46 protein-coding genes, 2 tRNA genes and 2 pseudogenes (1 of these 50 running past the window's edge) are annotated in these 57671 nt (G+C 63.6%); 34 read left to right on the forward strand and 16 right to left on the reverse strand.

Annotation, left to right across the window (positions count from 1 at the left end):
- From QN413_RS20145 to QN413_RS20220, 16 genes and pseudogenes are all read left to right on the forward strand, one after another.
- Positions 1-77: pseudogene (locus tag QN413_RS20145) on the forward strand (elongation factor Tu); the annotation flags it as partial.
- A gap of 11 nt (positions 78-88) precedes the next feature.
- A tRNA-Trp gene (locus QN413_RS20150) sits at positions 89-164 on the forward strand.
- A 72-nt stretch (positions 165-236) separates the two neighbouring features.
- Positions 237-620 (forward strand): preprotein translocase subunit SecE, encoded by a 384-nt coding sequence (secE, locus tag QN413_RS20155; RefSeq protein ID WP_187053274.1) that lies wholly within the window; start codon positions 237-239, stop codon positions 618-620.
- Complete coding sequence (nusG, locus tag QN413_RS20160; RefSeq protein WP_323498359.1) at positions 620-1219, forward strand: transcription termination/antitermination protein NusG; 600 nt, start codon at positions 620-622, stop codon at positions 1217-1219. Before secE ends, nusG begins: the two co-directional genes overlap by 1 nt.
- 148 nt (positions 1220-1367) lie before the next feature.
- The gene (gene rplK / locus QN413_RS20165; RefSeq protein ID WP_187053272.1) at positions 1368-1799 is read left to right on the forward strand and encodes a 50S ribosomal protein L11; all 432 of its coding nucleotides are present in this window, start codon (positions 1368-1370) and stop codon (positions 1797-1799) included.
- Positions 1800-2498, forward strand: a complete 699-nt coding sequence (gene rplA, locus QN413_RS20170; protein WP_187053271.1) for a 50S ribosomal protein L1 — start codon at positions 1800-1802, stop codon at positions 2496-2498.
- 261 nt (positions 2499-2759) lie between these two features.
- Entirely contained in the window at positions 2760-3305 is a 546-nt protein-coding gene (gene rplJ, locus QN413_RS20175) for a 50S ribosomal protein L10 (RefSeq protein ID WP_323498360.1), read from the forward strand.
- A gap of 46 nt (positions 3306-3351) precedes the next feature.
- Entirely contained in the window at positions 3352-3723 is a 372-nt protein-coding gene (gene rplL, locus QN413_RS20180) for a 50S ribosomal protein L7/L12 (RefSeq protein WP_187053269.1), read from the forward strand.
- 287 nt (positions 3724-4010) lie between these two features.
- Positions 4011-8135, forward strand: a complete 4125-nt coding sequence (rpoB, locus tag QN413_RS20185; protein ID WP_323498361.1) for a DNA-directed RNA polymerase subunit beta — start codon at positions 4011-4013, stop codon at positions 8133-8135.
- 20 nt (positions 8136-8155) lie between these two features.
- Positions 8156-12385, forward strand: a complete 4230-nt coding sequence (gene rpoC, locus QN413_RS20190; protein ID WP_323498362.1) for a DNA-directed RNA polymerase subunit beta' — start codon at positions 8156-8158, stop codon at positions 12383-12385.
- A 101-nt stretch (positions 12386-12486) separates the two neighbouring features.
- Positions 12487-13056 (forward strand): lema family protein, encoded by a 570-nt coding sequence (locus QN413_RS20195; protein WP_323498363.1) that lies wholly within the window; start codon positions 12487-12489, stop codon positions 13054-13056.
- 136 nt (positions 13057-13192) lie between these two features.
- A complete protein-coding gene (rsmB, locus tag QN413_RS20200) occupies positions 13193-14479 on the forward strand; it encodes a 16S rRNA (cytosine(967)-C(5))-methyltransferase RsmB (protein ID WP_323498408.1) in 1287 nt (428 codons plus the stop codon).
- Positions 14430-15122, forward strand: a complete 693-nt coding sequence (locus tag QN413_RS20205) for a DUF4390 domain-containing protein (RefSeq protein WP_323498364.1) — start codon at positions 14430-14432, stop codon at positions 15120-15122. The genes rsmB and QN413_RS20205 overlap by 50 nt, the downstream gene beginning before the upstream one ends.
- Positions 15119-17439: pseudogene (locus QN413_RS20210) on the forward strand (ATP-binding protein); the annotation flags it as partial. The gene QN413_RS20205 and the pseudogene QN413_RS20210, both read left to right, overlap by 4 nt.
- A 45-nt stretch (positions 17440-17484) precedes the next feature.
- Positions 17485-18186, forward strand: a complete 702-nt coding sequence (locus tag QN413_RS20215; protein WP_187053263.1) for a response regulator — start codon at positions 17485-17487, stop codon at positions 18184-18186.
- Positions 18187-18225: 39 nt separating this feature from the next.
- Positions 18226-18301, forward strand: a tRNA-Phe gene (locus QN413_RS20220).
- Positions 18302-18369: 68 nt separating this feature from the next.
- Here QN413_RS20220 and QN413_RS20225 read toward each other — a convergent pair.
- On the reverse strand, positions 18370-19062 hold the full coding sequence (locus QN413_RS20225; RefSeq protein ID WP_323498366.1) for a Crp/Fnr family transcriptional regulator: 693 nt from the start codon (positions 19060-19062) through the stop codon (positions 18370-18372).
- Between the two features lie 239 nt (positions 19063-19301).
- On the opposite strand from QN413_RS20225, the gene QN413_RS20230 reads away from it, so the two are divergent.
- Positions 19302-19601: a hypothetical protein gene (locus QN413_RS20230; protein WP_323498367.1), complete on the forward strand. Its 300-nt coding sequence runs from the start codon at positions 19302-19304 to the stop codon at positions 19599-19601.
- 7 nt (positions 19602-19608) lie between these two features.
- On the opposite strand, the gene QN413_RS20235 is transcribed toward QN413_RS20230, so the two are convergent.
- The 3 genes from QN413_RS20235 to QN413_RS20245 all read right to left on the reverse strand — a co-directional run bounded on the left by QN413_RS20235 (position 19609) and on the right by QN413_RS20245 (position 23344).
- Positions 19609-20766 (reverse strand): phospholipase A, encoded by a 1158-nt coding sequence (locus tag QN413_RS20235; protein WP_323498368.1) that lies wholly within the window; start codon positions 20764-20766, stop codon positions 19609-19611.
- 14 nt (positions 20767-20780) lie between these two features.
- Positions 20781-21137 carry a hypothetical protein gene (locus tag QN413_RS20240; RefSeq protein WP_323498369.1) on the reverse strand — a complete coding sequence of 119 codons (357 nt, stop codon included), beginning with the start codon at positions 21135-21137 and terminating at the stop codon, positions 20781-20783.
- Between the two features lie 98 nt (positions 21138-21235).
- Positions 21236-23344, reverse strand: coding sequence for an ATP-dependent helicase (locus QN413_RS20245; protein ID WP_323498370.1), 2109 nt, complete (start codon positions 23342-23344; stop codon positions 21236-21238).
- A gap of 102 nt (positions 23345-23446) precedes the next feature.
- Between QN413_RS20245 and QN413_RS20250 the strand changes: the two genes are divergently transcribed.
- The gene (locus QN413_RS20250) at positions 23447-24436 is read left to right on the forward strand and encodes an AEC family transporter (protein WP_323498409.1); all 990 of its coding nucleotides are present in this window, start codon (positions 23447-23449) and stop codon (positions 24434-24436) included.
- A 111-nt stretch (positions 24437-24547) separates the two neighbouring features.
- Positions 24548-25528 (forward strand): hypothetical protein, encoded by a 981-nt coding sequence (locus QN413_RS20255; protein WP_323498371.1) that lies wholly within the window; start codon positions 24548-24550, stop codon positions 25526-25528.
- 12 nt (positions 25529-25540) lie between these two features.
- Here the strand turns inward: QN413_RS20255 and QN413_RS20260 are convergent, their stop codons facing one another.
- Positions 25541-26287, reverse strand: a complete 747-nt coding sequence (locus tag QN413_RS20260; protein ID WP_323498372.1) for a hypothetical protein — start codon at positions 26285-26287, stop codon at positions 25541-25543.
- 178 nt (positions 26288-26465) lie between these two features.
- Positions 26466-27362 carry a hypothetical protein gene (locus QN413_RS20265; RefSeq protein WP_323498373.1) on the reverse strand — a complete coding sequence of 299 codons (897 nt, stop codon included), beginning with the start codon at positions 27360-27362 and terminating at the stop codon, positions 26466-26468.
- 179 nt (positions 27363-27541) lie between these two features.
- Between QN413_RS20265 and QN413_RS20270 the strand changes: the two genes are divergently transcribed.
- Both QN413_RS20270 and QN413_RS20275 read left to right on the forward strand, forming a co-directional pair.
- Positions 27542-29110 (forward strand): serine/threonine-protein kinase, encoded by a 1569-nt coding sequence (locus QN413_RS20270; RefSeq protein ID WP_323498374.1) that lies wholly within the window; start codon positions 27542-27544, stop codon positions 29108-29110.
- On the forward strand, positions 29107-30336 hold the full coding sequence (locus QN413_RS20275; RefSeq protein WP_323498375.1) for an OmpA family protein: 1230 nt from the start codon (positions 29107-29109) through the stop codon (positions 30334-30336). Before QN413_RS20270 ends, QN413_RS20275 begins: the two co-directional genes overlap by 4 nt.
- An 11-nt stretch (positions 30337-30347) precedes the next feature.
- On the opposite strand, the gene priA is transcribed toward QN413_RS20275, so the two are convergent.
- Complete coding sequence (gene priA / locus QN413_RS20280) at positions 30348-32477, reverse strand: replication restart helicase PriA (RefSeq protein WP_323498376.1); 2130 nt, start codon at positions 32475-32477, stop codon at positions 30348-30350.
- Between the two features lie 357 nt (positions 32478-32834).
- Positions 32835-33974, reverse strand: a complete 1140-nt coding sequence (hemE, locus tag QN413_RS20285) for a uroporphyrinogen decarboxylase (protein ID WP_323498377.1) — start codon at positions 33972-33974, stop codon at positions 32835-32837.
- A 91-nt stretch (positions 33975-34065) separates the two neighbouring features.
- Between hemE and QN413_RS20290 the strand changes: the two genes are divergently transcribed.
- Positions 34066-35181 (forward strand): NADH:flavin oxidoreductase/NADH oxidase, encoded by a 1116-nt coding sequence (locus tag QN413_RS20290; RefSeq protein WP_323498378.1) that lies wholly within the window; start codon positions 34066-34068, stop codon positions 35179-35181.
- Between the two features lie 13 nt (positions 35182-35194).
- Here QN413_RS20290 and QN413_RS20295 read toward each other — a convergent pair whose 3' ends face one another.
- The 4 genes from QN413_RS20295 to QN413_RS20310 form a co-directional block, all read right to left on the reverse strand.
- Positions 35195-36493, reverse strand: a complete 1299-nt coding sequence (locus tag QN413_RS20295; protein WP_323498379.1) for an MFS transporter — start codon at positions 36491-36493, stop codon at positions 35195-35197.
- A gap of 114 nt (positions 36494-36607) precedes the next feature.
- The gene (locus QN413_RS20300) at positions 36608-37210 is read right to left on the reverse strand and encodes a redoxin domain-containing protein (RefSeq protein WP_323498410.1); all 603 of its coding nucleotides are present in this window, start codon (positions 37208-37210) and stop codon (positions 36608-36610) included.
- A gap of 246 nt (positions 37211-37456) precedes the next feature.
- Positions 37457-39739 (reverse strand): protein-disulfide reductase DsbD family protein, encoded by a 2283-nt coding sequence (locus tag QN413_RS20305; RefSeq protein ID WP_323498380.1) that lies wholly within the window; start codon positions 39737-39739, stop codon positions 37457-37459.
- A complete protein-coding gene (locus tag QN413_RS20310; protein WP_323498381.1) occupies positions 39736-40554 on the reverse strand; it encodes an alanyl-tRNA editing protein in 819 nt (272 codons plus the stop codon). Before QN413_RS20310 ends, QN413_RS20305 begins: the two co-directional genes overlap by 4 nt.
- A gap of 127 nt (positions 40555-40681) precedes the next feature.
- Here QN413_RS20310 and QN413_RS20315 point away from each other — a divergent pair, with 127 nt between their 5' ends.
- Positions 40682-42040, forward strand: a complete 1359-nt coding sequence (locus QN413_RS20315) for a PQQ-dependent sugar dehydrogenase (RefSeq protein ID WP_416352213.1) — start codon at positions 40682-40684, stop codon at positions 42038-42040.
- Positions 42041-42073: 33 nt separating this feature from the next.
- Here QN413_RS20315 and QN413_RS20320 read toward each other — a convergent pair whose 3' ends face one another.
- Both QN413_RS20320 and QN413_RS20325 read right to left on the reverse strand, forming a co-directional pair.
- On the reverse strand, positions 42074-43084 hold the full coding sequence (locus tag QN413_RS20320) for a zinc-binding alcohol dehydrogenase family protein (protein WP_323498382.1): 1011 nt from the start codon (positions 43082-43084) through the stop codon (positions 42074-42076).
- Positions 43085-43142: 58 nt separating this feature from the next.
- On the reverse strand, positions 43143-43940 hold the full coding sequence (locus QN413_RS20325; protein WP_323498383.1) for an SDR family oxidoreductase: 798 nt from the start codon (positions 43938-43940) through the stop codon (positions 43143-43145).
- Positions 43941-43973: 33 nt separating this feature from the next.
- Between QN413_RS20325 and QN413_RS20330 the strand changes: the two genes are divergently transcribed.
- On the forward strand, positions 43974-44825 hold the full coding sequence (locus tag QN413_RS20330) for a creatininase family protein (protein ID WP_323498384.1): 852 nt from the start codon (positions 43974-43976) through the stop codon (positions 44823-44825).
- Positions 44822-45643: a substrate-binding domain-containing protein gene (locus QN413_RS20335; RefSeq protein ID WP_323498385.1), complete on the forward strand. Its 822-nt coding sequence runs from the start codon at positions 44822-44824 to the stop codon at positions 45641-45643. The genes QN413_RS20330 and QN413_RS20335 overlap by 4 nt, the downstream gene beginning before the upstream one ends.
- A 45-nt stretch (positions 45644-45688) precedes the next feature.
- Here the strand turns inward: QN413_RS20335 and QN413_RS20340 are convergent, their stop codons facing one another.
- Complete coding sequence (locus QN413_RS20340) at positions 45689-46327, reverse strand: YbhB/YbcL family Raf kinase inhibitor-like protein (protein WP_323498386.1); 639 nt, start codon at positions 46325-46327, stop codon at positions 45689-45691.
- A gap of 107 nt (positions 46328-46434) precedes the next feature.
- On the opposite strand from QN413_RS20340, the gene QN413_RS20345 reads away from it, so the two are divergent.
- The 8 genes from QN413_RS20345 (at position 46435) to QN413_RS20380 (ending at position 53447) form a co-directional block, all read left to right on the forward strand.
- A complete protein-coding gene (locus tag QN413_RS20345; protein ID WP_323498387.1) occupies positions 46435-47952 on the forward strand; it encodes an ATPase domain-containing protein in 1518 nt (505 codons plus the stop codon).
- A 2-nt stretch (positions 47953-47954) separates the two neighbouring features.
- Positions 47955-49691 carry a response regulator gene (locus QN413_RS20350; RefSeq protein ID WP_323498388.1) on the forward strand — a complete coding sequence of 579 codons (1737 nt, stop codon included), beginning with the start codon at positions 47955-47957 and terminating at the stop codon, positions 49689-49691.
- 58 nt (positions 49692-49749) lie between these two features.
- Entirely contained in the window at positions 49750-49998 is a 249-nt protein-coding gene (locus tag QN413_RS20355) for a GlsB/YeaQ/YmgE family stress response membrane protein (RefSeq protein WP_323498389.1), read from the forward strand.
- A 22-nt stretch (positions 49999-50020) separates the two neighbouring features.
- Entirely contained in the window at positions 50021-50533 is a 513-nt protein-coding gene (locus tag QN413_RS20360; RefSeq protein WP_323498390.1) for a hypothetical protein, read from the forward strand.
- Between the two features lie 178 nt (positions 50534-50711).
- A complete protein-coding gene (locus tag QN413_RS20365) occupies positions 50712-51881 on the forward strand; it encodes an ABC transporter substrate-binding protein (RefSeq protein WP_323498391.1) in 1170 nt (389 codons plus the stop codon).
- Between the two features lie 58 nt (positions 51882-51939).
- Positions 51940-52158 (forward strand): DUF4124 domain-containing protein, encoded by a 219-nt coding sequence (locus QN413_RS20370; protein ID WP_323498392.1) that lies wholly within the window; start codon positions 51940-51942, stop codon positions 52156-52158.
- Between the two features lie 4 nt (positions 52159-52162).
- On the forward strand, positions 52163-52546 hold the full coding sequence (locus QN413_RS20375) for a hypothetical protein (RefSeq protein ID WP_323498393.1): 384 nt from the start codon (positions 52163-52165) through the stop codon (positions 52544-52546).
- A 34-nt stretch (positions 52547-52580) separates the two neighbouring features.
- Entirely contained in the window at positions 52581-53447 is an 867-nt protein-coding gene (locus tag QN413_RS20380) for a methyltransferase (protein ID WP_323498394.1), read from the forward strand.
- A gap of 34 nt (positions 53448-53481) precedes the next feature.
- On the opposite strand, the gene QN413_RS20385 is transcribed toward QN413_RS20380, so the two are convergent.
- On the reverse strand, positions 53482-54156 hold the full coding sequence (locus tag QN413_RS20385) for a histidine phosphatase family protein (RefSeq protein ID WP_323498395.1): 675 nt from the start codon (positions 54154-54156) through the stop codon (positions 53482-53484).
- Positions 54157-54397: 241 nt separating this feature from the next.
- On the opposite strand from QN413_RS20385, the gene QN413_RS20390 reads away from it, so the two are divergent.
- Positions 54398-57671 carry the 5' portion of an autotransporter outer membrane beta-barrel domain-containing protein gene (locus QN413_RS20390; protein ID WP_416352214.1) on the forward strand. It continues 845 nt past the right edge of the window, so the window shows 3274 of its 4119 coding nt (coding positions 1-3274); the start codon lies at positions 54398-54400; its stop codon lies off the right edge, out of view.

A 57671-nucleotide genomic window follows, 5' to 3' on the forward strand; every position in this document is an offset into this window, starting at 1 on the left:
AAGAAGGCCTGCGCTTCGCCATCCGCGAAGGTGGCAAGACCGTCGGCTCTGGCGTCGTGGCCAAGGTCCTCGCTTAAGAAGATAACGAAGGGGTATAGCTCAATTGGCAGAGCGTCGGTCTCCAAAACCGAAGGTTGTAGGTTCGATTCCTACTGCCCCTGCCACCTGAGGTGGCAGCTCTTGAAAAGCCCGTCATGTCCTGACGGGCTTCGGCGTCTAAGGAAACACAGCCAACCATGGCAACTTCTCAAATCGAAACCGTGAGCACCGGTGCAGACAAAGCCAAATTGGCTGCGGCGGTGTTGCTGGCTGTGGGCGCCATCGTCGCGTTCTACCTGCTCACGCGCCAGGGCTCGCTGGTGCAGTGGGCCGTGTTGCTCGTGTTGCTCGCGGCAGCGGTGGGTGCATTCGCCAGTTCTGAAAACGGCCGTCAGCTCTGGGCTTTCGGGCGCGACTCCTGGCGTGAGGTCAAGAAGGTCGTCTGGCCGACGCGCAAGGAAACGATGCAAATGACGGCGTACGTGTTCGGCTTCGTCGCGATCATGTCCGTTTTCCTTTGGCTCACCGACAAGACGCTCGAATGGGTGTTTTTTGACCTCATTCTGGGTTGGAGAAAATAATGACCGAAGAAGTTGTTGAAACCACGCCGGAAGAGGTGAATCCGCTGTTGGCACCTGCTGCCAACCCGGATCTGCGCTGGTATGTGGTGCACGCTTATTCTGGAATGGAAAAGGCCGTCGAACGCAACATCCTCGAGCGCATCAGCCGCGTGGGGATGCAGGCCAAGTTCGGTCGCATTCTGGTGCCGACAGAAGAAGTCGTCGAAATCAAGAATGGTCAGAAGCGCACCACAGAGCGTCGCTTCTTCCCGGGCTACGTGCTGGTCGAAATGATCATGGACGACGAGAGCTGGCACCTGGTGAAGCACACCAACAAGGTGACGGGTTTTGTCGGCGGTGCGAAAAATCGGCCAGCCCCGATCTCGCAAAAAGAGGTCGAAGACATCGTCAATCAGATGCAGCAGGGCTCCGAGAAACCCCGTCACAAGGTCGAGTTCATGCCGGGCGAGTTCGTGCGCGTCAAGGACGGCCCGTTCACCGACTTCAATGGCACCGTCGAAGAAGTGAACTACGAGAAGAGCAAGGTCCGCGTTTCGGTCATGATCTTCGGCCGCGCGACGCCGGTCGAGCTCGAGTTCAGCCAGGTCGAAAAGACCTGAGCCAGACCTGATGCCGCCGGTCGGAAGACCGGAACCAATTTTGACCGCGCGTAGTCCGACTCGCACGCGGTTTTTATCGAAGAGTCGTTAACCCCCGGGGAGCCGAGGCTGAACCAGCCAACGCGTTATCACCCGCAAGGAGAAAAGCATGGCGAAAAAAATCGTCGGCTTCATCAAGCTGCAAGTGCCAGCTGGTAAAGCCAACCCCTCACCGCCTATCGGTCCCGCATTGGGCCAGCGCGGTTTGAACATCATGGAGTTCTGCAAGGCGTTCAACGCGCAGACTCAAGGCGTCGAGCCCGGCCTGCCGCTGCCAGTGGTCATCACTGCGTTCGCTGACAAGAGCTTTACCTTCATTATCAAGACGCCACCAGCGGGCATCCTGATCAAGAAGGCGATCAAAATTGACAAGGGTTCGGCCACGCCGCAATCCGTCAAGGTCGGCAAGATCACGCGCGCCCAGCTCGAAGAGATCGCCAAGACGAAGATGAAGGATTTGACCGCTGCCGATTTGGACGCAGCGGTTCGCACCATCGCCGGCACTGCCCGTTCGATGGGCGTGACTGTGGAGGGCGTGTAAATGTCCAAGCTCACCAAAAAACAAAAAGTGTCTGAAGGCAAAGTGGACAGCGACAAGCTGTACGCCTTGATCGAAGCTATTGGTCTCGTGAAAGACGCGGCCACCGCCAAATTCGACGAATCGATCGACGTCGCAGTGCAACTCGGCATCGACGCAAAGAAGTCGGATCAAGTCGTGCGTGGCGCTGTCGTGCTGCCCAACGGCACCGGCAAGACCAAGCGTGTGGCTGTGTTCGCCCAGGGCGCAAAGGCTGAAGAAGCCAAGGCGGCCGGCGCCGACATCGTCGGCATGGACGACCTGGCCGCGATGGTCAAGGCGGGGAATATGCCTTTCGACGTGGTCATTGCTGCGCCGGATGCCATGCGCGTCGTCGGTACGTTGGGCCAGATCCTCGGCCCACGCGGTTTGATGCCGAACCCGAAGGTCGGCACTGTGACGCCCGACGTCGCCCAAGCGGTTCGTAACGCGAAGGCAGGCCAGGTGCAGTTCCGTGTCGACAAGGCCGGCATCATCCACGGCACGATCGGACGTCGTTCTTTCGACACCGACAAGTTGCAGGGCAATCTGGTTGCACTGATCGAAGCGCTGGTGAAAGCCAAGCCGGCGACCAGCAAGGGCGTGTTCCTGCGCAAGGTGGCTGTTTCGTCGACGATGGGCATAGGTGTCCGCGTGGACACGCAAACCATCTCGGCGAGCTGAGAGAGCAAGAGAATTTGCCCTGCTGTTCGAACGGCGGGGCGATGTGGTGGGTCGCGGCAGCTTCTGTTGCCGTGGGCCATCCAAGACCGTTGGTGTGCAGGGCAGCCTGTACTTAATTGCCTCCCCCGCGCGAGAGGCGACCAGCGCAGATGGCGATCCCGCTGCAAAGGATTTGTTTCCTGAACGGTTGGTCGCTGCATGAAGCGCGTCCCGAGGCTGTGGCAAAAACCAGGCTGAGAGGCGCATTAAAAGGAGTAGACCTTGAGTCTGAATCGCAGTGAGAAAGAAGCGGTCATCGGTGACGTGACCAGCCTCGCCGCAAAAGCTCAAACGCTCGTTCTGGCGGAATACCGTGGTATCACGGTTGCCGATATGACCAAGTTGCGCAATGAAGCGCGCAGCAAGGGTGTGACTCTCAGCGTGTTTAAAAACACGCTGGCACGCCGTGCTGTCGCTGGTAGCGCATTCGAAGTCCTCGGTGACCAGATGACCGGTCCGCTGATCTACGGTTTTTCCGTCGATGCCGTGGCCGCCGCGAAAGTGGTGGCCGATTTCGCGAAGACCAACGACAAGTTGGTGATTCGCGGCGGTGCATTCGGCGGCAAAGTCCTGGACGTGAACGGCGTGAAGCAACTGGCCAGCATTCCTTCGAAGGAAGTGTTGTTGGCGCAATTGCTGGGCTTGATGCAATCCCCCATTTCCCGTACCGCTCGCGTGCTCGCGGCGCTGGCGGCGAAACGTGGCGAAGGCGCGGTAGAAGCAGCACCCGATGCACCTCCGGCAGAAGCCGAAGCGCAGCCAGCGTAAGCCGGCTTGCGTTTAAACATTTCAACCCAATTGTTAGGAAACAAAAATGGCATTCGATAAAGACGCATTTCTGACCGCGCTCGACAGCATGACGGTCCTGGAACTCAACGACCTGGTGAAAGCCATCGAAGAGAAGTTTGGCGTGAGCGCTGCTGCCATGGCAGGCCCCGCTTCCGCCGGCCCAGCCGCCGCAGTCGCTGAAGAACAAACTGAATTCAATGTCATGTTGATGGAAGCTGGCCCGAACAAGGTTTCGGCGATCAAGGCTGTGCGCGAAATCACCGGCCTGGGCTTGAAAGAAGCCAAGGATCTGGTCGAAGCCGCTCCCAAGGCTGTCAAGGAAGGCCTGTCCAAGGCTGACGCCGAAGTTGCCAAGAAGAAGCTGGAAGATGCCGGCGCCAAGGTGGAACTGAAGTAATTCGGTTTCCGCGAAGGGCTGGAGGGCTTTATGGCCCTCCAGCCTTTGCCGCTTTCAGAGCGCGTTCAAAATCCATGCTGCGGTGCGGTTTTTAACGGGCTCCGAGAGGCCACCAGAAAGTCAATTCAAGACTTTCTAGTGTCTTCTGACCCCGACTACAGAAGACCCCTTGGTTCGGGCGATGTGCAATGCATCGCCGTCCGCCAGGGCTGGTAGTGGCCAGCCGCCAGGGAGTGGTGCGAAAGCATCGACTCAAGTCGCGCAAGATCTCAAGCCCCGGAGCTCTCATGGCCCAAACGTCCGCGTACAGTTACACCGAGCGCAAGCGCATCCGAAAAAGTTTCGGCAATCGCGACAGCGTCGTCGAAATCCCTTACCTGCTGCAGATGCAGAAAGACGCGTACACCGCGTTCCTGCAAGCCGGCATCGCGCCCACCAAGCGCACCATAGAAGGTCTGCAAGCCGCTTTCACAGCGGCGTTCCCTATCGTCTCGCACAACGGTTTTGTCGAGATGAAGTACCTCGAATACAACCTGGCGAAACCGGCGTTCGATGTGCGCGAATGCCAGACCCGCGGGTTGACCTTCGCCTCGGCCGTGCGCGCCAAGGTTCAACTCATCATCTATGACCGCGAGTCGTCGACTTCGCAGTCGAAGGTGGTGAAAGAAGTGAAGGAACAAGAGGTCTACATGGGCGAAGTACCGCTCATGACCGAGAAGGGTTCCTTCATCGTCAACGGTACCGAGCGCGTCATCGTGTCGCAGCTGCACCGTTCTCCGGGCGTGTTTTTCGAGCACGACAAGGGCAAGACCCATTCGAGCGGCAAGCTGCTGTTCTCGGCCCGCGTGATTCCTTACCGCGGCTCGTGGCTCGACTTCGAATTCGACCCGAAGGACATGCTGTACTTCCGCGTCGACCGTCGCCGCAAGATGCCTGTCACGATCCTGTTGAAGGCCATCGGCCTGAACCCGGAATCGATCCTCGCGAACTTCTTCGTGAATGACAACTTCCGCCTGATGGACAGCGGCGCGCAGATGGAGTTCGTGTCCGAACGCCTGCGCGGTGAAGTCGCCCGTTTCGACATTACCGACAAGTCCGGCAAGGTCGTGGTCGCCAAAGACAAGCGCGTTACCGCGCGCCACACGCGTGAACTGGAAGAGTCGAAGACCACGCACATCAGCGTGCCGGAAGACTTCCTGGTTGGCCGCGTCATTGCCCGCAACATCGTCGAAGCCGACACCGGCGAAATTCTGGCCAAGGCCAACGATGAGCTGACCGAAGCGCTGCTGAAGAAGCTGCGCACAGCGGGTGTTCAAGACATCCAGGTGATTTACACCAACGAACTCGACCAGGGCGCGTACATCTCGCAAACCCTTCGCATCGACGAAACCGTTGACGAGTTCGCAGCGCGTGTGGCCATCTACCGCATGATGCGTCCCGGCGAGCCGCCGACGGAAGACGCGGTGCAAGCGCTGTTCCAGCGTCTGTTCTACAACCCGGACACGTACGATCTTTCGCGCGTCGGCCGTATGAAGTTCAACGCCAAGGTCGGTCGCGACGAGTCGACCGGTCCGATGGTGTTGACCAACGAAGACATCCTGGCAGTGGTCAAGATCCTCGTCGACCTGCGCAATGGCAACGGCGAAGTCGACGACATCGACCACCTCGGCAATCGACGGGTACGTTGCGTCGGCGAACTGGCCGAAAACCAGTACCGCACCGGTTTGGCACGGATCGAAAAGGCCGTGAAGGAACGTTTGGGTCAAGCGGAGCAAGAGCCGCTGATGCCGCACGACCTGATCAACAGCAAGCCGATCTCGGCGGCGTTGAAAGAGTTCTTCGGCGCTTCGCAGCTGTCGCAGTTCATGGACCAGACGAACCCGCTGTCCGAAATCACCCACAAGCGCCGCGTGTCGGCTCTTGGCCCGGGCGGTCTGACGCGTGAACGTGCCGGCTTCGAAGTGCGCGACGTGCACGTGACCCATTACGGCCGCGTGTGCCCGATCGAAACGCCTGAAGGCCCGAACATTGGCCTGATCAATTCGCTGGCTCTGTACGCCCGCCTGAACGAATACGGCTTCATCGAAACGCCCTACCGTCGCGTGGCTGACAGCAAGGTCACGATGGACATCGACTACTTGTCGGCCATCGAAGAAGGCAAGTACGTCATTGCCCAGGCCAATGCGGTTCTGGACAAGGACGGCAAGCTGACCGGTGACCTGGTTTCCGCACGTGAAGCCGGCGAATCGATCCTGGTCGGTGCCGAGCGCGTTCAGTACATGGACGTGTCGCCGGCGCAGATCGTGTCGGTCGCGGCATCCCTGGTGCCGTTCCTGGAGCACGACGATGCCAATCGCGCATTGATGGGTGCCAACATGCAGCGTCAGGCCGTGCCTGTGCTGCGCCCTGAAAAGCCGTTCGTCGGCACCGGCATCGAGCGCGTTTCCGCGGTCGACTCCGGTACCGTGGTGACGGCCACCCGCGGCGGCGTGGTCGACTATGTCGATGCGACCCGTGTCGTGGTGCGCGTGAACGACGCCGAAGCGGCGGCCGGTGAAGTCGGTGTGGACATCTACAACCTGATCAAGTATCAGCGTTCGAACCAGAACACCAACATTCATCAGCGCCCGATCGTGGCGCGTGGAGACCACATTTCCAAGGGCGACGTGGTGGCCGACGGCGCATCGACCGACCTCGGCGAACTGGCCCTCGGCCAGAACATGCTGATCGCGTTCATGCCATGGAACGGCTACAACTTCGAAGACTCAATCCTGATCAGCGAACGGATCGTCGCCGAAGACCGCTACACCTCGATTCACATCGAAGAGCTGGTGGTCATGGCGCGCGACACCAAGTTGGGTGCCGAAGAAATTACCCGCGACATCCCGAACCTTGCCGAGCAACAGCTCAACCGGCTGGACGAATCCGGGATCATCTACGTCGGTGCCGAAGTGCAGCCGGGCGATACGCTGGTGGGCAAGGTCACGCCGAAGGGCGAGACCACACTGACGCCTGAAGAAAAGTTGCTCCGCGCCATCTTCGGCGAGAAGGCATCCGATGTGAAGGACACCTCGCTGCGGGTGGATCAGGGCTCGCAAGGCACCGTGATCGACGTGCAGGTGTTCACCCGCGAAGGCATCGTGCGCGACAAGCGTGCGCAGCAGATCATCGACGACGAACTCAAGCGCTTCCGCCTCGACCTGAACGACCAGCTTCGCATCGTCGAAGCCGATGCGTTCGACCGTATCGAGAAGCTGCTGACCGGCAAGGCTGCGAATGGTGGCCCGAACAAGCTGGCCAAGGGCACCAAGCTCGACAAGGCGTACCTTACGTCGGTCGAGAAGTTCCACTGGTTCGACATCCGCCCAGCGGACGACGAAGTGGCCTCGCAGCTTGAATCGATCAAGAACTCGCTGGAGCAAACACGTCACAGCTTCGATCTGATGTTCGAAGAGAAGCGCAAGAAGCTGACGCAAGGCGACGAGCTGCCGGCTGGCGTGCTGAAGATGGTCAAGGTCTACCTGGCCGTCAAGCGCCGCCTGCAACCCGGCGACAAGATGGCCGGCCGTCACGGCAACAAGGGCGTCGTGTCCAAGATCGTTCCGGTCGAAGACATGCCCCACATGGCCGACGGCACGCCGTGCGACATCTGCCTGAACCCGCTGGGCGTGCCTTCGCGCATGAACGTGGGCCAGGTCCTCGAAGTGCATTTGGGCTGGGCCGGCAAGGGCATCGGTCAGCGCATCGGCGACATGCTGCAAGCCGAGGCCAAGGTGGCCGAAGTGCGCAAGTTCATGGACCAGTTCTACAACGGCTCCGGCCGCAAGGAAGACCTGGCGCAACTGAGCGACAGCGATGTGCTGGCGATGGCCGCCAATCTGGCGGCCGGCGTGACCTTCGCGACGCCGGTGTTCGACGGCGCTTCGGAAGAAGAAATCCGCGGCATGCTGAAGCTCGCTTATCCGGAAGAGATCGCCAAGCTCAAGGGTCTCACCGACACGCGCACGCAGGCCTACCTGTACGACGGCCGCACGGGTGATCAGTTCGATCGTCCGGTCACCATCGGCTACATGCACTTCCTGAAGCTTCACCATTTGGTGGACGACAAGATGCACGCGCGCTCGACCGGTCCGTACTCGCTCGTTACGCAACAACCGCTGGGCGGCAAGGCTCAGTTCGGTGGTCAGCGTTTCGGCGAAATGGAAGTGTGGGCACTCGAAGCCTACGGCGCTGCCTACGTCCTGCAGGAAATGCTGACGGTGAAGTCCGACGACGTTGTGGGCCGTACCAAGGTGTACGAGAGCATCGTCAAGGGCGAACACTCCATCGAAGCCGGCATGCCGGAATCGTTCAATGTGCTGGTCAAGGAAATTCGTTCCCTCGGCCTCGACATCGAACTCGAACGTTCATAAGCAGAAAAGGAAAGAGTCACATGAAGTCACTACTCGACCTGTTCAAGCAATTCACGCCCGATGAGCATTTCGATGCCATCAGCATCCGCATGGCTTCACCCGAGAAGATCCGTTCGTGGTCTTTCGGTGAAGTGAAGAAGCCGGAAACGATCAACTACCGCACGTTCAAGCCCGAGCGCGACGGCCTGTTCTGCGCGAAGATTTTTGGCCCTATCAAGGACTACGAATGCCTTTGCGGCAAGTACAAGCGTCTTAAGCATCGCGGTGTCATCTGCGAGAAGTGCGGCGTTGAAGTCACGCAGACCAAGGTGCGCCGCGAGCGCATGGGTCACATCGATCTGGCCGCACCTTGCGCCCACATCTGGTTCCTGAAGTCGCTGCCATCGCGTCTGGGCCTGGTGCTCGACATGACGCTGCGCGACATCGAACGCGTGCTGTATTTCGAAGCGTACGTGATCACCGACCCCGGCATGACCCCGCTGAAGAAGCGCGAGATCATGTCCGAAGACGACTACGACACCAAGCGCAAGGAATTCGGTGACGAGTTCACTGCCAAGATGGGCGCCGAAGGCATCAAGGATCTGCTCGAAGGCATCGAGCTCGACAGCGAGATCGAACGCCTGCGCGGCGACCTGACCGGTTCCGAAGTCAAGGTCAAGAAGAACTCCAAGCGCCTCAAGGTGCTCGAAGCCTTCCGCAAGTCGGGCATCAAGCCCAACTGGATGGTGCTCGACGTGCTGCCGGTGCTGCCGCCGGACCTGCGTCCGCTGGTGCCGCTCGACGGTGGCCGTTTTGCGACCTCCGACCTGAACGACCTGTATCGACGCGTCATCAACCGCAACAGCCGCCTGCGCCGTCTGCTGGAACTGAAGGCGCCGGAAATCATTGCGCGCAATGAAAAGCGGATGCTGCAGGAAGCCGTCGACTCGCTGCTGGACAACGGTCGTCGCGGCAAGGCAATGACGGGCGCCAACAAGCGTGCACTCAAGTCGCTTGCCGACATGATCAAAGGCAAGAGCGGTCGTTTCCGCCAGAATTTGCTGGGCAAACGGGTCGACTACTCGGGTCGTTCGGTCATCGTGGTGGGTCCGACCCTCAAGCTGCATCAGTGCGGCTTGCCAAAGCTGATGGCGCTCGAACTGTTCAAGCCCTTCATCTTCTCGCGCCTCGAGGCCATGGGCATCGCGACGACGATCAAGGCGGCCAAGAAGGAAGTCGAATCCGGCACGCCGGTGGTTTGGGACATTCTGGAAGAGGTGATCAAAGAGCACCCGATCATGCTGAACCGTGCACCCACGCTGCACCGGTTGGGCATTCAGGCGTTCGAGCCGATCCTGATCGAAGGCAAGGCGATCCAGCTGCACCCACTCGTTTGCGCGGCTTTCAATGCCGACTTCGACGGTGACCAGATGGCCGTCCACGTGCCGTTGTCGGTTGAAGCGCAGATGGAAGCCCGCACCTTGATGCTGGCCTCCAACAACGTGCTGTTCCCGGCCAACGGCGAACCATCGATCGTGCCGTCGCAAGACGTGGTGCTGGGTCTGTACTACACGACCCGCGACCGCATCAACGGCAAGGGCGAGGGCCTGATCTTCTCCGACATCGGCGAAGTTCAGCGTGCACTCGACGCCGACGTGGTCGAGCTGACCGCCCGCGTGGCGGTGCGCATCACCGAGTACGCCAAGGACAAGGAAACCGGCGAATTCACCGCGTCGACCTCGCTCGTCGACACGACCGTAGGCCGTGCGTTGCTGTCCGAGATCCTGCCGAAGGGCCTGCCGTTCTCGAACATCAACAAGGCGCTGAAGAAGAAAGAAATTTCCAAGCTCATCAACGTCTCGTTCCGCAAGTGCGGTTTGAAAGAGACAGTGGTGTTCGCCGACAAGCTGTTGCAGAACGGTTTCCGTCTCGCCACCAAAGCCGGTATCTCGATCGCCATCGACGACATGCTGGTGCCCGCCGAAAAGCACGGCATCATTGAGCGCTCGGCCAAGGAAGTGAAAGAGATCGAGCAGCAATACGTCTCGGGTCTGGTGACCTCTGGCGAGCGCTATAACAAGGTGGTCGACATCTGGGGCAAGGCGGGCGACGAAGTGTCGAAGGTCATGATGTCCAAGCTCTCGAAAGAGCGCGTCATCGATCGCCATGGCAAGGACGTCGAGCAAGAGTCCTTCAACTCGATCTACATGATGGCCGACTCGGGCGCTCGCGGTTCCGCTGCGCAGATTCGCCAGGTTGCCGGCATGCGCGGTTTGATGGCCAAGCCCGACGGCTCGATCATCGAAACGCCCATCACCGCGAACTTCCGCGAAGGTCTGAACGTGCTGGAGTACTTCATCTCCACCCACGGTGCCCGTAAGGGCCTGGCCGATACGGCATTGAAGACGGCCAACTCGGGTTACCTGACGCGTCGTTTGGTCGACGTGACGCAAGACTTGGTGGTCATCGAGCAGGACTGCGGTACGCACGGTGGTTACCTCATGCGCGCCATCGTCGAAGGCGGTGAAACCATCGAATCGTTGCGGGACCGAATCCTCGGTCGTTCGGCGGCCGAAGACGTGCTGCATCCGGAAAATCGTTCGGTGCTGCTGAAGGCCGGCGAGATGTTCGACGAGGACAACATCGAAGTGCTCGAGGCGCAAGGCGTCGACGAAGTCAAGGTGCGGACCGCGCTCACGTGCGAAACGCGTTTTGGTATCTGCGCCACCTGCTACGGACGAGATCTCGGTCGCGGCGGCCTGATCAACATCGGCGAAGCTGTCGGTGTGATCGCGGCGCAGTCGATCGGCGAACCCGGCACGCAGCTGACGATGCGGACCTTCCACATCGGCGGTGCGGCATCGCGTTCGGCGATCGCTTCCAGCGTCGAAGCAAAGTCCAACGGCACGATCGGTTTCAACGCCACGATGCGCTACGTGACCAACGGCAAGGGCGATCTGGTCGTCATCTCGCGTTCGGGCGAAATCGTGATTCACGACGAGCATGGCCGTGAGCGCGAGCGTCATAAGGTGCCGTACGGCGCCATCCTGGCGGTGAAGGCGGATCAGCAAGTCAAGGCTGGCCATGTGCTCGCCAACTGGGACCCGCTGACGCGCCCGATCATTACGGAGTTCGCCGGCAAGACCCAGTTCGAGAACGTTGAAGAAGGTCTCACGGTTGCCAAGCAGGTCGACGAAGTGACCGGTCTGTCGACCCTGGTCGTGATCGATCCGAAGCGTCGCGGTGCCACCAAGGTGGTTCGTCCTCAGGTCAAGCTGATCGACGGCACGGGCAACGAAGTGAAGATCCCCGGCACCGACCACTCGGTGACGATCGGCTTCCCGATCGGCTCACTGGTCCAGATCCGCGACGGCCAGGACGTGGGCCCTGGCGAAGTGCTGGCGCGCATTCCGGTCGAAGGTCAGAAGACGCGCGACATCACCGGCGGTCTGCCGCGTGTGGCGGAGCTGTTCGAAGCCCGTTCACCGAAGGACAAGGGCATGCTGGCCGAGATGACCGGTACCGTGTCGTTCGGTAAAGAGACCAAGGGCAAGATTCGCCTGCAGATCACCGATCCCGAAGGCGGCGTCTATGAAGACCTCGTGCCGAAGGAAAAGAACATCCTGGTCCACGAAGGCCAGGTGGTGAACAAGGGCGAGTCTGTGGTCGACGGACCGGCCGATCCGCAGGACATCCTGCGCCTGCTGGGCTCGGAAGAACTCGCGCGCTACATCGTGGACGAAGTGCAGGACGTGTATCGCTTGCAAGGCGTGAAGATCAACGACAAGCACATCGAGGTGATCGTTCGCCAGATGCTGCGTCGGGTCGTTGTCGACAACATCGGCGACACCAACTACATCTCCGGAGAACAGGTCGAACGCAGCGAAATGCTCAACACCAACGACGCCCTGCGCGCCGCTGACAAGATCCCCGCGACGTTCACCAACCTGCTGCTGGGTATCACGAAGGCATCGCTGTCGACCGACTCGTTCATCTCCGCGGCTTCCTTCCAGGAAACCACGCGCGTGCTGACCGAAGCGGCCATCATGGGCAAGCGCGACGAACTGCGCGGCCTGAAGGAAAACGTCATCGTCGGCCGCCTGATTCCCGCAGGCACCGGCATGGCGTACCACCAGGCACGCAAGGTCAAGGACGCCATGGACGAGGCAGAGCGCCGCGCGATCGCCGATTCGGAAGCGGCCGAACTGGCTGGCAATTCCAGCGACGACACTGCGACGGCCGACGCGGGCGAAGGCGCCGCAGCCGAGTAATCGGCCCCACGCGCTACCGCGCGTTAGCATGCCGGCATGACCGGTATCCGACGCCCTCCCTCCGCTTGCGGACGGAGGGCGTTTTTCATTCTGTTCCGGCGATGAGTGCGGCCCCTGATTCATTGGCTTTCTGGATCGGCTGTGCGCTGTTGCTGTTCTGGTTCGTCGGTGCCTACAACCGGATGGTCAGGCTGCGTTCTGCGGCCTTCCAGGCGTATGCGATCCTCGACGCCGCATTGCTGCGGCAACTCGAGTTCGTCCAGGCCAACGCGGCCGTCGGGGCGGAGTCTTTGCTGGCAGCCACCACGCAGCTCACCACACTGCTGGCAGCGACGCGGATGCGCCCGCTCGACCCCGAGCGCATCGACGCGCTCGGGACGGCCCTTAACGTCATGCTGTCGGCATGGCAGCGCCTGCATCCCGACGATGTCGTCAGCTTCGATGCCGAGGGCACGCTGTCGCGACCTGCGCCTCTGAAGGGCGTCGACGAAGCGCCGTCATCACCATTTCTCAGCCGCTTCATTGCATGGCCGGAACCATCGGCTGCAGCGGAGATTGCGCGCGGGCAGTTCAACACGGCCGTTGCGCAATACAACGCTGCCATTCGGCAGTTTCCCCCTGTGCTCATCGCCTGGATCACGCGGTTGCGTCCGGCGGCGCCCTTGCTTTGACGCCTTGGACCTCGCCGCAGCGGCGGCAGCTCGCGCGCCCCGTTACCATGGCGGCAACTTGCCCGATCTCACAGACCCCTCCAGCGGCACTGCGCCGAACCAGCCGCCGCTTTGGCGCCAATTGCAGCTGACAGCGATGGCCCTGGCCGCCATCCGGAGCGGCGTGTCCGGCTCCGTCGCCTTCGAAAATGTGGAGACCGCCATGCGGCCCGGCGTGCAGGCGCTCGGCTTCCAGGTGCTGCGATGGCTCGGGCGCGCCGAGGCGCTGCGTCGGCACCTCGCCAAACGCACGCCACCACCGGCCGCCGACGCGCTGCTTTGCACCGCATTGGCTTTGGCGTGGGACGTTGGCCGTGCGCCGTACGAGCCCTTTACTTTGGTCGATCAAGCCGTCGAGGCCGCCAAGCGCAACCCCGCCACGCGTGCCCAAGCGAGCTTCATCAACGCCTGCTTGCGGCGCTTTCTGCGAGAGCGCGACGAGCTGGTCGAGGTGACGGAACGCGAGCCGGTCGCGCAGTGGAACCATCCGCGCTGGTGGATTGAGCGGCTGCGGCGCGACCATCCGCGCGATTGGCAGCGCGTGCTTACGGCCGACAACCTGCAAGCGCCGCTGACGTTGCGCGTCAATCTCCGCAAGACGTCGGTTGCCGACTACCTGGTCGCCCTGACAGCCGACAGGCAGACCGCCAAGGCCGTGGGCACGAGCGGCGTGCAATTGGGCCGCGCGCGACCTGTGCTGCAACTGCCCGGCTTTGCCAAAGGCGAAGTGTCGGTTCAGGACGCCGCCGCGCAGCTCGCCGCGCCGCTGCTGCTCGAAGGCTTCGATCTGGCGTCCGGGGCGCGTCTGCGAGTGCTCGACGCCTGCGCCGCGCCCGGCGGCAAGACTGCGCACCTGCTGGAGCTCGACCGTGGACGCGGCCTCGATGTCACCGCGCTCGAAATCGACGCCGCGCGCACTGGCCGTATCCAGGAAACGCTGACGCGGCTCGGATTGCAGGCGAATATCGTCGTGGCCGACGCTGCGCGACCGGAAAATTGGTGGGACGGTACGCCATTCGATGCCATCCTGCTCGACGCGCCTTGCACGGCGTCGGGCATCGTGCGTCGCCATCCGGACGTCCGATGGCTGCGCCGTGAGAGCGACATCGAGCAGCTGGCGGCCCAGCAAGCCCAGCTGCTGGCCGCACTCTGGCCGCTGGTGCGGGCTGGAGGACGTCTTGTCTACTGCACCTGTTCGGTTTTTCGTGAAGAGGGCTCGCACCAGATCGATGCGTTTCTTGCGCACAACACCGACGCCCGATTGCGACCTTCGCCCGGCCATTTGCTACCCCAAAGCGCCGGGATTGCCCATGCCGTCCCGGACAATGCCTTGGGTGAACACGACGGTTTCTTCTACGCCCTGCTCGAAAAGCGCACCGGCTGAGTTGCGCGCTCTGGCAGCGGTCGGTTTGCCGATGCGCCGGCGTCAGATCGTCGCGCTCGCAGCATTGCTTGTCATTGGCACGCTGGCAGGTGTGACGAAGCCCGCCTTGGCCGACTCGCCCCAAGCCTCCATTACTCAAATGCGGCTGGAGGAGGCCGACGACGGCATCTATTTGACCGCGCAGGTCCAGTTCGAACTGCCCCTGGGCGTCGGTGAGGTGCTCGACAAAGGTATCGCTATCTATTTCGTGGTCGACGCGGAGCTTTATCGTGAGCGTTGGTACTGGGCGGATCGCAAGGTCGGGTCGGCCACGCGCCACATGCGGCTGGCTTACCAGCCACTCAGCCGGCGCTGGCGGCTCAACGTGTCGTCGGTGCCTATCGCGAATGCGGGTTTGGGCGTGTCCTTGAACCAGAACTTCGACAGCCTGCCCGAAGCTCTGGACGCGATCAAACGCGTCGGAAGGCTTCGGCTGGCCGACCGGAGCGAGGTTGGCGACGAGGCGACGCAGCCCGTGCAGTTCAGTTTCAGGCTCGACACCACGCAACTTCCGCGGCCGTTCCAGATCGGCGTGGCGGGGCAGGCCGACTGGAACATCGTGGTCGAACGCAGCGCGCGCCTGGCACTGGAGAAACTGAAGTGAGTAGCGGAAATGGCGGCCCTCGCGGCGGCGCGTCGTCACCCGCTGCGCGCCGTTCGCGCGCCGTGCGCTGGGCCGTCGGCGTAGGGGTCGCACTGGTTGCGGCCATCGGCTTGGTGCTGATCTTCCTGCTTGCGCAGGCGACCAACAACCGCGCGCTCTACGAGCAGAACTACGCGCGCCTCTTCGGGATTAACGTCGTGGTCGCGGCGCTACTGGTGCTGGTGATCGGTTGGGTCGCTTTCAGGCTGTTGCGCCGGTTGCAGCAGGGCAAGTTCGGCAGCCGGTTGCTCATCAAGCTGGCGGCCATCTTCGCGCTCGTTGGCGTCGTACCGGGCGCGCTGGTGTACGTGGTGTCCTATCAATTCGTCGCAAGGTCGATCGAAAGCTGGTTCGACGTCAAGGTAGAGGGCGCGCTCGACGCCGGGCTGAACCTCGGCCGTGCCACGCTCGATTCCTTGTCCGACGAGCTCGCTTCCAAAGCACGCGTCGCCAGTAGCCAACTCGCCGAGGTATCCGATGCGAGCGCCGGCCTGCTGCTCGAGCGTATTCGCGACCAGTTGGGCGCCAGCGACGTGGTGCTCTGGACGGGCACCGGGCAACTGGTCGCCAGTGCCGGCGCCTCGCGCTTTCAGCTCAGTCCCGAGCGACCGACGCAGCAGCAGTTTCGACAGGTGCGCGCCGATCGACCGATCGCGCACATCGAAGGGCTGGACGAAGTGCCGGCACCGGGCACCAATGCGCCACCCGCCGCCACCATTCGTGCCCTGGCGCTGGTCCAGCGACCGGGCTTCGATTTCAATACCGAGCCTCGCTACCTGCAAGTGACGCAACCTCTGCCGCCCGCCGTCGTTGCCAACGCGCTGGCGGTGCAGGAAGCCAACCGCGAATACCAGGAGCGAGCGCTGGCGCGCGAGGGCCTTCGGCGCATGTACATCGGTACGCTCACGCTCAGTCTGTTCCTGGCGGTGTTCGGCGCCGTGCTGCTGGCGGTGCTGTTCGGCACCCAGCTGGCGCGACCATTGCTGGTATTGGCCGACGGCGTGAGGCAGGTCGCAGCTGGCGATCTGCGACCGACCGCAGTGTTGCAAGGCAGGGACGAGCTTGGTGGGCTGACGCGCTCTTTCGCCGTCATGACGCAACAGCTGTCGGACGCCCGCGGCGCGGTCGAAAAGACGATGGGGCAGCTCGACGCCGCGCGGGCCAATCTCCAGACCATTCTCGACAACCTCACCTCGGGCGTGATCGTGTTGGACGCGAGGGGCACGATGCTCTCGATCAACCCCGGCGCCACGCGTGTTCTGCGGGCGCCGCTGGCCGCATTCGAAGGTCGCTTGCTGAGCGAAGTGCCGGGCCTGACCGAGTTTGGGCAAGACGTGCAGCAGCAGTTCGACGACTTCCAGGTCGAGCGCCTGCAGCATGGGCTGGACCATTGGCAGCATGCTTTCGAGTTGCACGCTTCGGGCAACGGCCTGTCGCAGGACGCCATCAATCTCGTGGCGCGGGGGGCGGAGCTGCCGGGCGCCGCTCGGCTTCTGGTGTTCGACGACATCTCCGAAATCGTGTCGGCACAGCGCGCGCAGGCATGGGGCGAGGTGGCGCGGCGGCTGGCACATGAAATCAAGAATCCGTTGACGCCGATTCAGCTGTCGGCAGAGCGGCTGGAGATGAAGTTGTCTGGCAAGGTGGCAGCGCCTGAACAGGCGATCCTCACCAAATCGGTCAAGACCATCGTCGACCAGGTCGACGCGATGAAGCGGCTGGTCAACGAGTTTCGTGACTACGCCCGCCTGCCCGCTGCAGACCTCAAGGCGGTCGATCTCAACGCACTCGTCGGCGACGTGCTCCAACTGTATGGTGCCGAGAACGCGCCTATCGCCGTGTTGTCCGAACTCGACCCGCGTTGCCCGCCGATTCGAGGCGATGCACAACAGATTCGGCAGGTGATTCACAACCTTTTACAAAATGCTCAGGACGCGGCGGAAACGGCTGCCCACAGTCTCGGTCGCGCCGGCGAGATCAGCATTCGCACGCGCCTTTCCGACTCCGGCCAACGGGTGCGATTGACGGTGCAGGACAGTGGGCCGGGCTTCGCCGAGAACATCCTGAAAAGAGCGTTTGAACCCTATGTCACGACCAAGACCAAAGGCACCGGTCTCGGGCTCGCGGTGGTCAAGAAAATCGCCGATGAACACGGTGCGCGCATCGAGCTGAGCAACCGCGTGTCCGACGGAGCTGTAGCAGGAGCGCAAGTCTCGTTATCATTCGCGTTGGCAGGCGATCCGCAATAGCGGTCGCTCACACCGAAGACGCAAAGTCTTTCTTTGGCGAGCGGGCCTCATACCGGCGCAGTAAACAAGCATTCATGGCAAATATCCTCGTGGTCGACGACGAGCTGGGCATACGAGACCTGCTCTTCGAAATTCTCAATGACGAAGGCCACAACGTGGAACTCGCAGAGAACGCAGCCGAGGCGCGCGCCGCACGGCTGCGCGCTCGGCCCGATCTCGTGCTGCTCGACATCTGGATGCCGGACACCGATGGCGTCACGCTCTTGAAGGAGTGGTCGACAGCTGGCTTGCTCAGCATGCCGGTCGTGATGATGAGCGGCCACGCGACCATCGACACGGCAGTGGACGCTACCCGCATCGGCGCGTTCGCTTTCCTCGAAAAGCCGATCACGATGCAGAAGCTGCTCAAGGCAGTCGAACAGGGTCTCGCTCGCGAGAGCGCACGTCGGGCTGCTGCGAACGTGGTGCCGGCTGCCGCATCGAGCAGCTTCGCTGCAGCGCTGACCACTGTGAGTGACAGCACGATGGTGCCGCCCCCCCTGCACATCCCAGCTACGGACCCAGGCCCCCAATCGAACCAAAGCTTCGACCTCGACCGCCCATTGCGTGACGCACGCGACGGCTTCGAAAAGGCGTACTTCGAATTTCACCTCGCCATGGAAAACGGTTCCATGACGCGAGTTGCCGAGAAGACCGGCCTTGAACGCACGCACCTCTATCGCAAACTCAAACAACTTGGCGTCGACCTTTCTAGGGGCCGCCGCAGCGCGGTATAATTTGAGGCTGCATTCGAGCTTGCAAGAGCTTGTGTGTATGGCCCGGTAGCTCAGTTGGTAGAGCAGCGGATTGAAAATCCGCGTGTCGGTGGTTCGATTCCGCCCCAGGCCACCAAATTGAAATCAACGGATTGCGCGTCAGCGCAATCCGTTTTTTTATGCGGGCCGCAGTGGCGGGCCGCCTCACCCCATGACAGCTGCGTAAGACCGGCAATCCGCCGCATAGCAAGTGCAGGCAGCGGCTTCCAGGCCTTTGCGATCGAGCACTGTCACGTCACCACGGTGATAGCTGATCAGCCCATCGCGCCGCAATGCGCTCGCTGCAGAAGTGATTCCCACCCTTCGAACGCCGAGCATGTAGGCCAGAAATTCATGCGTGACACGAAAACCGTCCGAGGCTGCTCGGTCCTGGCTCATCAAGAGCCAACGGGCCAATCTTGGTTGCACGGAGTGAAAGCGCACACAGGCGGTCGATACAGCGAGCTGAGCCATCAGCACATGGAGATAACGAAAGACCGCGCTTTGCAACGCCGGGCTTTGGCTCAGCTCGGCGCGAAAGGCGCGAGCATTGATCCGCAATGCCGACCCGGTACCTTGTACCAGCGCGTGCAGAGGCTGCGAAGCCACGCCGAGCGCCAGATGCGCACCCAGCATGCCTTCTTGTCCGACCATTCCGACCTCTATGCCTTGGTTCCCATCGATGACGGACACCAGCGAGATAAAGCCCTCCGTCGGAAAGTAAACGTGACGCGTGGACGTTTTGGCTTCGCAAAGGACTTCGGACAGTACCAGCGGGTGCGGTTCGCAGATTGCGATGAGCCTGGAACGGGCGGCGCGCGGCAGCCGCTCGATCATTTGATTCGACGAAGTGGGCAAGAAGGCTTTCGGTTGCTGGCGCCTCCGAAAGGGGGAGGAGCCAGCAGTTGCAGGCCGTGTCGCGAATGCCGTTTCGAAGCGAACGGACAGTATGAGGCCGGTCGATAGGCGCCGCGAAACCGTTTGTCATTGCACGTGCCCTCGTGCTGCACGCACGTTCGCTTGCGTACAGACCGATTCAACTTGCGGGTCTACAAGAGTAACTCAAGCTTGCAACATTCAGACGGAGACTCCAAGCCATGAACGACGATGGTTTTGCTGCGGACTATTCCGTCGATGATGCGATGGGCACTACGACGGTGCCGCACATGCCATCGAGCAGTGTCAGCGCGTCGTTCGATGCATGGGTGCAGCTGACCGAGGCTTTCGCCGAGCAGATGCGCTTGCTCGAAACCGGGGCTGCATCCGCGCGTCCCGAGGCCATTCGCCTCGGACATTTGCTGGAGCAGATCAATCACGAACTGCATGTCGACAAGCAGCTGGGCTTGCCGGGCCGCATCGACCCGAGCTGGAGTTCAGCGCCGGCGCCGGTACGCTAGGGTTGCGCTAGAAGTCGACCAGGCTCAGGCCGATGCTCAGCACAGTGCGTTTGCGGTTGTAGTCGACCAGCGTATCGCCGTACCCATGGAACAGCTGCGTATGAAAGCGCAGGTTGCTCCTGGTCGGATCGCCGATGGCCTTGAGCCACTCGAAGCGCACCGACCCGCGGCCACTGTCGCGCAGGTTGTTGCGCACCGTGACGCCGAGCGTGTTGTCGCGATTCAAGTTCCAGCGGCCGGTGATCTCAGCGCGACCGACAAAGTTCTCGATATCCGGGTTGTCGTCGCTCTGGGCGCTCTCGTTGATGCGCTTCCAGATGCGGCCGGTGACGGTAAAGCGGTCATCCAATTCCATGCCGCCCATCAGGTACGTACGGTTCCAGCTGCGCGACAGCGGCAGGCTCTGGCCATTCGAGTTGTGTACCAGACCGAGGCCGGCATAGCGCCATCTCCACCCCCCGGGTAAGGCGAAGTCGGTGGGGTAGACGTACATCAGCTCAGGCTCATGGTCGGTAGTGCGAAAGGGGCGCGACAGCTCGCTGTTGAAAATCTGCCAGGTCGATTGCTGCGAGTAGCCGAACCAGAGCGAATCCTTTTTTTGTGGATCGTTTTGCGTCAGCAGGCCTTGCGCCAGTTTGGTTCTGATCGAGACGCCGATGCGCATCTCGTTGGCCTGGTACGCGGTCGCGGTGCCGGTGTGACCTTCGGCCGGTGACGTCGGGATTTCCGGCTTGTCGCTGGCCGCTGAAAACGAGACATTGATCGGGCGATAGCCACGGAACACGAAGGTGCCGCAGTCGCTGCCGTTCTCCAACTCCCAGAAGCGCGACAGCTCGGAATATTGGCGGTCGCGGCAACCTTCTTCGGTGCTGACCGACACCACGCGGGTTGCCGGTATGGACGCATCGACGGGGGTGGCCGGCTGTGTCGTGGCCAGCACGGGCGGCGCGGTCGGTACGGACGTCGGTGGCAGAGTCTGCTGCTGAGCCCAACGGTCGTAGCACGCGAGCCGTGCGTCGTTGCTCGCCCCCAGCGCGCTGCACTGCTGCCAGGTGAGTTGCGCGCTGGCGAGTTGGCTCGGTGGCTTGTCCGCAGCTTGCGCCTTTGCGCCTGCGAAGCCAAATAGGGCCAGCAGCGCGGCGAGCGTACGAATGTTTGAAGTCATTGCTGTCCTTGCGATCATCGATATGTGCCGGTCTTGTGGAGCACGAACGGATGCGTGCTCTCGTCGGCGACGTTGCGCCACGTCCCCCTGAATTCCTCGCCACAAGAGCCGGGCTGCAGCGTGCCGTCCCACACGCCGCTGATGCTGCGCCCGTCTTGCGATTCGTCGATTGCAAGCTGACCTTCGGCGTCGATGTCGCCTGCAAGTTGCGCTACCGAGCGCAAAGCAGCGTCGCCACTTCGGGCGCCATCGCGCGTGATCGTGCCGCGCACACCGTCGTAGTCCGGGTGCTTGCCGAGCGTGACGATGGCTATCGCGGGCGCATCGTCGAAGCGGACTTGCCAGGTGCCGTAGAGCATTTCGGTCGACATGTCGCTCGCACTTGCAGGACACGTGCCTGATCCGCTATCTGCCATAGCGGTCGTTGAGGCGATGCAGCCTGACAGCAACAAGGTGGCAGCCAAAGCTCTCATGGCGCAGCGGCGGCGGCTGCTGCAGCGGCTGCGCTGTCCAGTGCCTTGCGCGCGAACTCGGCACGCAGGGCCTTGAGCTTCTCGCGCGGATCTTCCTTGGCGGTGGTCTTGTCGAGCGCCATTTCAGCGATGAAGCGGCTCGGAATGCCGGCGATCATCTCGCGGCCTTTCTTGCGCTTCTTGGTCCAGCTCACGGCCAGCGTGCGTTGTGCACGCGTGATGCCGACGTACATCAGCCGGCGCTCTTCCTGCAGCCGCTCCAACGTGCTCTCGCTGATCTTTTCCTGCTTGCCGTTGTCATCATCGAGCTTGAAGGGCAGCAGCCCTTCGGTCACGCCGACGAGCATGACGTGCGGCCACTCCAGACCCTTGGATGCATGCAGCGTCGACAGCGTGACGACGTTCTGGTCCTTCTCGCGTTCGCTGATGGTCGAGAGCAAAGAGATGGTCTGTGCCACTGCGAGGAGGCTCTTGCGTTCGCTCTCGACCGTCGCGCCCGACGCATCGTCGATCTCGCCGCCGGCGCGGGCCGACATCCAGTCGCAGAACTCCAGCACGTTGGTCCACCGTGCAGCCGCGACCTGCTCGCTGTCTTCACCGTCGTACAAGTGCTTCTCGTAGTCGATCTCTTTCAGCCACTCGGTCATGAAAGCGCGCGAATCTGCGGCGCCCATGGTGCGGCGCGCCTTGTATTCGAGGTCGTTGATGTAGCGGCCGAACTCGTGCAACTGCTCATGCGCGCGCTTGGCCATGACGCTGGGCAACGACGGGCTGAACAGCGCCTCGAACAAGCTCAGCTTGTATTGGCTCGCGAAGGTGCCCAGGCTGGCCAGCGTCGTATGGCCGATGCCGCGCTTGGGCGTCGTCACTGCGCGCAGAAACGCCGGATCGTCGTCGTTGTTGACCCACAACCGGAACCAGCCGCACAGATCCTTGATCTCGGCCCGATCGAAGAAGCTCTGCCCGCCCGACACCTTGTAGGGAATGTTGGCTTTGCGCAGCGCTTGCTCGAACACGCGTGCCTGGTGATTGGCGCGATACAGCACCGCGAAGTTGCGCCACTCCAGGTGCTGCGTGCCGGTAGAGCTTTGCGTGATGGTTTCGCCGGCGCGCAGGCTCTGGATGCGCGCCACTGCGCGTTCGGCTTCATGCGCCTCGCTGTCGGCATCGACCACGCGCACCGGTTCGCCTTCGCCCAGTTCGCTGAACAGCGTTTTCGGGAACAGCTTCGGATTCGGCGCGATCACGTTGTTGGCCGCACGCAGGATGCCGGATGTGCTGCGGTAGTTTTGTTCGAGCTTCACGACCTTGAGCGTCGGATAGTCGATCGGCAGCTTTTTCAGGTTGTCCAGTGTCGCGCCGCGCCAGCCGTAGATCGACTGGTCGTCGTCACCTACCGCGGTAAAGCGCCCGCCCGCGCCGACGAGCGCCTTCAGCACTTCGTACTGAGTCGCGTTGGTGTCCTGGTATTCGTCGACCAGCACATGGCCCAGCGTGGCTTGCCACTTGGCGCGCACATCGGCGTGTTGCTGCAGCAGCTTGAGCGGCATACCGATCAGGTCGTCGAAGTCGACACTCTGGTAGGCCGACAACCGCTCTTCGTAGCGGCCCATCACTTTGGCGGTGATGCGCTCGTTGTCGTCCACGGCGATGGCCTCAGCCTGAGCCGCATTGAGGCCCATGTTCTTCCACTTGCTGATGGTCCACTGCCAGATGCGCGCGGTCGCGGCATCGGTGGTGCCGCCGGCATCTTTGAGGATCTTGGTGACGTCGTCGCTGTCGAGGATGCTGAAGGCGGGCTTCAGGCCGAGCACTGCGCCGTCTTCCCGCATCATGCGAACGCCCAGCGCATGGAAGGTGCAGATCACGACCTTCTTTGCGTCACGCCCGATCAGCCCTTTGGCGCGTTCGCGCATTTCGGTAGCGGCCTTGTTCGTAAAGGTGATGGCCGCGATGCGGTTCGGCGCCATGCCGGTTTCGATGAGCCGTCCGATCTTGTGCGTGATGACCCGGGTCTTGCCGGAGCCGGCACCGGCCAGCACCAGGCACGGCCCGTGCAGATAGTTGACCGCTTCCTGTTGCGCGAGATTGAGACCGGATGACATGGGGGCAGGGTACTTAGCGGGTCGGCCAGCGGGGCTGTGAGCGGAAAGCGATGAATGATACGGGCCACCAGCAGCGGCACCGGCAGCCCCGACAATCGCCGCGTGCTGCAGATTTTTCTTGTCACCTTTCCGTTCTTCGCGCTGATCGCAGCTGGCTATGCGGCAGCCCGTGGTCGGGTGCTGCCGCTGGATGCCATTCCGGGCCTCAACACCTTCGTTCTTTACTTCGCGTTGCCGTGCATGCTGTTTCGCTTCGGCGCCCGCACGCCCATCGCCCAGTTGCTCGACGGCAGCGTTGCGCTGGTGTGGGGCGTGTGTGCGCTGATCGTGGTCGGTGCCGTGGTGTGCGGTACGCGGAGTGCACGCATCGGATGGAACGACGCGGCCTTCGGAGCGCTTGTAGCGGCTTTTCCCAACACCGGGTTCATGGGTGTGCCATTGCTGGCTGCGCTGTTCGGGCCGCAGGTGGCGGGGCCGGTCATCATCACGATCGCCTTCGATACGTTGGTGACGTCGTCCGTGTGCATCGCGTTGTCGCGGCTCGACGGCGCCGACGACCACGGTGCGGCCAAAGCGGTCCGTCAGGCGATGCGCGGCATGTCGGTCAATCCGCTGCCGTGGTCCATCCTGCTCGGCGCGCTGGTGTCTGCGGTGCAACTCAAATTGCCCGCGCCCATTACGGACACGATTGCGATGCTGGCCGATGCCGCCTCGCCTGCGGCGCTGTTCACTATCGGCGCGGTGCTGGCGCGCTCGGCTTTGTTGAGCCGCGGTCACGCCCTGCAATTTCCCGAAGCGCCGCACCGTGGCCTGTCACGCATCGGTGATGTGCTTCCTGTGGTCATCGTCAAACTGGTGGTGCATCCGCTGCTGGTCTATGCGGTGGCGCGCGGAGCGATGGCGCTGGGTTTGCCCATCAGCCCGATGGCTCTGGCGGCGATCGTGCTGGTCGCGGCCTTGCCGAGCGCAAGCAATGTGGCGATGCTGGCTGAGCGCTTCGGCGCAGACAACGGGCGCATTGCGCGGATCATTCTGTGGACCACGGTGGCGGCATTCTTCAGCTTTCCGCTCGCGGTCGCATGGATTCGCTGACATCCTGTTCGTTGGGTCTGGACACCGATTGACCGGCACTTAACCCCATTGCTGCGCGTCGGCCGTAGAAGTCGGACGGTTCAATTTCGACCGTTCTTCAGGAGCACTTCCATGGCCCGTTCTATCGACCTTCCTGCACTGAGGCGGCGTTTGTTGCTGGCGTTGCCGGCCATGGCGTTTCTGGACGCCTGCGCCGGGCCGAGCTGGTCGAGCTCAGCGCCGCTCGCATCGACGACGACGGGCGGCCGCTGGTTGCAACTCGAAGTGGTCGACCGCGACACCGGCCAATCGCTTCCGGTCTATGCGAGCGGCGGTGAGCGCTATGTGCCTGGCCGGCCGGGTGCGCGATACGGGCTTCGCATTCGCAACTTGCGACGCGAGCGCGTGCTTGTCGTGATGGCGGTCGACGGAGTCAACGTTCTGACGGGGCAGACCGCGGGCTGGCAGCAGAACGGTTATGTGCTCGGCCCGCTCGACGCAGGCCAGATCGATGGCTGGCGTAAGACAGACCGCGAGATCGCCGCCTTCGAGTTCACCGCACAGGCGCAGTCTTATGCGGCGCGGACGGGCCGGCCGCTCGACGTGGGCGTGATCGGCATTGCGGTGTTTCGTGAGCGGGTGTCCGTGGCGGCACCGATGCCGTTGGCACCCCGGCAGGCACTGCGGCGTGACGGCAGCGATCAAGGGGCGGCGCAGAACGAGCGCAGCGAGTCGGATGGCCGCAGCGAGCGACGTGAGCGAAGTGTGCGAGAGGCACCTGCGCCGTCGGCATCGCCCGTCCCGGAAACGCGTGGCGAGGCCAAAGCCTCTGCCGGGCCGTCCGGCCCATCCAGCGAATTCAGCGCAGACAGCACAGCCAAGCTAGGCACAGGGCATGGCCAACGCGAAGAATCGGTGGTAGGGCACACGCGCTTCGAGCGGGCCGCAAGCGCGCCCGAAGCAGTCATCGCCGTGCGATACGACAGCCGTGCAAATCTGGTGCGTATGGGTGTGTTGCCGGCCGACGTCGATGTGCCGGACCGGCCTCGCCCTTTCCCGGCCAATCCACGCAACCCGCAGTACGGCTTTGTGCCGGACCCGGGCCACTGGTAACTGCTTGTACCGCTAAGGCGTCAACACGCCGAGCTTGTAAGGGTCGGCATCGCTCAACGCCTCGCACTTCGAAACGTCGCGGCCCTGCGAGCCATCGCAGTAATAGGTGTTGTAGACGCGGCCGAAGAGCGTCGGAGTCGAACTGAACAGCAGCCCATGGTCTGGCTGCCAATTTTCGCGTGGCGCCGATGGGGCTGCGGACGAGACCGTAGCGGGAGATGCGACGGTGGTTGCAGACAGTGCACCCCTCGGCGAGTCGGAGGTCGACACTGGCAGTGTCGCAGGCCTCGACGAGGAAACGGCGGTGAACTCCGCCAGCGTTTTCTGTGCTTCGTCGCCGCGCCAACGGCTTTGCAACTCACTGGGATTGGGCCGCATCGCGACCGGAATCAGCAAGCCGTTGACCTGTATCCCGCGGCCGAAGCGATGCTCCTTGCCGGCCAGAAACGCGTAGGCGCAGGCGGCGTAACACTGGCCGCGTGCTTCGGTGTTGACGCCGCTGGCTCGGATGGCCTTGGCATAAATCTCGGCTGCCTCCGCGGTGCCACCGAACGAGTCTTCGAAGACGACAACGCGAACTTTTCCGGTGTCGAGGTGCTCGATGAATGCTTTGGTAGCACTGCCGTCGAGCATGCCGCTGACGCGCAGGCGCGGACCTTCAAGTTCCAGCTCCGCCGCCGACGCAGGAAATGCAGTGCTGGCAACCGCAAAGGCGGCGAGGGCACCGAGGACACTCAACAAGGCTGACAGCGTTTTCACGGCGTTCTCCGGTAGTCGACACATCAGACACCTGCCTGCTTACGGTTTGCTGAGCAGGGTCAAGGCATCGCTTCATTTTGCAGACTATTTGATCGCCAGGGCGACCCGCCATTCGCGCTGCGTCGCCCGCATAGTCTTGCTCTCTATGCCCGCCTCCTTGCCGCTCCGTGCCTCTGGCCTATTGCCTGGCAATCAGTCGGCGGTACTCGCTCCTCTTCATCGCGACGTAGTCGTCCTTGGGCATCTCGTGCAGCTGCAATGCGTATTGCTCTGTGGCATCGAACCAAGCCGCGGTACGCTGGTCCTGCTGCTGCGGCGAGGGCGCATCGAGATAGGCGTCGATCGCGAGGTAGTAGCGCATGGTGTTGCGTTCGACCACGCCGCGCACGCCGCCGATGTAATCGGGCTCGCCTTTGCCGTTCTTGCCTGTGACGGTGAAACCTACCTTGTCACTTCCGATGGTGCCCAGGTAGACCTGCATCGCGATCTTGGCCGCCGCGCCGTAGCCATACGAATAGCCGAGATGAATGAAAGTCGTGCTGGCGTCGATAGGCGTTGCCTCGAGCACGATGCGGTAGTCTCGCGTCGACATCGGCCCGCTCGCGGCATTCAGATTGACGTCGAGGTAATCCGCTGTCGCGGCCTTGAGCGAGTAAACGAAATTGACTTGTGAGGCGTCGGCCACAGGCTGATCGAACTTGCGCCCGACGGCAACATTGAGCGTCGGGCTGGCGCCGCTTCCCTGCACGCCGCAGTATTTGGTATTGAGATGCAGCATGAGCACACCGCACCATGTGGCCGGCAGCTTGAAGGCACTGGCGACATCGGCATACGGATGGTCCACCACCGCATAGATATTGCCGCTCAGCTTGCCCGAGCCTTCCTCGGACTGAAGCACCAACTTGCGATGAAACGGATTGCTGGCCAGGGCCGGCGTCATCGTCTTGTATTGCGCTCGCAAGCCCTCGGCGCTCGAGTCTTCCTGCGCATGGGCCGACCAAGGCGCCAGGGAAATCATCAAAGGCATGACCCAACGCAGCATGCGTCTCGGCATTGGAATCGACTGGTTTTTCATCGCCAGAGATTAGGGCGCGAGCGCCTCTCGCGGCGTAGGAAGAACGGACAAAAAACAAACCTCGACAGGGTTGGGCGGGACGTCTGCAGCGGTTCACATTCAAACTTGAATGTGTCGAATCGTGTAGCTATTTGGTATTCATGACACTGTTAGAGTGCCTCCCAAAACAGGGGGGTTCAATGACGTCGACGCGGCATCGCATCGAGGAAAACGGGGCGGGCGCTGCTGCATTGGCCGAGAGCACGAAGCCGTTCGAATACGAGATCACGGGTCTAATCGCCGAAGGCGACTTCGGTATCGTCTACCTCGCCTTCGATCCTTCTTCAAGAGAGCGCATTGCCATCAGGGAATACCTGCCGGCTGCGCTGGCTGCTCGGTCGGCTGCATCGCCCGCGGTGGTCGTCAAGTCGGAGCGGCATGTCGACCTTTATCAGTCGGGGTTGCGCAGCTTCATCAACGAAGCCCGGACGCTCGCGCGCTTCGATCATCCGGCCGTCGTCAAGGTGCTGCGTTGGTGGGAGGCCAATGACACGGCGTATATGGCCATGCCGTACTACGAAGGCCCGACGCTGGCGCAGTGGCTCGCCGATCTCGGTCACGCTCCGGACGAAAAGCAGCTGCTCGATCTACTGCACCCGTTGCTTGCCGGGCTTTCCGCGATGCACGCGGTGCGTTGCCTGCACCGCGACGTAGCGCCCGAAAAAATCATCGTCTCGCGCAGTGGCCCGGTGTTGCTCGACCTTGGCGCGGCACGCCGCGTTATCGGCAATATCGCGCAGACACCCAATGCTGCGCGCCAGCTCGGCTTTGCATCCATTGAGCAATACGGCGAGGCGCCGTCAATGAAGCAAGGCCCCTGGACCGACCTGTATGCACTGGCGGGCGTGGTGTACGCAGCGGTCACCGGCGAGCGGCCGATGGCCGCGATCGAGCGTTTGATGGAAGACCGGTTGGTGTCGATTTCAGAGCGGGCCAAAGGCCGGTACGGCATGCCGTTTCTCGCCGCAATCGACAACGCACTGGCGCTGCGACCGCAAGACCGAACGCAAACGGCTGAAGCGTTCTGGGCGCAACTGAATGGCCGTGAAACCGAAACGCCATCGACGAACTCCGGTAGCTCATCGGATAACAACGGGACGTACCCGACCTACCCGGCCCCGCTCGAGCCGGTCGAGCAAGGCGCATGGCAGTCGACTGCTGAGACGCGGCTCGATCTGAGTGAGATGGACCCACTCTGGTCGAGCGACGCCGCGCTCTCCGCCACATCGCGTGGCGGAGTCCGGCGGCAGGGCAGTGCACGTTACTTCGTGGTCGCAGCGCTTTGCGTCGCACTGGTCGCTGCCGTCATCGGCGGCGCGATGTTCCAGGCGCGCCATGCCGACGCTGAAGCACGCTCTGCACTCGGGCAGAAGCAGGCGTTGAAGTTGAGGCAGATGCGCGAGGCGGTCACGCGCACTCACACGGAGGTCTCGCCGCTTCCTGGACTTCCCGCCCAGGCCGCACCACCTGCGCCGTCCGCAACGACCCGGTTGGCCACGGAGTCAAAGGCGTCGACATTGCCGGAGCCCATGGTGATTTTTTCAATGGCGTCGACCGCATCGGCCAAAGCAAAAGCGGTGGCCGCCAGCGCAACCGCCCATCCAACCGTCGCCTCTCGCAGTAGATGCAGCGAGCTTCTTCAATCCGCTTCGCTCGGACCACTTCGAGCCGGCGATACCTCTCTTCTTAAAAGCGAATGTCGATCATGACTTTTTCCGTATCCGTGCTCTCCTTTTCTCGGCTGCGCGGGCTCAAAGCAGTGTCCTTGTCCGTAGCCTTGATGCTCGGCTTGACCATCGCAGGCTGTGCCAGCACCGAGTCGGCACCGACGACTGCAGCGCAACGTGTCGACCAGGCCGTCGCGCAGGTCACCGACACGCTGGTGTCACAAACGCAATCGTTGTCGGGCATGTTGGACACAGGTCGCCGCGGTGTGGTGCTTGATCCGATGATCGATGCGAACAGCGGGCAGCAGACCGTATCGACGCAGCTGCTGCAAAGCCGTGTTTCGGATCGCATCCGGTCGAAGCACGCATCGCTTGAGCTGCTGCCGTTTCAACGCGCTAACCTCGACAAGGCCACTTATCTTTTGACGGGCACGCTCACACGTCAACGGCAGACCGGCAAGTCACGCGGCGCACTTCAGATCAACCTTGCGTTGACCGATTTGCGCAAGGGCATGGTGGTCGCGCAATCGTCGGCCGTGTTGCGCGACGACGAGCTCGACAACACGCCGCTGGCTTTCGAACAAGACAGCCCGGTGCTGCCCAAAGACCAGCTCATCGAAGGCTATGCGCGCACCACCGTCACGCCGGCCGGGCAGCCTGCCGACGCGTATTACGTGCAACGCTTGCCGGTGGCGCCGATCGTGAGCGAGGCCGGCACCGCCTACAACGCGGGCCGCTATGAGGACGCACTGAATCAATACAACCTGGCCAACGCGACACCCGCTGGTGAGCAACTTCGGGTGCTGAGCGGGATCTACCTTGCATCGGTCAAGCTCGATCGCGCCGCCGAAGCCGACAAGGCGTTTGGGAACATCGTCGCTTTCGGCATCGCCAACAAGCAACTCGGGGTGAAGTTTCTTTTCAACCCCGGCACCACCGTGTTCTGGTCCGATCCCAAGGTCAGCGGTTCCTACGGTCTGTGGCTCGCGCGCATCGCGCAGGTCAGTACGCAAGCGAACGTCTGCATGGACATCGTCGGCCACACCAGTCGCACCGGCGCGGAGTCGCTGAACGATGCGCTGTCGCTGCAAAGAGCCGGCTACATCCGCCAGCGGCTGACAGGCGTCTCTGGCGTGCTGGGCGACCGAACGCGCGCGGCCGGCATGGGCTTTCGGGAGAACCTCATCGGCAGCGGAACGGACAACGCGGTCGATGCGCTGGACCGCCGTGTCGAGTTCAAGATCGTCGGCTGCGGCCGCGCCGGCTGATCCGAAACCAGTCAGATCTGCTGCGGGTCGACATCGACCAGCCAGCGGATCACGCCTTTGCCCTCGGCGCTGCGTCGCACGGTCTGCAACAGTGGCTGCCACGCCGCCAACAGGCGTTGCAACGCGGCTCGCGAGCCGCTCTCAATCAGCATCTGCGCTCGCTCCACGTTGGCGACCCGCTGGATCGCGAGCGGCACCGCCGGGTAGCGGGTCACGTGTTCGGCGCCAGGTAACCCATCGGCCGCCGTGCTCGCGGCAGTCAAGAAGGCCTGCGCCGACTCCTGCGTCCGCGCGTCGGCACGCAACAGCGCCTGGAACGCGAAAGGCGGCATGCCGGCGGCGCGGCGTTGCTCGAGTTCCGACGCAGCGAACGCCGCGTAGTCATGCCGGCGCAGGGCTGCAAACAACGGGTGCTGCGGGTGCGAGGTCTGCAGCCACATCTCGGCGCGGCTGCCTTGCGCCGCGAGGTAGGCGGCATCGCGCCCTGCGCGTCCTGCCGACTGCATCAGCAATCCGAACAGACGCTCGGGTGCCCTGAAATCGCTGGAAAACAAGGCGCCGTCCGGGTTCACCGCGGCAACCAAAGTGATTCGGCGAAAGTCGTGGCCCTTGGCGATCATCTGCGTGCCGACCAGCACGTCGACCTCGCCGGAATGCACGGCCGCCAGTTGCGATTCGAGCGCGCCTTCCTTGCGCGTGCTGTCGGCGTCGATTCGCGCGATGCGAACGGCGCTGCCATCCGGTCGCTTCACATCGGCGAAGAGCTCTGCCAGGTGTTCCTCCAGCCTTTCGGTGCCGCGCCCCACCGGCGCGATGTCAGGGTTGCCGCAGGCCGGGCAGGCGCGCGGCACTCGCTCGGTAAAGCCGCAATGGTGGCAACGCAGGGTGCGGTCGATCTTGTGGAACACGCGGTATGCGCTGCAGTGGGGGCACTCGCTTTTCCAGCCGCAATCGCCGCAGGCCAGCACCGGCGCGTAGCCGCGGCGGTTCAGGAACACCATGCTCTGCTCGCCACGCGCGATGCGTTCGCCGATGGCGGCGAGCAGCGCGCCCGACAGCACCGTTTTCGGCGGCTGCAGGTTCATGTCGACCAGCCGAACCGTGGGCAGTTCGCCGGCGCCTGCACCGGCCCCACCGTCGCTGCTGCCTCTGCTTGCGGCGCCGATGCGCGACGGCATCGCCAGCCGGACATAGCGGCCCCCCGCGTCGTCGCCCTCCGCGGGGCGGCTCTGATGCCAGCTTTCGAACGACGGCGTGGCCGAGCCGAGGATGACCTTGGCGCCTTCACGCTGGCCGCGCCACACGGCCAGATCGCGTGCCGAATAACGCGCGCCTTCCTGCTGCTTGTAGCTCGGGTCGTGTTCTTCGTCGACCACGATGAGCTTCAGCCCCGGCATCGACGCGAACACCGCCATCCGCGTGCCGAGCACGATGCGCGCCGTGCCGCTGTGCGCCGCCAGCCAGCTCGCGAGGCGCTGCGGGTTGGTCATGCCGCTGTGCAGCGACACGACGGCGTCGGCGCCAAAGCGTGTCTTGAAGCGAGCTTCGAGCTGCGGCGTGAGGTTGATCTCCGGCACCATGACCAGCGCCTGCGCTGCGGCATTGCGTACCAGCAGCTCGGCGACCGCGCGCAGATAGACCTCGGTCTTGCCGCTGCCGGTGCTGCCGAACAGCAGGAACGGGCCGGCCTCCGCATCGAATCGTGTCAGCGCAGTCTGCTGCTCGGAACTGAGCGCCACGGCGCTCTCGGCGCTTTCCGACAGCACATCGACCCGGCCAGACACCTTGCGCTTGAGCCGCCGCGCAAGTTGCGCCGTGCTCAGATCGCGCAACTGCGGCGGCAGCGCTGCCAGCGCCACTTCACCCAGCGAGCGCTGGTAGTAGCGCGCCGAGAACGCCACGAGATCGCGCCACGCATCGCCCAACGGCGCAAGGGCATCCAATGCGGCACCCACGGGTTTGAGTGTCAGCTGCGGGTCCGGCAGCGCTTGGCCCCATACCACGCCGAGCACCTCGCGTGAACCAAAAGGCACACGGACCAGGGTGCCTGCGACGAGCGGCACGGAGCTTGCGTAAGTCAAAAGTTCTCCCAGCGCACTGTGAGCCGGGGTCTGCACCGCCACCTCAACGTGCCAGTTCATGGCCGCCTCCGGTACGCGTGTTTCTTAAAGCGAAGTTGAACAAGACGGGTTAAGTCGTTGATTTCCTTGTCCTTTGCAGATCATCCAGAGTTTGTGTGGATAACTTTGTTGATATCCTTGCCTGAGACGCCGCAGAGCCCCGCAAATCAAGGGCTTCGCTGGAATGCCCACAAAAAAAGCAAATCTGGAAATCCATATGAATCAATGACTTAGGAGCGCTATCGCTTTGGTAGCAGGGAATACTTCACGCACGCTGTTTTTGCGCACCGCAGCAAGACTTTTGTGCATAAGTCAATCGGCGCTCGTGGTTTTTAAGGGTTGACAAGTGTGAACTGGCTTGGTCGGCCTTACAGCCGCTCACAGTTCTTTCGAATTCTTCAGGGAACTGCGCGCCATGCGAGAGTGCGAATGAACCGCATCGACCAACGCAGAAACGTGCTCCGGCGGCGTGAACTGGCTGATGCCGTGACCGAGGTTGAAGATGTGCGTCGGGCCGGTTGTCGTGCGGTCAGTGTGCGGCACGCCAAAGCTGTTCAGCACCTTCACGACCTCTGCCTCGATCTGCGCCGGCGGCGCGAACAGCACGTTCGGATCGATGTTGCCTTGAAGCGCCTTGGCCCCTTGGCCTTCACCCGCCAGCGCGCGCGCTTTGCCGAGGTTCACCGTCCAGTCGAGCCCCAGCACTTCGCAATCGAGCGACCGCATGGCCTCCAGCCACGGGCCTCCGCCCTTTGTGAAGACGATTCGCGGCACCGGCGTGCCGTCGACACCGTTGCGCCGCAGCTTGGCAAGCACCCGCGCGGTGTAGGCGAGGCTGAATTCCTGAAAGGCGCCGTCGGCCAGCACGCCCCCCCAACTGTCGAACACCATCACGGCTTGCGCGCCGGCTTCGATCTGGGCGTTGAGGTAGGCGGCGACGGCGTCGGCATTGACCGCGAGCAGTTTGTGCATGAGGTCGGGGCGACCGTAGAGCATGCTTTTGACCATCCGATAGTCGCTGCTGCCTGCGCCCTCGACCATGTAGCAGGCGAGCGTCCACGGGCTCCCTGAAAAGCCGATCAGCGGCACGCGTCCATCGAGCGCACGGCGAATCGACGTCACGGCGTCGAATACATACCTGAGCTTTTCCATGTCCGGTACCTCGAGTGCGGCGATCGAGGCTTCGTCACGCAGCGGTCGGGCAAAGCGCGGGCCTTCGCCTGCTTCGAAAGACAAGCCAAGGCCCATCGCGTCGGGCACGGTCAGGATGTCCGAGAACAGGATCGCGGCGTCGAGCGGGTAGCGGGCCAGCGGCTGAAGCGTTACTTCGGTTGCATAGTCGACGTTGGTCGCAAGCCCCATGAAGCTGCCGGCGCGTGCGCGGGTGGCGACGTATTCGGGCAGATAACGGCCGGCCTGGCGCATCAGCCAGACGGGCGTGTGGTCGGTGGCCTGACGCCAGCAGGCGCGCAAAAACGTGTCGTTTTGAAGAGGTGCGAAGGTGGAGGCGGAGGGCATCGTGGGATTGTCGCAGGGGCTTTTGAGGGCGGGTGCGTCGAGGGGCCGCATTGTTGGCATGCTGGGAACGCCTACCTACCGGAGTTTGCTCGTGAGTGCCCTTTTTTCGCCTTTCACCTTGCGTGATCTCACGGTGCCCAATCGCATCGTCGTCTCTCCCATGTGCCAGTACTCCGCGACCGACGGGCAAGCCAATGCATGGCATCTCATTCATCTCGGCGGCCTCGCCTTGTCGGGGGCGGGCATGCTGATCATCGAAGCGACTGCCGTGGAGGCACTCGGCCGCATCACACCGGGTGACCTCGGCCTGTGGGACGACGTTACCGAAGCGGCACTGGTACCCATGCTGGCCGCCATCCGACAGGTTTCGAACACGGCCGTCGTGATGCAAATCGCCCATGCTGGCCGCAAGGCATCGAGCCACGTGCCATGGGATGGCGGGCAACTTATTCCAGCCGACGCGCCGGACGGCTGGGTGCCGCACGCACCGTCGGCCGTGCCGCAGAAAGCAGGCGAAGCGGCATCACTGGCGCTGGATTCCGCCGGCTTGCAGCGCGTGCGCGATGCCTTCGTCGCTACGGCGAAACGTGCAGCGCGGCTCGGCATCGACGGCCTGGAAATTCACGGCGCGCACGGCTATTTGCTGCACCAGTTCTTGTCGCCCATTAGCAACCGGCGCAACGACGAATACGGCGGGTCGCTCGAGAACCGGATGCGCTTTCCGCTCGAAGTGTTCGACGCGGTCCGTGCCGCTTTCCCCGCCGACAAGCCGGTCGGGCTGAAAGTTTCTGCGACCGATTGGGTCGAAGGTGGATGGGACATAGGGCAGACCATTGCCTTCGCCAAAGAGCTGAAGACACGCGGCGTCGACTGGATCGACGTCTCCTCGGGCGGCATCTCGCCACTGCAGAAAATCACCGTTGGTCCCGGTTACCAGGTGCCTTTCGCCAAGGCGGTCAAAGAGGCGACGGGCGTGACGACCATGGCGGTCGGCCTGATCACCGAGGCGCGTCAAGCCGAGGACTTGATTGCCAGCGGGCAGGCCGACTTCGTCGCGCTCGCCAGAGCGATGCTGTACGACCCGCGCTGGGGTTGGCATGCCGCGGCAGAACTGGGTGCGACCGTCGAAGCGCCGCCGCCGTATTGGCGCGCACCGCCTCGCGAGCACCAGGCCGTATTCGGCAAGACCGCGTTCGGCGCGCGTTGACGCGGGCTTCAGCTCAGGCCGGCACGCCGTAAGGCCGCGGCGCTTGCCGCCGGTACAGCACCAGCGTGGCGATCAGCCCGCAAATCGCAGCCGCCGTCATCCACAAACCGGGAGCGCCCTTGTCGCCCGTCATCTCGATCAGACCGGTCGCGATGGCCGGTGTGAAGCCGCCGAAGATGGCCGTCGCCAGGCTGTATGCCAGCGAGAAGCCGGCGGTGCGCACGTTGACCGGCATCACCTCGGTGAGCGCCACCACCATCGCACCGTTGTAGCTGGCGTACAGGAACGACAGCCACAGTTCGACTTCGAGCATGTGAATAAAGCTTGGCGAACCGACCAGCCATTTCAGCGAGGGGTACGCGGTGAAGATCGCCAGCACCGTGAAGATGATCAGCAGCGGCTTGCGGCCCACGCGGTCCGACACTGCGCCCATCACCGGCAACCAGATGAAGTTCGAAATCGCCACGCACAGCGTGACGATCAGCGCATCGGTCGTACTCAGGTGCAGCACCGCCTTGCCGAAGGTCGGCGTGTACACGGTGATGAGATAGAAGCTCACCGTCGTCATCGACACCAGCATCATTCCGGCGACCACCAGGCCCCAGTTGGCGACCATCGACTGGAAAATTTCCCGCGCATCCGGCCGATGCTTGCGCGCCATGAACTCTTCGGTTTCCTGCAGCGAGCGGCGCAGGAAAAACAGCACCGGCACGATCAGGCAACCGACGAAAAACGGAATGCGCCAGTAGAAGTCGGTGACGTCGACCTGGGTGAAGGTCACGTTGAGCCAGTAGCCCAGCGCCGCCGCGACGACGATCGCCACCTGCTGGCTGGCCGATTGCCACGCAACGTAGAAGCCCTTGTGGCCAGGCGTCGCCATTTCAGACAGATACACCGACACGCCGCCCAGGTCCACGCCGGCCGAAAAGCCTTGCAGCAAACGGCCGATCAGCACCAAAACGGGCGCGGCCAGGCCGATGGTCGCGTAGCCCGGCGCGCAGGCGATGAGCAGGGTGCCGACCGCCATCAGCGCCAGCGTGACGATCAGGCCCTTGCGCCGTCCGACCCGGTCGACGTAGGCGCCGAGAAAAATGGCACCGAGCGGGCGCATCAAAAAGCCCGCGCCGAAGGTCATGAAAGTCAGCATCAAGGATGCGAACTCGTTGCCGGTCGGAAAGAACGCCTTCGAGATCTGCGTGGCATAGAAGCCGAACAGAAAGAAGTCGAACATCTCCATGAAATTACCGCCAGTCACGCGCAGGACGGTGGCGAATTTCGAGGAGGAAGCGATGGAAGTCGTCCCTGGTGTCATGGTCAGCGTCTCAAGTCGTTGGCCGGCAACTCGCGAAGCGAGCTCACCACACTTGACCGGAGGCTGACTTGATTGGTCAGCTTTGGTCCGCGCCTGCGTTCAGGCCTGGACCGGCTAGGCTTTGTACCGGACCGAGTTCCCGTAGGCGCGCGTCGTTGCAGCCGAAATCGGCTTGCCGCCGAAGGCTTCGCCCAATGCCTGGTTCACGTAGTTGGTCGCGGTCTTGACGTCATCGAGCCGAGACGATGCGATGCTGTCGATGGCGCCTGCGTAGACCAGCATCCCCGTGGGGTCGATGATGGAGATGTGCGGCGTGGTGCGCGCACCGTAAGCCTGGCCGATGGCACCGTCTTCGTCCATCAGCACAGCGCTCGGCGCGGCACCTTGCTCTTTCATCCAGCTGTCGAGCTCGGCCGGCTTCAGGTAGTCGCTGGCGGCGCGTTCGGTCGAGTTGATGGACAGCCAGACCACGCCCTTGGACGTTGCGGACTTTTGGGTGGCGGCCATGTTGCCGCTGCCGTAGTGCTTGCGAACGAAAGGGCAGCCAGGGTTGGTCCATTCGAGCACCACGAACTTGCCGGCGAAGTCCGAAAGCTTGTGCTGCTGACCGCGGGTGTCGACGGCGATGAAGTCGGGCGCCTGCTGGCCGACGGACGGCGCTGCGAAGGCAGTGGTGCCAACCAAGAAGGTGGCGCCAAGCGCCACAGCCGCCGCCATGACGGCGCGGCGCGAGGCGCGGTCGAGTGCGGCACGGGCGTTGCGTGCGGTCTGCGCGACACGGCGGGTGCGGGATGGAGAAGACGAGGGCGTCGCTGATCCGCGAGACTCGTTGGATTTGCTGGATTCAGTTTGGGAAGGAGATGGCTGTGCCAACTTGGACTCCTGACAGTGAAAAATCTAACACCGACGACAGCTTAGGCCGCTTTTCTAACGCCGGTGTGACAACCCGTAGCCGCCCGAGTCTTACAGCGCTGCGAGCGCGGCCCGGACCTCTTCTGCGCTGAGGATTTCCGTCATGACGACCGGCGCTTTACCTGCGACGTGAAGCACATAGACCGGTACGCCGCTGCGGCCCAGCGCCGTCAGGGCGGCGGTGATCGTCGGATCCTGGCGGGTCCAGTCGGCGCGCAGCAGCGCCACGTTGCGCGCCTCGAAATCAGCCAGCACAGCGGCGTTGTTCAACGTCGCCTTCTTGTTGTACTGGCAGGTGACGCACCACGCCGCAGTGAAGTCGACGAACACCGGCCGGCCTTCGGCATTGAGTTCGGCCACGCGCGCCGCCGACCACGGTTGCCAGCGCGCGCCGCTCGCAGCGACAGCCGGTTCGACCGTGCGCACGATGTTGCCGCCGATGGCGACCACCACCGCCGCGCTGCACACCACCAGCAAGCCCGAGACGAGCATGCGAGTGCGGCCGCGCAGCGTGAACGACCAGGCGAGGGCAGAGAGGCACACCAGCAGCCCGAGCAACGCGCCAGCACCGTCGATGCCGCTTTGCTGGCCGAGCACCCACACCAGCCAGGCGACGGTGGCGAACATCGGAAACGCCATGACATGCCGCAGTGTTTCCATCCAGGCGCCCGGCTTTGGCAGCAGCCGTGCGACCGCCGGGATAAAGCCCGCTGCCAGGTACGGCAACGCAAGCCCGAAGCCGAGTGCGGCAAACAGCATCAGCGCCTGCGCAGCCGGCAGCGCGATGGCGAAGCCGAGCGAGGCGCCCATGAACGGCGCCGTGCAGGGCGAGGCGATGACGACGGCCAGGATTCCCGACAAGAAGTCGTTGGCGACCGGGTGCCTTACCTGCGCGGCGCATAGCGAATGCGGCACCAGGATGCCGAACTGGAAGACTCCGACCAGGTTGAGCCCGATCATCGTGAAGAGGCCGGCCAGCACCGCCACGACCACCGGCGACTGCAACTGAAAGCCCCAACCCATTTGTTCGCCGGCGGCACGCAACATCAGCATCGCACCGCCCAGCGCCAGGAACGACAACATCACGCCGGCCGTGTAGGCGACGCTGGCGCTGCGGTGGCCGCGCTTGTCGCCAGCCTGGCGTGCGAAACCCAGCACCTTGATCGCCAGCACGGGGAACACGCACGGCATCAGGTTGAGCAGCAGGCCGCCGATGAAGGCACCGAAGAGGGCGGCGATGAAGCTGCCAGCGGTGGCTGAGGTCGGGGTCGCAGCCAAGACCGCAGCCGCGTTGGCAGCCAGCGCGGATTGCAGGGCCGGCGAGACTTCTGCGCGCGGTGCGGAGGTCGGCCAGATGCCGGAGACGGGCGCTTCGGCACGCCATGCGATGGGCTGGCCGGGCTGGCGGTCCGACACTGCCAGTGTCACCACCACGGGCATGACGGTCGGGCGGGCGCTGCGCTGGTCGGCCAACGGGATGGTGGCGGTCCACGCCGCGCCGTCCCAAGCCTGCGTCCAGTCCTTGCCCGGAATCGCCGCGGTATGGATCACGTCGCCGGTTTCGGGGAAGAAGCCGAGCGTCTTGCCCTGCACCGCGGCGGGCAGGCCGTCGAGGCGCACCTTGAGCGTCTTGCCCTGCACCTCGATCGTGCCGGGCCGGGCGAGCGCGACCGGCTGCGCTGCCAGCGCCGCATCGAAGCCGGCCTTGTCGAGCGCGGTCGAGCCCTGAACCGGAAGCTTGAGAGAAAAATCGCCCTGCTCGGGAATGCATTCCTGCCGGCACACCAGCCACGACGCCTTGAGCCGGATGTCGATGTCGGGGCTACCAGTCAGCGAGGTGGCGGGCTTGAAGTCAGGCGCGACCATGAGCGGCACCGGCAACACTACCGTGCCTTCATAGCCGTAGTTGGCCAGCGTCCCGACCGCGATCTTTTCGGGCACCGGCCAGGCAATGTCGCCCGCGGTGATGCCGGGTGGCAGCGTCAGCGCCAGCTCGGTGGGCAAGCCGGAATCGCCAGCGTTCTTCCAGTAGGTGTGCCATTCCGGCTGGTGGGCGATCTGGAGGCCGACCCATACTGGGGCGCCAGGCGCCACGCCATCGGGCGCATAGGCAATGAGTTCGGCGCGCACGTGCGAGGTGGTGACGACGGCGCTGGTCTTGGGCGACAGCTGGGCGTGGGCTGGAAAGCTGAACGACAGCACGGTTGCTACGGAAACGAGAGCCGCCGTAGCGCTGCTGCGAGCCGCTTTGGACGCGTCATTGAACAACGTCCGGAACGATCCTCCCACGCCGGGCGTCGGTCGAGCGGGAAGAAGCGGTGCGGAAGGGTTCATGCCGGAATGTCGGAGCGGGGAGTGATCGAGTTAGTTCCGGCCGGCGCGGCCCAACCGAGGATGACCCGTCGGCTGTTAGCGCTTTTCTTCTCTATCTTCGTCACCACCACGGTGCCGATCTCCGACGTGTTTGCAACATGCGTGCCGCCGCAGGGCTGGAAGTCGATCTGCTCGCTTTCCTCCTCGCCGTTGCCAGTGCGCCCGATGCGGATCGTGCGCACCGTGCCGCTGCCACGCGGCGGCTGCACGCTCATGCTCTTGATCAGCGCCGGGTTGGCATCAAGCTCGGCATCCGTGATGGCGCCCACCGCCAGCGGATGCGCTGCGGCCACGAGCCGTGCGAGGCCGGCGGTCAGCGCGTCCTTGTCGAGCGGCTCGGTCATATGAAAGTCGAGCCGCGCGTAGTCGGGCGTGATCGAGCAGCCGTTGACCGGTTGCGGCACCAGATGGCACAGCAGATGGGTGGCGGTGTGAAAGCGCATGAGTCGATGGCGGCGTTCCCAGTCGATGCGAGCCATGACGCGATCGCCCGGCTGCAGCGTGGCGAGCAAAACGGCATCGTCAGCCTGATTGGGCGCCGGCAAATGAACGATCTCGGCGGTCGGCTTGCCGTCGGCATCTTTCGTCTTGCGGGTGTCGACGATGACCATTTCGCGCCCATCGGCCAGCGTCAAAACGCCACTGTCCCCGGCCTGACCGCCGCCAAGCGGGTAGAACACCGTGCGGTCCAGCACGATGCCCGCCTCGACGACGCGCACGATACGGGCTTCACATTCGCGCAGGTAGGCGTCGGTGCGGAACAGGTCTTCGGTCATGCGGCATGGTAGCGGCGATGCGCCAAAGGGGTGCGCTCACGGCAGAAAGCGCCTGTCGCCGACAGCGTTCGCCTGTGAGTCGAGCAAGCTACTCGGACGTCCGATGGACGTGCAAGGAGAATTCCGAATGAACCGATTTACGACGCGCCGGCCCGCCGAGGTGCTGACCGTCATGGCCGTCGCCACTGCAGTGCTGCTCGCCGCTTGCAGTGAAACCGCCAAGCTGCCGCCAGAACGCACGACCGGCCCCACACCCCAGCTGGCCGCCCCCAACCCGACGCTGATTCCCACCGTCAACATCGCTCCCGCCGTCGGCTGGACCGACACCGCCGGGCCGACGCCCGCCAGCGGGTTCGCGGTGACGGCCCTGGCGCGCGGGCTCGACCATCCGCGCTGGGTCTACGTGCTGCCGAACGGCGACGTGCTGGTGGCCGAAAGCAACAAGCCCCCGAAGCCGAACGAGCCGAAGGACGGCGGCGACGGCCTCTTCGCGCAGATCAGGCAAAAGATCATGGGCATGGTCATGAAGCGTGCAGGCGCCGGCACGCCCAGCGCCAACCGTATTACGCTGCTGCGTGACACTAACAACGACGGTGTGGCGGAGGTCAAGGAAATCTTCCTGCAGAACCTCACCTCGCCCTACGGCATGGTGCTGGTCGGCAACGAACTCTTCATCGCCAACGCCGATGCGTTGATAAAGGTGCCCTATACCGAAGGCCAGACCAAGATCACCGCAGCGCCCACGCTGGTGACCGACCTGCCGGCTGGCATCAACCACCACTGGACCAAGAACGTCATCGCCAACCGCGACGGCACCAAGCTCTATGTGACGGTCGGCTCCAACAGCAACATCGGCGAGAACGGCATCCCGGCCGAAGAAGGCCGAGCCGCCATATGGGAAGTCGATGTCAAGAGCGGCGCCAAGCGACTCTTCGCGAGCGGCCTGCGCAATCCGAACGGCATGGGTTTCGAGCCCGACACCCAAGTGCTGTGGACCGTGGTCAACGAGCGAGACGAGATCGGCAGCGACCTGGTTCCCGACTATCTCACCTCCGTCAAGGACGGCGCTTTCTATGGATGGCCGTGGAGCTACTACGGGGGCCATGTCGATGTGCGCGTCTCGCCGCAGCGACCCGACATGGTGGCCAAGGCGATCCCGCCCGACTTCGCGCTCGGTTCCCACGTGGCGCCGCTCGGCATGACCTTCTCCAGCGCGCGTGGCATGCCGGGCGATTTCGCCAATGGCGTGTTCATCGGCGAGCACGGCTCGTGGAACCGCAAGCCGCTGTCGGGCTACAAAGTGGTGTTTGTGCCCTTCATCGGCGGCCGCCCTAGTGGCGCGCCGGTCGATGTGCTCACCGGTTTTTTGACTGCCGACGAGAAGGCGCAAGGCAGACCGGTCGGCGTCGCGCTGGACAAGTCGGGTGCGCTGCTGGTGGCAGACGACGTGGGTAACGCTGTCTGGCGGGTGTCGAAGGCCAGGTAAGAGCGCCGGGCCGAGCCGAGCTAGAGGTCTGGGCTAGAACCCCTGCAGCACGACCTTCCCCTGTGCCTTGCCGCTCTCGACCAGCGCATGTGCCTTTATCAAGTTGGCCGCGTTGATGGTGCCGAGATTGGCGTTGACAGTCGTGCGGACCTTGCCAGCGTCGACCAGCGCTGCGACTTCGGCCAGCAGCTTGCCCTGCTCGTCCATGTCGGGCGTCTCGAAACGAGAGCGCGCGAACATCATTTCCCAATGCAGTGACAGGCACTTGGTCTTGAGCGGCATCGCGTCCAGCATCGGCATGTCGTCGATCACCGCGATGCTGCCTTGCGGCTTCAAGCTCTCGATGATCTGCGCGTAGTGCTGCACCGTCTGCGTGAGGCTGGCGACCATGTCGACCTCGCCGAAGCCACCGGCCCTGAGCTCGGTTGCAAGTGGCCTGGAATGGTCGATGACCGCATGCGCGCCGAGGTCCAGGCACCACCGGCGTGTCTCCGCGCGCGACGCGGTGGCAATGACCTTCAACTGCGTGAGCTGGCGGGCCAGCTGAATGAGGATCGAGCCGACGCCACCGGCACCGCCGACGATCAGCAGCGTCTGTCCGGCGCCGCCGCCCTTCGGTACGCCGAGCCGATCGAACAGGAGTTCGTAGGCAGTGATCGTGGTCAACGGCAGCGCGGCCGCTTGCGCATCGTCCAGGCTCGTCGGTGCCTTTGCCACGATGCGCTCGTCGACTGCGTGGAGCTCGCTGTTGGCCCCCGGCCGCGTGATCGAGCCGGCGTAGTACACGCGGTCGCCGACCTTGAAGTTCTTCACCTCGGCGCCGATCGCCTCGACGAGGCCGACCACATCCCAGCCCAGTACCTTGGTCTGGCCGGGCTCGGGCGCGGCGTTCTTGCGCACCTTGGTGTCGACCGGGTTGACCGAGATCGCTTTCACGCGCACCAGCAGGTCGCGCGGGCCGGGGCTGGGCGCGGACAGCTCGAAGTCTTCGAGCGCCGCAGGATCGTCGATGGGCAATGCGTGGCGGTAGCCGACAGCTTTCATGAATCGTTCTTTCTTGCTTTCGATCGGTATCGATCGGTTGTTGTCGGTGCTTGCGGGATCACACCATCGGCGTCACGGCCCCGTCCATCGCCAGGATCGCGCCGGTGATGTAGCTGGCTTTCGACGATGCCAGAAACACCACCGCGTTGGCGATTTCTTCCGGCGTGGCGATGCGGCCGAGCGGCAACCGCGCAGTGGCGCGCTTCAGCGCCTCGTCCATGTCGATGCCTTGCGCCTTGGCGTCGACGGCCAGGCCTTCCTGCAGCCGGGTGGTGAGCGTGAGGCCGGGGTTCACCGCATTCACGCGTACGCCCCGCGGCGCGTAGGCGACAGCCATGCCGGCGCTGACCAGCATGAGCGCCGCGTTGGCCGCGCCGCCCGGCATGTGGACGGGGCTCGCGACCTTGCCGCCGGCGCCGACGACGTTGACGATGGCGCCACGACCTCGCTGGCCCATGCGCTTGACCACCGGATCGATCATGTGGATGGTGGTGAAGTACTTGGCTTCCATCGCTTCATGCCAGACCATGGCGTCTAGCAGATCCGGCGGCGTGCGCTTGGCGGCACCGGCAGAGTTCACCAACACGTCGACCGGGCCGAAGTTGCCTTCGGCTGCATCAAGCGCCTCGATCGCCTCGGAGGGCAGCTTGAGATCGGCGGCATACAGCGCCACGCGGCTGGCGGCGTCGGGGAGTTGCTCAAGGAGCGTGCGCTTAGCTTGATCGAGATTCGCCTGGTCACGCGAGACCAGGCTGACGCGCGCGCCTTCGCGCAGAAAACCGAGCGCGCAAGCCAAGCCGATGCCTTTGCTGCCGCCGGTGATGAGGATGTGCTGGTGTTCGAGTTGGAGGTCCATGCCGCCATTGAAACACCGCTCTAAGATTGCTGCATGACCGCATCCAACGCCAGTGCCCCCAGTGCCCCCAGCGCTATCGCGTCAAATCGCTTCTGGGCCGACCTGACGACGCGCGACTTCGCGGCGCTCGACGCGACCCGCACCGTCGCGGTGCTGCCGCTCGGCGCGACCGAGCAGCACGGGCCGCATCTGCCGCTGGGTGTCGACACGCGACTGGCCGATGGCATCGTCGCCGCGATGCTCCCGTTGTTGCTGCCCGATGCATCGGTGCTGGTGCTGCCGACGCAGGCGATCGGCCTGAGCCCGGAGCACGCGCGCTTTGCCGGCACGCTGACGCTGTCGGCCGAAACGCTCATCCGGATGTGGAAAGAGATCGGCGCCGGCGTGGCCCGTGCCGGCATCAAGAAGCTAGTGCTCTTCAACGCCCACGGCGGGCATGTCGGCGCGATGGACGTCGTGGCGCGCGAGCTGCGCGAGGCGCACGACCTCATCGTCTACAGCGTGAGCTGGTTCAATTTGCCGCTGGGCGACGCAGGCACGCAGTTCGGTGCCGACGAGCATCGCTTCGGCGTGCATGCCGGCGACATCGAGACCTCGATGGTGCTGACGCTGCATCCTGAACTCGTCCGCATGCAGGCGGCAGAAGACTTCGCGTCCGCATCGCAGCAGCGCGCCGCGGACTACGCCATTTTGGGCAACGGCAAGAGCGCCAAGCTGGGCTGGGCCATGCAGGATTACAACGCGCAGGGCGCGGCTGGCAACGCGCTTGCGGCGACGGCGGTGAAGGGGCGCGCGGTGGTTGAAGCTGCTGCGCGACAACTCGCGCTGCTGCTCGCCGAAGTGGCACGCTTGCCCTTGTCGATTTTGGGAAAGGACCCGGTATGAAGATGAAAACAGAGGCAAGGGCAAAGGCAAAGGCAACAACGGGGGTGGCCTTCAGATCGGTCGCGCGCGTGCTTGGAGGCCTTGCTTGTACAACGTCGCTGGCCTTCACGCCGGCTGCTTTCGCCGACACGATCAAGGTGCTGACATCGGGCGCCTTCAAGCAAGTGGTGCTGGCCTTCGTGCCCGCCTTCGAAGCTGAAACCGGCAACAAGGTCGAAGTTGCCGATGGCACCGCCGGCGCCCTGCAAAAGCGTGTCGATGGCGGTGAGGCATTCGACGTGGTGGTCATCACGCCGGCGGCACTCGCGCGATACGCCGAGACAGGAAAGGTCGTGCCGTCCAGCGTTGCGACCCTGGCAAAAGTCGGCGCTGGCGTGGGTGTGAAGGCGGGCTCGTTGTTGCCGGAGATCCGCACGGTCGAACAGTTCAAGCAGACGGTTCTGAACGCCCGCGCTGTCGCGTACATCGACCCGGCAGCGGGGGGCTCGAGCGGCATCTACCTGCAAGGCTTGTTCGATCGGCTCGGCATCGGCTCGCAGGTCGCGGCCAAGGCGGTGCTCGTGCAGGGTGGGTACTCTGCGGCCAAGCTCGTGACAGGCGAGGCCGATCTGGCGATCCAGCAGATCAGCGAGATCCTGCCGGTAGCCGGCGTCACGCTGGTCGGTCCACTGCCTGAAGAAATCCAGAACTACACCAGCTATGCCGGCGGGGTCGGTGCGGCGTCGATGCATGCGGCCACCGCGCAAGCCTTCATGTCGCGCATGACCGGTGCGGGCGCGGCCGACGTCATTCGTTCCAAAGGCATGTTGGCGCCCTGACGTTATCGGTCTATCGGTCGCCGCTCATCCTTCACTGGCCTCTGATCAGCCGGCGGCTGGCGTCATCCCGAAAGGCACGGATTCGGTCTTGCCAACCTTGACCGAGCCGTCAGGCCGCTCGCAGGTGCCGATCAGCAATCCGCTCGCCACGGCTCTCGCACGCAGCGCATCCACGATCTCATCGCGCCCCGGTGTTTCGGAAAACGCCTCGCCGGGCTTCAACGCGAAGATTTGAAATGCATAGCGATGCACGCCGTGACCGGGTGGCGGATCGGGTGGCAACCAGGCCGACTGCAGATAAGAGTTGCGACCGGTGTGCAGGCCAGCGCCGTCGTGCTCCGAACTCGCGAGTGCGCCTTCGGCGATGCCGCCGTCCTGCGGTGGCAGATCGACCACGATCGCATGCACCAGCGGGTTGGGCGTCGGCGAGTCGGCGTCTTCCACCAGCAGCACCAGGCTCGCGACATCGGCCGGAACCTTGGCCCATTGCAGCGGGGGCGAGTGGCCGATGCCGTCGGCCGTGTAGCGATCGGGAATGGGTGCGTGATCGACGAAGGCGAGGCTCGAGACTTCGATCGCCGCGAGGCCGCTGCGCAGGCCGAGCGTGTTGAACACGAGTTGGTCGAGGCCGGCACGCACATCGTGCAATGCGTGACCGATGACGTCGGGTAATTTTTCAAGCATGGGACGAGGTATAGCGCGCCTGTCCGGCGCGGGTTGTAGGACGGTGCATGACATGCGCAGCACAAGGTTGCCACCAGAATGTTTTCGAAACGAACACGTCATTCTCCATGCGCACCCCGCCCTCGTCTCCCGCATCTTTCCCGGCGCAGCCGCGCGCTTCTACCGGCATTGCCGGACTCGACAGCGTGCTCGGCGGCGGCCTGCCGCGGGGCCATCTTTACCTGCTCGAAGGAACGCCGGGCGCTGGCAAGACCACCCTCGGCCTGCAATTTCTTCTGGACGGTCGCGAGCGCGGCGAGCGCGGTTTGTACGTGACCCTTTCGGAGACCGCGACCGAGCTCGGCATCGTCGCCGCTTCGCACGGCTGGTCGCTCGAAGGCATCGAGGTTTTTGAGCTCGTGACTGAAGAGGGCCTGAGTCCGTCGGCCGAGCAGTCGATTCTCTATTCGTCCGAAGTCGAACTCGGGGAAACGACGCGCGGAGTCATGTCAGCGGTCCAGCGGTTGACGCCCAGCCGTGTCGTCTTCGACAGTCTTTCCGAGATGCGTTTGCTGGCGCAAGACCCGTTGCGCTACCGCCGTCAGATTCTGGCGCTCAAGCATTTTTTCGCCGCGCGCGAATGCACGGTGCTGCTCCTCGACGACATGACGGCTTCGGGTGGCGACCTGCAATTGCACAGCATCGCCCATGGTGTGCTGGGGCTGGATCAGGCCAGCGGAGACTACGGCCCGGTACGGCGCCATTTGCGCATCGTGAAGATGCGTGGCGTGAAGTACCGCGGTGGCGACCACGACGTGAGCTTGGACACCGGTGGCCTTGAAGTATTTCCGCGTCTCATCGCCTCTGAACACAGGACGGAGTTCGAGGCGTCATCGGTCTGCACGGGAACCACCGCATTCGATGCGTTGCTCGGCGGTGGCCTGGCGCGTGGCAGCAATACGTTGTTCATTGGTCCGTCGGGCGTGGGCAAGACGACGACCGCCATGTCTTGCGTGCTCGCCGCATTGCAACGTGGCGAGCGCGCTTCTTACTACCTGTTCGACGAAGGGATGGGCACCTTGCTGCAGCGCTGCGACTCGCTGAATCTGCCGATTCGCAACTACCTCGACAACGGTCAGCTCGAGGTCTTCGCGCTCGACCCGGCCGAGGTATCACCGGGGCAGTTCACCAACATGGTTCGCAATGCAGTGCAAAAACGCGGCGCCTGCACCGTAGTGATCGACAGTCTCAATGCGTACCTGCAAGCCATGCCGGGTGCCAAGTTCCTGCTGCTGCAGATGCACGAGCTGCTCAACTTCTTGAATCAGCAGGGCATCGTTACTTTGCTGGTGCTCGGGCAGCATGGCATCGTCGGCGACGTGCGCAGCGACCTCGACCTCAGCTATTTGTCGGACGCCATCGTGCTGTTCCGTTTTTTCGAGGCGCGCGGGCAGCTCTTGAAGGCGGTGTCGGTGGTCAAGAGCCGGACGAACCGGCACGAGCTGACGATTCGCGAGTTCAGGCTGGGCGATGCGGGCGTCGAAGTGGGGCCTGCCTTGACCGATTTCGAGGGCGTTCTGTCGGGCGTGCCGTCTTACAGAGGTGGTGTCCGTTTGCTCGGCGACGCGATGGTTGCCGCCGCCTGAGCATGGAAGGGCGCGTACTGATTCATACGCCGCGCGGACGCGATGCCGCGGTGGTTCAAAAGGTTCTGGCCGGTCGCGATCTGGTGGCGTTGGTGTGCGAGTCGGCCGAGGAAATGCTGACCAATCTCGATGAAGGCGCGGCGACCGCGATCCTGACCGAAGAGTCTTTGCTGCAAGTGCCGGAGATGCCGTTGAGCGCCTGGCTCACCGCGCAGCCCAGCTGGTCCGATTTTCCTTTTATCGTGTTGGCTTCGCGCGATGCCAATGGTCGTTCGCGAAGGGCGCTTGCGCTGCTGCAGAAACTCGGCAACGTGTTCGTATTGGAGCGGCCAGTGCATTCCGAAACTCTAGCGCGAGCTGCCGACGCCGCAGTGCGTGCGCGTCGCCGCCAATACGCGACGCGGCTCAACCTGCAGCAACTGCAGGACACGCGTGCCGAAGTCGAACGGCTGAACGGCGCGCTCGAGGAACGCATCGTGTCGCGCACCCGCGAGCTGGCCGGCGCCAACGACCGCCTGATGGCTGAGATCGCTGAACGGGAGCGGGCCCAGGCCGCGTTGATCCAGGTGCAGAAGATGGAGGCGATCGGTCGGCTCACGGGCGGCATCGCGCACGACTTCAACAACCTGCTGCACGTGGTCAACATGAACCTCGACATGGTGTCGCGTGTCGCCAAGGACGACAAGGTGCTGGGCATCGCGGCGCGCGCGAAGGGTGCGGTCGGACGCGGCGCCAAGCTGACCGGGCAACTGCTTTCCTTCGCTCGCAACCAGTCGCTGTTGCCGCGGCTGACCGACGTCAATGCGCTGCTGGAAGGGTTACGCGAACTGGTCGCGGTATCGGTCGGGCCGTCCGTCAACGTCGAACTGCAGCTGGCCGACGAACCCGTCTGGGCCGTGCTCGACGCCAATCAGCTGGAAATGGCCGTGCTCAATCTGGCGGTCAATGCGCGCGACGCCATGCCGGGCGGTGGCGCCCTGACCATCTGCGCATCTGTGGCCCACATGGCTTCTAGTGCGGACGGCCGAGACGCCGGGCATGGCGCTGATCCTGTGGGCGCCTTGTTGAAGCCCGGTCCCTATGTCGCCGTGTCGGTGGTCGACACCGGCGCTGGCATTCCTCCTCATCTGTTGACCAAGGTGTTCGACCCGTTCTTCACGACCAAGCCAGTAGGCAGCGGCACGGGCCTGGGGCTGAGCCAGGTCTATGGCTTCGCGCAGCAGTCGGGCGGCATTGCCACGGTGCGCAGCGAGGAAGGTCGCGGCACCGTGGTCGAGATGCGCTTTCCGGCGTCGAACGATCGGGTCCAAGCCGGGGCCTCGAACGCTGCGATACCGACGCCGGACGTCGCCGCCGAGCGGCAGAGGGTGCTGGTGATCGAAGACGACGCCGAGGTTCGCCGCGCCATCGTCGACAGTCTGACGATGCTGGGTTACGCGGTGAGCGAAGCGGCTGGCGGTGCCAGTGGACTGGCCGCGCTCGGGGCTGCGCCGCAGGATTTGCTGATCGTCGACTACGCCATGCCCGGCATGAATGGCGCCGAAGTGATCGCCAGGGCGCGCGAGCAGGCAGGCGATATTCCGGTGATCCTGGCGACCGGCTATGCCGACATGGCCGAGGTCGGACGTGTGCTCGGTACGCAGTCGATCCTGATCAAGCCTTTCGATATTTCGACACTCGCAACAGCCGTGTCAAAGGCGCTGCAGCCTGCGCTCGTCGCACCGACAGAACACAGTTAGCCGTCAGCTTGGTCGCTCTATCATCGGGCGGTTTCAACAACCGACAAAAGGGAAAAGCATGGGAATCATCTGGACAATTCTGATCGGCTTCATCGCCGGTCTGGTGGCACGTGCCGTGCTGCCGGGCAACCAGTCGCTGGGCTTCATCCTGACCACGGTCCTCGGAATTGCAGGATCGCTTATCGCGACCTACATCGGGCAGGCCATGGGTTGGTACACGGCGGGTGCAGGCGCGGGCTTCATCGCCTCGGTGGTCGGCGCGATCGTGTTGCTGGTGCTCTACGGGCTCGTCGCGCGCAAGAGCTGAACCCACAGACAAGGAGAAAATCATGGGATTGATGGACATTCTTCAGAGCGCGCTGGCTGGTAACGGCGCTGCGAACGAAGCAAATGCCGAACAGCATTTCGATCAAGCGGCTCAGCACGCGTCGACCGACGAATTGGGAGCCGGCCTGGCGGGCGCGATGCGCTCCGACCAGACACCGCCGTTCGGTGACATGGTCGGCAAGCTGTTCGGCCAATCGTCTTCTGCGCAGCAGGCGGGCGTGCTGAACCAGATTCTTGCCACGCTCGGGCCTGCTGCCGCATCCGCCATCGCAGGCGGTGCGCTGGGCCGCATCCTGTCGCCCGGCCAGACGCAGGTCACGCCGGACCAGGCATCGCAGTTGTCGCCGGCGCAGGTGACCGACATCGCGGCGCATGCCGAGCAGTCGCACCCCGGCATCGTCGATCAGGTGAGCCAGTTCTATGCGCAGCATTCGGGGCTCATCAAGATGCTCGGCAGCGCTGCGTTGATGGTCACGCTCGCAAAGATGAAAGAGAACGCGACAGCGCGCGGATAGCCTGAAGTCAGGCGCGCATGGCGCCGGGTTGCCAGAGTGCGCATAAAGTCACAGGCGCGCCCGACGGCCATGCGCTGCAGTCGTACAAACCCAGTGGTTTGCGTATGATGACCTTTGTAATTGATTGTTTCATGGCAATCAATTTGCAACCGTTTTCATGCGCTCCAGGGACACGATCATGCAAGCCACTCGAAGAGGATTTGGCCGGACGGCTGCTGCCATCGGTTTGTTGGGTGCGACGGGCGCCGCCACCCTGATCGGGACGACGTCGTTTGCCCAGGCTGCGCGCCGCGTCCCGGGTTGGAAGATCATCGTCGGCCAGTCCATCCCCATGACCGGCGCGGCCAACGAAATCGGCATGGCATTTGCGGCGGGCGCCAAGCTCTACGTCGACGCGTGGAACGAGCATGGCACCACCGGCCCGACGCTCGAACTGCGCCAGCTCGACGATGGCTACGACGCAGAGCGAGCCAAGGCCAATTCCACCAAGTTGCTGGGCAACGGCGCCGATGTGTTGTTCGGCTATGTCGGTACCGCCAGCAGCATGGCCGGCGCACAAGTGGCACAGCAGCAGGGCGCAGCGTTTTTCGCCCCTTTTGCGGCTCCCGACTTGTTGCGCGACAAGGCGCACGCCAACGTTTTCCATGTACGGCCGAGCATGGCCGACGAGGCTTTTGCGATGCTCCGGCACTGCGACATCCTCGGGCAAAAGCGCATCGCGGTCGTCGCCGACGACGACGCGATGGGGCGCGCCGCACTGCAGGCGGTGCAAGACGCCGCGGTCGAATTGAAGCTGGCGCCTCCGGTTGCAACCGTGTTCGTCAAGCCGGGCAGCACGCAAGTGGCCGCCGCGGTAGCCGTCATCGCCAAGGCTGAACCGCAGACCATCATCCAGGCGTCGCTCTCATCGACCACCGCAGCGTTCGTGCGCGAGATGCGCAAGACCGGCTACGGGAGCGCGTTCATGACGTTCTCTGTCGTTGGCATCGATCCGCTCTACACCGCGCTCGGCAAGGAAATCCGTGGCGTCATCATTTCGCAGGTGGTGCCGTCGCCGCGCAGTTCGGCCACGGTCGCCATCGTCAAGGAATATCTGGCGGCGGTCGGCGACTCGGATCAGATCGCGTCGTACGAAGGACTTGAAGGTTTCATCGCCGCCAAGGCGTTGGCCGAGGCTGCACGCCGCGCCGGGCCGTCCCCCACACGCGTGGCGCTGCAAAAAGCCATGACCGGCATGACCGACTACGACGTCGGCGGCTTTCGCGTGAACCTGCGTCCGCCACTGCACGATGCGGCACGCGCGGTCGACCTGGTCTACATCACGGCCGAGGGGCGCGTACTGCGCTGATGCCGTGCACGCGTCGCGGAGGCATTCGCTCATGTCGTGCGCGGCGCTGCTCGCTGCCGTGAGTGTCGGAACCGTCGAAGCGCAGGTGCAGCGCTGCACCGACGCGAATGGCAAGGTCTCGTATTCGGACGCGATGTGCGACGGCGACCGCGCCGTCAAGGTGTTCAGTGCGGGGTCGACCGCCAGCCAGCAGTGGAAGCCGGAGGGTTATCGTGCGCCGCTGCCGATGGTTCCACCACCGAACGCCCGACCTGTGCAGGTTCGTCAAATACGATGACCGCATGCCGCCTCGCGTTCCCAGTGTTCCAAAAGTCCCCAAGGCGCCAAAAGTCCCGCGCATTCCCCGCAGTCACCACTACCACGTGTATGTCGTGGAGCTCGACGACCAGGTCTGGAACAGCACGCGTTTTCGCAAGGCCAACTCTGGCTGGATGCTGGGCAAGCCCTTCGTCTACGTCGGCATGACGGGGCTCGATCCCGACGTGCGCTTCGACAAGCACAAGGCTGGTATCCAGGCCAACGTGTTCGTGCGCGACTTCGGTGTGCGGCTGCTGCCGAAACTCTACGATCGCTACAACCCGATGCCATACGACGCAGCGCGTGACATGGAGGTCGAACTCGGCATCTCGCTGCGCAGACTCGGCTTCGGTGTCTGGCAGGCTTGACGCACGAGGTGCCTCGGCTGGCACACTGGTCCGCATGCACCTGCTTTCTTCCACGATATTCGCTGCCTTGTTGATCGCCACCACGCCGTCCGCGACGTTTGCAGCGCAAGGTCATGGTCATGCTGCCGCGGCTGCAGCACAGATTGAAGACGTCATGGGCTCGCGGCTCGCCGCGGCGATCGACGGTCCGCAACGCAGTGCTGCCAATCGCGCACGCGATGCGGCGCGCCATCCTGTCGAAACCTTGCGCTTCTTTGGCCTCACGCCCGGCCGGACAGTGATCGAGATCGCTCCGGGCGGCGGCTGGTACACCGAGATCCTTGCGCCGTACCTGCGCGACGGCGGCAAGTTCTACGCCGCCTATGAACCGGATGAAAGCCCGGACGCCCGGGCTTCGCGCCAGCGCTTTGAGAAGAAGCTGGAAGCCAGCCCGGACGTCTATGGCCGTACTGTTCTCGGCACGATGCCCGCTGCCGGACGCGGCTTCGTCGGCATCGCGCCCAAGGGAGGTGCCGACTTGGTGCTCACCTTTCGCAACATCCACAACTGGATCGAGGCCGGTGATTTCGACGATATGCTGCGCGCGTTCTATGCGGTGCTCAAGCCCGGCGGCGTGCTCGGCGTCGAAGAGCATCGCGCGCCGGCCGGCACCTCGCTCGCCCGCGTCATCGCCAGCGGCTACGTGCCGGAAGATTTCGTCATTGCCCGCGCCCGCGCAGCGGGCTTCGAACTGGCAGCGCGCAGCGAGATCAACGCCAACGCGCGCGACACCAAAGACCATCCGAACGGCGTCTGGTCGCTGCCGCCGACGTTGCGCGGTGGTGATGTCGACCGGAAAAGGTTCGAAGGCATCGGCGAGTCCGACCGCATGACCTTGAACTTCGTGAAGCCGCTGCGCTGAAGGCGGCTTCAGGCGCACGTTTCAGGCGTACGTTTCAGGCGTACGTAACCCAGCTCTCGTAGTCCGGCCCGTCGAGGTGCGGCAGCGTGTTGTAGGTGACCAGCATGTGGCGCTTCGGCGTGAACACGAACTCTGTGACCGAGGTGTTCCGAATGCGCATGTTGAGCTCGATCGTCGTCTCCGCGCTGGTCCCCAATACATGGCCGACCGCCGTGCTGATCGGCCCGCCGCTCGACACCACCAGCACCTTGGCGCCATGGTGCCTGTCTCGCACATGGTCTAGCGCGGTCGTGACGCCCGCCAGAAAGTCGATGTAGTTGGGCATGCCGACCGGCTCGGTCTTGCCCTGCATCCACGCGGCGAGGCCAGTGCGAAGTAGCCGGAAATGATGGCGGTACATCTCCGGTGAATCGGCTTTTTCAAGCTTCTCCGGATGGATCGTCGCAATGATGGCCTCGCTGTCGTACTCGTTCAGCCCCGGCCACGGCAGCACGTCGTCGCGCTCGATGCCCAAACCCTTGGCGATGCCGTTCCATGTCTGGACATGGCGCTTGAGCGTTCCGGTGATCACCGCGTCGAACTTCACGCCCCGTTCGCGCCAGTACTCGCCAAGCCGCACGGCCTGACGGATTCCCAAATCGCTCAAGTTGTCGTAGTCCAACGCCCCGAAGCTTGCTTGTCCGTGGCGCACGAAGTAGAGGGTTCCCATGAGTCTATTTGGCAATAGCAGGGCTGGAAAAGCTTGTCCCGCTTGCGACTTTTGCTATCGTTTTTATAGCATCTGACGAGGTGGAACAAATTGGCACTTCGCTTTGGAAGGTAGTACTTGGTGCTTACCAGCAACAGCCAAACGCCAAACTTGTGTAACACTAAGATACTCGATTGCACTGTTCTGCACGTCTAGTTGTTACTGGGCGTAGCGGACATTTTCACCGTCATCGGAGCTTGTTTTGAATACCTCGTATCGCAGCGTCTGGAACCATGCTCTCGGCGCATGGGTTGCCGTTTCTGAAGTCACACGTTCGCGCGGAAAGCGCTCTGGGTCGGTGGTTGCGATCGCTGCCGCAACGTTTGTAGGTTTCTTCGCTGCTACGGGCGCCTCGGCACAGTCGCATGACTATGGCAATGGCCCGTATGGCACCGTTATCAACACGGCCCCGGCCCCGGCTACGATTTCTCTAAATACCAACCTTGGCATCGATGCAAGCCAAACAGCCGACATCAATGGTGCAGGCGGGATTATCAAAACGGGCGTGGGTCGCTTGGCTCTGAGCAGCACGACAAGCAACTACACCGGCGCGACAACGATCAATGCGGGCATTCTGGCCATTTCAAACGATCTGGCATTGGGAAACGCGGCTAACGGCCTGCAACTCAACGGTGGAACACTCCAGTTCGGGGCCGGAAACGTCACGAGCGCGCGGGCCATAACCGTATCGGCTAGCGGTGGCTCGATTGACGTCAACGACGCCTTCGCAAATGTCCTGAGCGGTGGCTTCGCCGGCAGCGGTGCACTGGCGCTGGTCAACCTCGGGACCAGCCCGAGCGAAACGACGCGACTGACGCTGGCAGGCAGCAGCGCGGGGTTCACCGGAACTACCCAAGTCGGCCGCAACGATGTGCCAAATGTCCCTGCTTCGGGCCGCATCAACGTCGCAATCACGAGTGACGGCGCCCTCGGAACGGGCGGCAACGTGGTCAACATCTACAACAACGGCGAACTCGATTTCACGGGCACGGGCGTTACCGCCGGCAACTTGCACATCAACACGCTGAGAAGTACCGATACGCTGGGAACGAACTCCGGCGTGACGTTCGCTGCCGGCGCGTCGGCTGGCAATGCCACCATCGGCATCAGTGCTGCGGGCGCTTTGATCGACTTTCTAACCGGTACGACGGCGGCAACATCGACCCTTAACAATAGCGGCGGCGGTCGAATCTATTTCGAGGGCAACAGCACGGGCGGCACTGCAACGATCAACAACACCGACGGTCGGCTGTATCTCCTGGGCACGGTAGATCTGAGCGGTGCCAAGGTGAACAACGCCGTCGCCGGAACGGTCTATATCAGCGACTCCACCACCGGCGTTGCGATTGGCAGGCTGTCAGGCGCCGGCAACGTGGTCTTGGGCGGAAAAGCGTTGACGGTCGGCGGGGCCAGCATTTTGGGTGACAGCGACACCATCAGCGGCGTCATTTCTGACTTGGGCAAGCAGTTCAAGGACCTCAATGGCAACGGCTACAACAACGCCGCTACTGCGGCCGGCGGTTCAGTCGTCAAAGTCGGCGCCGGAACGCTGGCGCTGACCGGCACAAACACCTATTCGGGCGGTACCGGCATCACTGCGGGAACCCTGGCGTTCAATAACGCGCAAGCCTTGGGCACTGGCGCGGTCGTCATGACCGGTGGTGAATTGCTGGCGACAAACGACGTGGCGTTCGGCAGTGCCTTGCAGAGCATCACTTTCAACGGATCGGCCACCGTGGCCGCAGCGACAGGCAAGACGTTTACTTTCACGGCTGGCATCACCAACAAGGCATCGGTCGCGACCTTCGGCAACGCGACCGACAACGGCGTGGTGCTGTTCACGCCCGCGTCTGTCACGACGACCAACGTGGCGAGCCTGAACGTGGCCGGCGGCACGCTGCGCGCCGGCGACGCCACCGGCCTCAACGCCCTGACCTCGATCAATGCATCGACGACAGTCGCCAAGGGCGCCACGCTCGATCTCAACAGTTTCAACACGAGCGTTGCCAACCTGCAAGGTGCTGGAACGGTACTGACGGGTACGGACGCGTCGAAGGCGCTTACGGTCAATGCCGGCAACTTCGCTGGCTCGATTCAGGGCGCAGACAGCCTCATCAAGAACACTGTCGGCACCCTCGTCCTGTCGGGCGTCAACACGTACGGCGGCGCGACCACGGTCAACGCGGGCGTCTTGCGCGCCGGTGCCGCCAATGTGCTGCCGGTCGGCACGGCGCTCACCGTTGCAAATGCTGCCACCTTCGACCTGAATGGCCAGGCGCAGACCATCGGTTCCCTGGCCGGCGTCGCCGGCAGCGCTGTCACGCTCGGCAGTGCAACGCTCACGACCGGTGGCAACAACGCGAGCACGGCCTTCGACGGTGTGGTCTCGGGCACCGGCTCGCTGGTGAAGACGGGCACGGGCACCTTCACGCTTGGCGGTGCTAACAGCTATGCCGGTGCCACCAACGTGAATGCCGGAACTCTTCAGGCCAGTGCGGCCAACGTGCTGCCATCCAATACGGCCGTGACCGTGGCCAACGGCGCTACGCTCGCACTCGCCAACCAGGCGCAGACCATCGGCTCGCTGGCCGGCGCAGGCGCCGTGACGCTCGGCTCTGCCGCACTGACCACCGGCGGCGCGAATACCAGCACGGCCTTCACTGGCGCGATCTTTGGCAGCGGCTCGCTGATAAAGACAGGCACCGGCGTCTTCGCCGTCTCAGGTGCCAACACGTACACCGGCACCACCACCGTGGCCCAGGGCACGCTCTCGGCGACCGCAGCCAATGGCCTCAGCGCCGCCTCGGCCCACACAGTCGCCTCTGGCGCCACCCTGGCGCTCAACGGCAACAGCCAGACCGTCGCCTCGCTCACCAACTCCGGCATCGTCTCGATCGTCGGCACCACCCCCGGCACCACGCTGACGGTGAACGGCGCGTACGTGGGCAACGGCGGTACGCTGGCGCTGGGCACCCTGCTCGGCGCCAACGGCACCTCCGACCGCCTGGTGTTGAACGGCGCGGGCGCCAGCGCCTCGGGCTCGACCAACGTCGCCATCACCAACTTCGGCGGCCTGGGCGCACTGACCACCGGCAACGGCATCGAAGTCGTGACCGCACAAGGCGGCGCCACCAGCACCAAGACCGCCTTCGCACTCGCCGGCGGCCACGTCGATGCCGGCGCTTTCCAGTACCGTTTGTACGCAGCCGATGCGGCCGGCAATGGCAGCAGTTTCTTTTTGCGTTCGCAGGACACCACGCAGGTCGCGCCCGTTACCCCAGGCACGCCCGTCACGCCGACCTTCCCGACGCTGAGCGTCCCGAGCTACCGCGCCGAAGTGCCGGTGTATTCGGCAATGGGCAATGTGCTGCGCCAGGACGACCTCGCGATGCTCGGCAACCTGCATCGCCGCATGGGCGACGAAGCCAACGTTGCGACCGCACCGGCCAGTGGCATGGCCGGTGATTCGGGCTGGG

Source organism: Variovorax sp. LG9.2, from assembly GCF_035018885.1.
GTDB lineage: Bacteria > Pseudomonadota > Gammaproteobacteria > Burkholderiales > Burkholderiaceae_C > Variovorax.

What these genes read in the sequence shown, in the direction of transcription:
- QN413_RS20360 (WP_323498390.1), top strand. Translation starts at nt 50,021, where the DNA reads ATGGGATTGATGGACATTCTTCAGAGCGCGCTGGCTGGTAACGGCGCT.
- QN413_RS20265 (WP_323498373.1), bottom strand. Translation starts at nt 27,362, where the DNA reads ATGAAAAACCAGTCGATTCCAATGCCGAGACGCATGCTGCGTTGGGTC.
- secE (WP_187053274.1), top strand. Translation starts at nt 237, where the DNA reads ATGGCAACTTCTCAAATCGAAACCGTGAGCACCGGTGCAGACAAAGCC.
- QN413_RS20340 (WP_323498386.1), bottom strand. Translation starts at nt 46,327, where the DNA reads ATGCTTGAAAAATTACCCGACGTCATCGGTCACGCATTGCACGATGTG.
- hemE (WP_323498377.1), bottom strand. Translation starts at nt 33,974, where the DNA reads ATGCCCTCCGCCTCCACCTTCGCACCTCTTCAAAACGACACGTTTTTG.
- priA (WP_323498376.1), bottom strand. Translation starts at nt 32,477, where the DNA reads ATGAACTGGCACGTTGAGGTGGCGGTGCAGACCCCGGCTCACAGTGCG.
- rsmB (WP_323498408.1), top strand. Translation starts at nt 13,193, where the DNA reads ATGGCCCTGGCCGCCATCCGGAGCGGCGTGTCCGGCTCCGTCGCCTTC.
- QN413_RS20325 (WP_323498383.1), bottom strand. Translation starts at nt 43,940, where the DNA reads ATGGACCTCCAACTCGAACACCAGCACATCCTCATCACCGGCGGCAGC.
- QN413_RS20345 (WP_323498387.1), top strand. Translation starts at nt 46,435, where the DNA reads ATGCGCACCCCGCCCTCGTCTCCCGCATCTTTCCCGGCGCAGCCGCGC.
- QN413_RS20230 (WP_323498367.1), top strand. Translation starts at nt 19,302, where the DNA reads ATGAACGACGATGGTTTTGCTGCGGACTATTCCGTCGATGATGCGATG.
- QN413_RS20235 (WP_323498368.1), bottom strand. Translation starts at nt 20,766, where the DNA reads ATGACTTCAAACATTCGTACGCTCGCCGCGCTGCTGGCCCTATTTGGC.
- QN413_RS20385 (WP_323498395.1), bottom strand. Translation starts at nt 54,156, where the DNA reads ATGGGAACCCTCTACTTCGTGCGCCACGGACAAGCAAGCTTCGGGGCG.
- QN413_RS20350 (WP_323498388.1), top strand. Translation starts at nt 47,955, where the DNA reads ATGGAAGGGCGCGTACTGATTCATACGCCGCGCGGACGCGATGCCGCG.
- QN413_RS20375 (WP_323498393.1), top strand. Translation starts at nt 52,163, where the DNA reads ATGCCGCCTCGCGTTCCCAGTGTTCCAAAAGTCCCCAAGGCGCCAAAA.
- QN413_RS20335 (WP_323498385.1), top strand. Translation starts at nt 44,822, where the DNA reads ATGAAGATGAAAACAGAGGCAAGGGCAAAGGCAAAGGCAACAACGGGG.
- QN413_RS20195 (WP_323498363.1), top strand. Translation starts at nt 12,487, where the DNA reads ATGAGTGCGGCCCCTGATTCATTGGCTTTCTGGATCGGCTGTGCGCTG.
- QN413_RS20300 (WP_323498410.1), bottom strand. Translation starts at nt 37,210, where the DNA reads ATGGCGGCGGCTGTGGCGCTTGGCGCCACCTTCTTGGTTGGCACCACT.
- QN413_RS20295 (WP_323498379.1), bottom strand. Translation starts at nt 36,493, where the DNA reads ATGACACCAGGGACGACTTCCATCGCTTCCTCCTCGAAATTCGCCACC.
- QN413_RS20275 (WP_323498375.1), top strand. Translation starts at nt 29,107, where the DNA reads ATGACTTTTTCCGTATCCGTGCTCTCCTTTTCTCGGCTGCGCGGGCTC.
- QN413_RS20315 (WP_416352213.1), top strand. Translation starts at nt 40,682, where the DNA reads ATGAACCGATTTACGACGCGCCGGCCCGCCGAGGTGCTGACCGTCATG.
- QN413_RS20240 (WP_323498369.1), bottom strand. Translation starts at nt 21,137, where the DNA reads ATGTCGACCGAAATGCTCTACGGCACCTGGCAAGTCCGCTTCGACGAT.
- QN413_RS20365 (WP_323498391.1), top strand. Translation starts at nt 50,712, where the DNA reads ATGCAAGCCACTCGAAGAGGATTTGGCCGGACGGCTGCTGCCATCGGT.
- QN413_RS20215 (WP_187053263.1), top strand. Translation starts at nt 17,485, where the DNA reads ATGGCAAATATCCTCGTGGTCGACGACGAGCTGGGCATACGAGACCTG.
- QN413_RS20245 (WP_323498370.1), bottom strand. Translation starts at nt 23,344, where the DNA reads ATGTCATCCGGTCTCAATCTCGCGCAACAGGAAGCGGTCAACTATCTG.
- QN413_RS20380 (WP_323498394.1), top strand. Translation starts at nt 52,581, where the DNA reads ATGCACCTGCTTTCTTCCACGATATTCGCTGCCTTGTTGATCGCCACC.
- rpoC (WP_323498362.1), top strand. Translation starts at nt 8,156, where the DNA reads ATGAAGTCACTACTCGACCTGTTCAAGCAATTCACGCCCGATGAGCAT.
- QN413_RS20310 (WP_323498381.1), bottom strand. Translation starts at nt 40,554, where the DNA reads ATGACCGAAGACCTGTTCCGCACCGACGCCTACCTGCGCGAATGTGAA.
- rplK (WP_187053272.1), top strand. Translation starts at nt 1,368, where the DNA reads ATGGCGAAAAAAATCGTCGGCTTCATCAAGCTGCAAGTGCCAGCTGGT.
- rplL (WP_187053269.1), top strand. Translation starts at nt 3,352, where the DNA reads ATGGCATTCGATAAAGACGCATTTCTGACCGCGCTCGACAGCATGACG.
- rplA (WP_187053271.1), top strand. Translation starts at nt 1,800, where the DNA reads ATGTCCAAGCTCACCAAAAAACAAAAAGTGTCTGAAGGCAAAGTGGAC.
- QN413_RS20355 (WP_323498389.1), top strand. Translation starts at nt 49,750, where the DNA reads ATGGGAATCATCTGGACAATTCTGATCGGCTTCATCGCCGGTCTGGTG.
- nusG (WP_323498359.1), top strand. Translation starts at nt 620, where the DNA reads ATGACCGAAGAAGTTGTTGAAACCACGCCGGAAGAGGTGAATCCGCTG.
- QN413_RS20305 (WP_323498380.1), bottom strand. Translation starts at nt 39,739, where the DNA reads ATGAACCCTTCCGCACCGCTTCTTCCCGCTCGACCGACGCCCGGCGTG.
- QN413_RS20255 (WP_323498371.1), top strand. Translation starts at nt 24,548, where the DNA reads ATGGCCCGTTCTATCGACCTTCCTGCACTGAGGCGGCGTTTGTTGCTG.
- QN413_RS20330 (WP_323498384.1), top strand. Translation starts at nt 43,974, where the DNA reads ATGACCGCATCCAACGCCAGTGCCCCCAGTGCCCCCAGCGCTATCGCG.
- rpoB (WP_323498361.1), top strand. Translation starts at nt 4,011, where the DNA reads ATGGCCCAAACGTCCGCGTACAGTTACACCGAGCGCAAGCGCATCCGA.
- QN413_RS20320 (WP_323498382.1), bottom strand. Translation starts at nt 43,084, where the DNA reads ATGAAAGCTGTCGGCTACCGCCACGCATTGCCCATCGACGATCCTGCG.
- QN413_RS20270 (WP_323498374.1), top strand. Translation starts at nt 27,542, where the DNA reads ATGACGTCGACGCGGCATCGCATCGAGGAAAACGGGGCGGGCGCTGCT.